This window comes from Pedobacter sp. GW456-11-11-14-TSB4 (assembly GCF_059424425.1).
Genome location: NZ_JBWKZK010000001.1, coordinates 854,161 through 911,831, shown reverse-complemented (window position 1 = coordinate 911,831; position 57,671 = coordinate 854,161). Strand labels below are relative to the sequence as shown.

At 34.9% G+C, this 57,671-nt stretch carries 55 protein-coding genes (2 of these 55 only partly in view); 29 read left to right on the top strand and 26 right to left on the bottom strand.

Annotated features, from left to right (window positions below):
• A protein-coding gene (gene cphA, locus AC07XU_RS04090; RefSeq protein WP_494942346.1) for a cyanophycin synthetase crosses the window boundary here: on the bottom strand, positions 1-1,579 show its 5' portion. Its footprint begins 1,040 nt before the window's first position; only the first 1,579 of its 2,619 coding nucleotides appear in the window; its start codon is at positions 1,577-1,579; its stop codon lies off the left edge, out of view.
• Between the two features lie 268 nt (positions 1,580-1,847).
• Between cphA and AC07XU_RS04085 the strand changes: the two genes are divergently transcribed.
• From AC07XU_RS04085 to AC07XU_RS04065, 5 genes are all read left to right on the top strand, one after another.
• Complete coding sequence (locus AC07XU_RS04085) at positions 1,848-2,720, top strand: cyanophycinase (protein ID WP_494942345.1); 873 nt, start codon at positions 1,848-1,850, stop codon at positions 2,718-2,720.
• Between the two features lie 97 nt (positions 2,721-2,817).
• Positions 2,818-3,660: an isoaspartyl peptidase/L-asparaginase gene (locus AC07XU_RS04080; RefSeq protein WP_494942344.1), complete on the top strand. Its 843-nt coding sequence runs from the start codon at positions 2,818-2,820 to the stop codon at positions 3,658-3,660.
• Positions 3,661-3,680: 20 nt separating this feature from the next.
• Entirely contained in the window at positions 3,681-4,361 is a 681-nt protein-coding gene (locus tag AC07XU_RS04075; protein ID WP_494942343.1) for a hypothetical protein, read from the top strand.
• A gap of 120 nt (positions 4,362-4,481) precedes the next feature.
• Positions 4,482-6,707 carry a carboxy terminal-processing peptidase gene (locus AC07XU_RS04070; protein WP_494942342.1) on the top strand — a complete coding sequence of 742 codons (2,226 nt, stop codon included), beginning with the start codon at positions 4,482-4,484 and terminating at the stop codon, positions 6,705-6,707.
• Between the two features lie 143 nt (positions 6,708-6,850).
• Positions 6,851-7,036 (top strand): hypothetical protein, encoded by a 186-nt coding sequence (locus tag AC07XU_RS04065; protein ID WP_494942341.1) that lies wholly within the window; start codon positions 6,851-6,853, stop codon positions 7,034-7,036.
• A gap of 125 nt (positions 7,037-7,161) precedes the next feature.
• Here AC07XU_RS04065 and AC07XU_RS04060 read toward each other — a convergent pair whose 3' ends face one another.
• Positions 7,162-8,262: a CapA family protein gene (locus AC07XU_RS04060; protein WP_494942340.1), complete on the bottom strand. Its 1,101-nt coding sequence runs from the start codon at positions 8,260-8,262 to the stop codon at positions 7,162-7,164.
• A gap of 87 nt (positions 8,263-8,349) precedes the next feature.
• Positions 8,350-8,901, bottom strand: a complete 552-nt coding sequence (locus AC07XU_RS04055; RefSeq protein ID WP_494942339.1) for a C40 family peptidase — start codon at positions 8,899-8,901, stop codon at positions 8,350-8,352.
• 472 nt (positions 8,902-9,373) lie between these two features.
• Here AC07XU_RS04055 and pdhA point away from each other — a divergent pair, with 472 nt between their 5' ends.
• The 3 genes from pdhA to hisS all read left to right on the top strand — a co-directional run bounded on the left by pdhA (position 9,374) and on the right by hisS (position 13,892).
• Positions 9,374-10,369, top strand: a complete 996-nt coding sequence (gene pdhA / locus AC07XU_RS04050; protein ID WP_494942338.1) for a pyruvate dehydrogenase (acetyl-transferring) E1 component subunit alpha — start codon at positions 9,374-9,376, stop codon at positions 10,367-10,369.
• Between the two features lie 29 nt (positions 10,370-10,398).
• Positions 10,399-12,078 carry a dihydrolipoyl dehydrogenase family protein gene (locus AC07XU_RS04045; RefSeq protein ID WP_494942337.1) on the top strand — a complete coding sequence of 560 codons (1,680 nt, stop codon included), beginning with the start codon at positions 10,399-10,401 and terminating at the stop codon, positions 12,076-12,078.
• Positions 12,079-12,500: 422 nt separating this feature from the next.
• Positions 12,501-13,892, top strand: a complete 1,392-nt coding sequence (gene hisS, locus AC07XU_RS04040; RefSeq protein WP_494942336.1) for a histidine--tRNA ligase — start codon at positions 12,501-12,503, stop codon at positions 13,890-13,892.
• On the opposite strand, the gene AC07XU_RS04035 is transcribed toward hisS, so the two are convergent.
• Genes AC07XU_RS04035 through AC07XU_RS04025 form a run of 3 tightly spaced genes read right to left on the bottom strand, consistent with a single transcriptional unit; the run spans position 13,893 to position 15,538 of the window.
• Positions 13,893-14,627, bottom strand: coding sequence for a class I SAM-dependent methyltransferase (locus AC07XU_RS04035; RefSeq protein WP_494942335.1), 735 nt, complete (start codon positions 14,625-14,627; stop codon positions 13,893-13,895).
• On the bottom strand, positions 14,624-15,100 hold the full coding sequence (locus AC07XU_RS04030) for a nuclear transport factor 2 family protein (RefSeq protein ID WP_494942334.1): 477 nt from the start codon (positions 15,098-15,100) through the stop codon (positions 14,624-14,626). Before AC07XU_RS04030 ends, AC07XU_RS04035 begins: the two co-directional genes overlap by 4 nt.
• Positions 15,101-15,145: 45 nt before the next feature.
• The gene (locus AC07XU_RS04025; RefSeq protein ID WP_494942333.1) at positions 15,146-15,538 is read right to left on the bottom strand and encodes a response regulator transcription factor; all 393 of its coding nucleotides are present in this window, start codon (positions 15,536-15,538) and stop codon (positions 15,146-15,148) included.
• Between the two features lie 152 nt (positions 15,539-15,690).
• Between AC07XU_RS04025 and AC07XU_RS04020 the strand changes: the two genes are divergently transcribed.
• The 5 genes from AC07XU_RS04020 to AC07XU_RS04000 all read left to right on the top strand — a co-directional run bounded on the left by AC07XU_RS04020 (position 15,691) and on the right by AC07XU_RS04000 (position 20,611).
• On the top strand, positions 15,691-16,107 hold the full coding sequence (locus tag AC07XU_RS04020; RefSeq protein ID WP_494942332.1) for an OsmC family protein: 417 nt from the start codon (positions 15,691-15,693) through the stop codon (positions 16,105-16,107).
• 131 nt (positions 16,108-16,238) lie between these two features.
• Positions 16,239-17,546: a DUF3887 domain-containing protein gene (locus AC07XU_RS04015; protein WP_494942331.1), complete on the top strand. Its 1,308-nt coding sequence runs from the start codon at positions 16,239-16,241 to the stop codon at positions 17,544-17,546.
• A gap of 137 nt (positions 17,547-17,683) precedes the next feature.
• On the top strand, positions 17,684-18,130 hold the full coding sequence (locus AC07XU_RS04010) for a KTSC domain-containing protein (protein ID WP_494942330.1): 447 nt from the start codon (positions 17,684-17,686) through the stop codon (positions 18,128-18,130).
• Between the two features lie 534 nt (positions 18,131-18,664).
• Positions 18,665-19,306 carry a DUF47 domain-containing protein gene (locus AC07XU_RS04005; protein WP_494942329.1) on the top strand — a complete coding sequence of 214 codons (642 nt, stop codon included), beginning with the start codon at positions 18,665-18,667 and terminating at the stop codon, positions 19,304-19,306.
• Positions 19,307-19,315: 9 nt separating this feature from the next.
• On the top strand, positions 19,316-20,611 hold the full coding sequence (locus tag AC07XU_RS04000) for an inorganic phosphate transporter (RefSeq protein WP_494942328.1): 1,296 nt from the start codon (positions 19,316-19,318) through the stop codon (positions 20,609-20,611).
• A gap of 66 nt (positions 20,612-20,677) precedes the next feature.
• Here the strand turns inward: AC07XU_RS04000 and AC07XU_RS03995 are convergent, their stop codons facing one another.
• Both AC07XU_RS03995 and AC07XU_RS03990 read right to left on the bottom strand, forming a co-directional pair.
• The gene (locus tag AC07XU_RS03995; protein WP_494942327.1) at positions 20,678-21,214 is read right to left on the bottom strand and encodes an ExbD/TolR family protein; all 537 of its coding nucleotides are present in this window, start codon (positions 21,212-21,214) and stop codon (positions 20,678-20,680) included.
• A gap of 104 nt (positions 21,215-21,318) precedes the next feature.
• Entirely contained in the window at positions 21,319-21,852 is a 534-nt protein-coding gene (locus AC07XU_RS03990; RefSeq protein ID WP_494942326.1) for a superoxide dismutase family protein, read from the bottom strand.
• 132 nt (positions 21,853-21,984) lie between these two features.
• Here AC07XU_RS03990 and AC07XU_RS03985 point away from each other — a divergent pair, with 132 nt between their 5' ends.
• Positions 21,985-22,332 carry a hypothetical protein gene (locus AC07XU_RS03985; RefSeq protein ID WP_494942325.1) on the top strand — a complete coding sequence of 116 codons (348 nt, stop codon included), beginning with the start codon at positions 21,985-21,987 and terminating at the stop codon, positions 22,330-22,332.
• A gap of 149 nt (positions 22,333-22,481) precedes the next feature.
• Here AC07XU_RS03985 and AC07XU_RS03980 read toward each other — a convergent pair whose 3' ends face one another.
• The gene (locus AC07XU_RS03980) at positions 22,482-23,828 is read right to left on the bottom strand and encodes a Gfo/Idh/MocA family protein (RefSeq protein ID WP_494942324.1); all 1,347 of its coding nucleotides are present in this window, start codon (positions 23,826-23,828) and stop codon (positions 22,482-22,484) included.
• A gap of 138 nt (positions 23,829-23,966) precedes the next feature.
• On the opposite strand from AC07XU_RS03980, the gene AC07XU_RS03975 reads away from it, so the two are divergent.
• The 3 genes from AC07XU_RS03975 to AC07XU_RS03965 are packed head-to-tail and all read left to right on the top strand — an operon-like array spanning position 23,967 to position 25,331.
• Complete coding sequence (locus AC07XU_RS03975; protein WP_494942323.1) at positions 23,967-24,209, top strand: hypothetical protein; 243 nt, start codon at positions 23,967-23,969, stop codon at positions 24,207-24,209.
• Complete coding sequence (locus AC07XU_RS03970; RefSeq protein WP_494942322.1) at positions 24,193-24,621, top strand: hypothetical protein; 429 nt, start codon at positions 24,193-24,195, stop codon at positions 24,619-24,621. Before AC07XU_RS03975 ends, AC07XU_RS03970 begins: the two co-directional genes overlap by 17 nt.
• A gap of 47 nt (positions 24,622-24,668) precedes the next feature.
• Entirely contained in the window at positions 24,669-25,331 is a 663-nt protein-coding gene (locus AC07XU_RS03965; RefSeq protein ID WP_494942321.1) for an HAD family hydrolase, read from the top strand.
• Positions 25,332-25,350: 19 nt separating this feature from the next.
• Here AC07XU_RS03965 and AC07XU_RS03960 read toward each other — a convergent pair whose 3' ends face one another.
• Positions 25,351-25,950 (bottom strand): LEA type 2 family protein, encoded by a 600-nt coding sequence (locus tag AC07XU_RS03960; RefSeq protein ID WP_494942320.1) that lies wholly within the window; start codon positions 25,948-25,950, stop codon positions 25,351-25,353.
• 144 nt (positions 25,951-26,094) lie between these two features.
• Between AC07XU_RS03960 and AC07XU_RS03955 the strand changes: the two genes are divergently transcribed.
• From AC07XU_RS03955 to AC07XU_RS03945, 3 genes are all read left to right on the top strand, one after another.
• Positions 26,095-28,491: a PIG-L family deacetylase gene (locus AC07XU_RS03955; RefSeq protein WP_494942319.1), complete on the top strand. Its 2,397-nt coding sequence runs from the start codon at positions 26,095-26,097 to the stop codon at positions 28,489-28,491.
• A 130-nt stretch (positions 28,492-28,621) separates the two neighbouring features.
• Positions 28,622-30,328: a sodium:solute symporter family protein gene (locus AC07XU_RS03950; RefSeq protein WP_494942318.1), complete on the top strand. Its 1,707-nt coding sequence runs from the start codon at positions 28,622-28,624 to the stop codon at positions 30,326-30,328.
• Between the two features lie 61 nt (positions 30,329-30,389).
• The gene (locus tag AC07XU_RS03945; RefSeq protein ID WP_494942317.1) at positions 30,390-30,914 is read left to right on the top strand and encodes a DUF2911 domain-containing protein; all 525 of its coding nucleotides are present in this window, start codon (positions 30,390-30,392) and stop codon (positions 30,912-30,914) included.
• Positions 30,915-30,980: 66 nt separating this feature from the next.
• Here AC07XU_RS03945 and AC07XU_RS03940 read toward each other — a convergent pair whose 3' ends face one another.
• Positions 30,981-31,823, bottom strand: a complete 843-nt coding sequence (locus AC07XU_RS03940; RefSeq protein ID WP_494942316.1) for a DUF2911 domain-containing protein — start codon at positions 31,821-31,823, stop codon at positions 30,981-30,983.
• A gap of 127 nt (positions 31,824-31,950) precedes the next feature.
• Between AC07XU_RS03940 and AC07XU_RS03935 the strand changes: the two genes are divergently transcribed.
• The gene (locus tag AC07XU_RS03935) at positions 31,951-32,781 is read left to right on the top strand and encodes an NAD(P)H-binding protein (protein ID WP_494942315.1); all 831 of its coding nucleotides are present in this window, start codon (positions 31,951-31,953) and stop codon (positions 32,779-32,781) included.
• 77 nt (positions 32,782-32,858) lie between these two features.
• Here AC07XU_RS03935 and AC07XU_RS03930 read toward each other — a convergent pair whose 3' ends face one another.
• The 7 genes from AC07XU_RS03930 to AC07XU_RS03900 form a co-directional block, all read right to left on the bottom strand.
• Positions 32,859-33,884 carry a sensor histidine kinase gene (locus AC07XU_RS03930; RefSeq protein ID WP_494942314.1) on the bottom strand — a complete coding sequence of 342 codons (1,026 nt, stop codon included), beginning with the start codon at positions 33,882-33,884 and terminating at the stop codon, positions 32,859-32,861.
• Positions 33,885-33,942: 58 nt separating this feature from the next.
• Positions 33,943-34,704: a TIGR03915 family putative DNA repair protein gene (locus AC07XU_RS03925; protein ID WP_494942313.1), complete on the bottom strand. Its 762-nt coding sequence runs from the start codon at positions 34,702-34,704 to the stop codon at positions 33,943-33,945.
• Positions 34,701-35,960 carry a putative DNA modification/repair radical SAM protein gene (locus tag AC07XU_RS03920; RefSeq protein ID WP_494942312.1) on the bottom strand — a complete coding sequence of 420 codons (1,260 nt, stop codon included), beginning with the start codon at positions 35,958-35,960 and terminating at the stop codon, positions 34,701-34,703. Before AC07XU_RS03920 ends, AC07XU_RS03925 begins: the two co-directional genes overlap by 4 nt.
• Before the next feature lie 89 nt (positions 35,961-36,049).
• The gene (locus tag AC07XU_RS03915) at positions 36,050-36,697 is read right to left on the bottom strand and encodes an HD domain-containing protein (RefSeq protein WP_494942311.1); all 648 of its coding nucleotides are present in this window, start codon (positions 36,695-36,697) and stop codon (positions 36,050-36,052) included.
• Positions 36,698-36,763: 66 nt separating this feature from the next.
• On the bottom strand, positions 36,764-37,024 hold the full coding sequence (locus AC07XU_RS03910) for a helix-turn-helix domain-containing protein (protein ID WP_494942310.1): 261 nt from the start codon (positions 37,022-37,024) through the stop codon (positions 36,764-36,766).
• 105 nt (positions 37,025-37,129) lie between these two features.
• Positions 37,130-37,609 carry a hypothetical protein gene (locus AC07XU_RS03905; protein WP_494942309.1) on the bottom strand — a complete coding sequence of 160 codons (480 nt, stop codon included), beginning with the start codon at positions 37,607-37,609 and terminating at the stop codon, positions 37,130-37,132.
• Positions 37,610-38,800 (bottom strand): THUMP domain-containing class I SAM-dependent RNA methyltransferase, encoded by a 1,191-nt coding sequence (locus AC07XU_RS03900; RefSeq protein WP_494942990.1) that lies wholly within the window; start codon positions 38,798-38,800, stop codon positions 37,610-37,612. It abuts the gene before it with no gap.
• A gap of 459 nt (positions 38,801-39,259) precedes the next feature.
• Between AC07XU_RS03900 and AC07XU_RS03895 the strand changes: the two genes are divergently transcribed.
• The 3 genes from AC07XU_RS03895 to AC07XU_RS03885 all read left to right on the top strand — a co-directional run bounded on the left by AC07XU_RS03895 (position 39,260) and on the right by AC07XU_RS03885 (position 42,327).
• On the top strand, positions 39,260-39,625 hold the full coding sequence (locus AC07XU_RS03895; RefSeq protein ID WP_494942308.1) for a DUF3127 domain-containing protein: 366 nt from the start codon (positions 39,260-39,262) through the stop codon (positions 39,623-39,625).
• A gap of 152 nt (positions 39,626-39,777) precedes the next feature.
• Positions 39,778-41,628, top strand: a complete 1,851-nt coding sequence (locus AC07XU_RS03890; RefSeq protein ID WP_494942307.1) for a sensor histidine kinase — start codon at positions 39,778-39,780, stop codon at positions 41,626-41,628.
• Between the two features lie 3 nt (positions 41,629-41,631).
• Positions 41,632-42,327 carry a response regulator transcription factor gene (locus AC07XU_RS03885; RefSeq protein ID WP_494942306.1) on the top strand — a complete coding sequence of 232 codons (696 nt, stop codon included), beginning with the start codon at positions 41,632-41,634 and terminating at the stop codon, positions 42,325-42,327.
• 98 nt (positions 42,328-42,425) lie between these two features.
• Here the strand turns inward: AC07XU_RS03885 and AC07XU_RS03880 are convergent, their stop codons facing one another.
• On the bottom strand, positions 42,426-43,202 hold the full coding sequence (locus tag AC07XU_RS03880; RefSeq protein WP_494942305.1) for a GLPGLI family protein: 777 nt from the start codon (positions 43,200-43,202) through the stop codon (positions 42,426-42,428).
• A gap of 10 nt (positions 43,203-43,212) precedes the next feature.
• On the bottom strand, positions 43,213-46,005 hold the full coding sequence (locus AC07XU_RS03875) for an outer membrane beta-barrel family protein (RefSeq protein ID WP_494942304.1): 2,793 nt from the start codon (positions 46,003-46,005) through the stop codon (positions 43,213-43,215).
• A gap of 233 nt (positions 46,006-46,238) precedes the next feature.
• On the opposite strand from AC07XU_RS03875, the gene AC07XU_RS03870 reads away from it, so the two are divergent.
• Complete coding sequence (locus AC07XU_RS03870; protein WP_494942303.1) at positions 46,239-48,536, top strand: helix-turn-helix domain-containing protein; 2,298 nt, start codon at positions 46,239-46,241, stop codon at positions 48,534-48,536.
• 375 nt (positions 48,537-48,911) lie between these two features.
• Here AC07XU_RS03870 and dapF read toward each other — a convergent pair whose 3' ends face one another.
• The gene (gene dapF / locus AC07XU_RS03865) at positions 48,912-49,694 is read right to left on the bottom strand and encodes a diaminopimelate epimerase (RefSeq protein ID WP_494942302.1); all 783 of its coding nucleotides are present in this window, start codon (positions 49,692-49,694) and stop codon (positions 48,912-48,914) included.
• Positions 49,695-49,891: 197 nt separating this feature from the next.
• On the opposite strand from dapF, the gene AC07XU_RS03860 reads away from it, so the two are divergent.
• A complete protein-coding gene (locus AC07XU_RS03860; protein WP_494942301.1) occupies positions 49,892-51,439 on the top strand; it encodes a trypsin-like peptidase domain-containing protein in 1,548 nt (515 codons plus the stop codon).
• A gap of 133 nt (positions 51,440-51,572) precedes the next feature.
• Here the strand turns inward: AC07XU_RS03860 and AC07XU_RS03855 are convergent, their stop codons facing one another.
• Positions 51,573-51,791, bottom strand: coding sequence for a hypothetical protein (locus tag AC07XU_RS03855; protein ID WP_494943000.1), 219 nt, complete (start codon positions 51,789-51,791; stop codon positions 51,573-51,575).
• Here AC07XU_RS03855 and AC07XU_RS03850 point away from each other — a divergent pair.
• The 3 genes from AC07XU_RS03850 (at position 51,712) to AC07XU_RS03840 (ending at position 55,226) form a co-directional block, all read left to right on the top strand.
• A complete protein-coding gene (locus AC07XU_RS03850; RefSeq protein WP_494942989.1) occupies positions 51,712-52,359 on the top strand; it encodes a succinate dehydrogenase cytochrome b subunit in 648 nt (215 codons plus the stop codon). The two genes, AC07XU_RS03855 and AC07XU_RS03850, sit on opposite strands and share 80 nt — an antisense overlap.
• Before the next feature lie 30 nt (positions 52,360-52,389).
• The gene (locus AC07XU_RS03845; RefSeq protein ID WP_494942300.1) at positions 52,390-54,369 is read left to right on the top strand and encodes a fumarate reductase/succinate dehydrogenase flavoprotein subunit; all 1,980 of its coding nucleotides are present in this window, start codon (positions 52,390-52,392) and stop codon (positions 54,367-54,369) included.
• Between the two features lie 86 nt (positions 54,370-54,455).
• Positions 54,456-55,226 (top strand): succinate dehydrogenase/fumarate reductase iron-sulfur subunit, encoded by a 771-nt coding sequence (locus AC07XU_RS03840; RefSeq protein ID WP_494942299.1) that lies wholly within the window; start codon positions 54,456-54,458, stop codon positions 55,224-55,226.
• Between the two features lie 471 nt (positions 55,227-55,697).
• Here the strand turns inward: AC07XU_RS03840 and AC07XU_RS03835 are convergent, their stop codons facing one another.
• The 4 genes in view from AC07XU_RS03835 to AC07XU_RS03820 are tightly spaced (at most 53 nt apart) and all read right to left on the bottom strand, a layout consistent with a single transcriptional unit that may run on beyond the window.
• Positions 55,698-56,492, bottom strand: coding sequence for an energy transducer TonB (locus AC07XU_RS03835; protein ID WP_494942298.1), 795 nt, complete (start codon positions 56,490-56,492; stop codon positions 55,698-55,700).
• Positions 56,493-56,545: 53 nt separating this feature from the next.
• The gene (locus AC07XU_RS03830) at positions 56,546-56,971 is read right to left on the bottom strand and encodes a hypothetical protein (protein WP_494942297.1); all 426 of its coding nucleotides are present in this window, start codon (positions 56,969-56,971) and stop codon (positions 56,546-56,548) included.
• A 9-nt stretch (positions 56,972-56,980) separates the two neighbouring features.
• A complete protein-coding gene (locus AC07XU_RS03825; RefSeq protein ID WP_494942296.1) occupies positions 56,981-57,514 on the bottom strand; it encodes a TonB-dependent receptor plug domain-containing protein in 534 nt (177 codons plus the stop codon).
• Positions 57,515-57,524: 10 nt separating this feature from the next.
• A protein-coding gene (locus AC07XU_RS03820) for a TonB family protein (RefSeq protein ID WP_494942295.1) crosses the window boundary here: on the bottom strand, positions 57,525-57,671 show its 3' portion. It continues 1,839 nt past the right edge of the window; the window shows 147 of its 1,986 coding nt (coding positions 1,840-1,986); its start codon lies beyond the right edge, outside the window — the gene reads right to left on this strand; its stop codon occupies positions 57,525-57,527.

The following is a 57,671-nucleotide window of genomic DNA, read 5'->3' as shown; positions in this document are numbered from 1 at the left end:
TTAAAAGGGTATTCTGTACATATATACCGTCTGATGTTGTAAAGCCAACCCTGCTGCCATTGTTTTTTACAATGTGCGAAATTAAACGTGTTGTTGTAGTTTTGCCATTTGTACCAGTAACTGCAATAATTGGAATACGAGCAGATTTCCCTGGCGGATAAAGCATATCAATTACCGGAGCGGCAACGTTTCTTGGTAAACCTTCGCTAGGTGCCAAATGCATTCTAAAACCGGGTGCTGCATTTACTTCTAACACTACGCCACCATTTTCTGTTAAAGGCTCGGTAAGGTTTTGCGCCATAATGTCAATTCCGCAAATATCTAAACCCACTATTCTAGATATACGCTCACAATTAAAAACATTTTGTGGGTGAACTTGATCTGTAACATCAATAGATGTTCCACCAGTACTTAAATTAGCTGTAGATTTTAAGTAAACAATTTCACCTATTGGCGCAACTGTTTCTAGTGTATAGCCTTTTTTCTCTAATAAATCTTCTGTATCTCTATCTATAGTAATTTCAGTTAGTACATTTTCATGGCCATAACCTCTTCGTGGATCTGCGTTTTCTTTATCTATTAATTGTTGGATAGTACTTGATCCATCACCTTTTATATGAGCAGGTACACGTAAAGCAGCCGCTACCATTTTATGATCAATTACCAAAACTCTAAAGTCATGGCCAGTTATAAAACGTTCAACGATAATTCTTCTAGAGTATTCTTTAGCATAGTTAAATGCTGCAATTGCTTCTTCCTCGTTTTTTACGTTTATGGTTGCGCCTTTTCCATGGTTGCCATCTAGCGGTTTAAATACCAACGGAAAACCAACTTTTTTAATTGCATCATAAACATCTTCTAAAGTTGATGCGGTTACACCTTTTGCAACAGGAATAGCTGCATCGCCAAGTAAACGTTTAGTTTCATCTTTATTGCCAGCAATATCAACCGCAATGCTGCTGGTTCTTTCTGTCATTGTTGCTCTAAAACGAACTTGGTTTTTTCCATAACCCAACTGCACCAATGAACTTTTGTTTAACCTTATCCAAGGGATGTCTCTTGCAATAGCTTCATCAACAATAGAACCTGTACTTGGTCCTAAACGTTCAGATTCTCTTAATTCACGCATCTTTTGTATGTCGTGCTCTAAGTCGTATTCTTTATTATCAATTAATGCTTCCGCTATGCGAACAGCAGATTCTGCTGCAAAAACTCCAGCTTTTTCCTCGGTATAACTAAAAACAACATTGTAAATCCCATCTGTTTTGGTTTGTCTAGTTCGGCCAAAACCTGTATCCATACCGGACAAAGTTTGTATTTCTAAGGCAATGTGCTCAATTACATGGCCCATCCAAGTTCCTTCTTCAACACGCAACAAAAAACCACCAGGTGCGCTTTTACTACAACGATGAGAGTATAAAGAAGGAATCAATTTTTCAATTCTTTCTCTAAAACCATCAATCAAATTTGTCGGACGTTGCTCCATGTCTTCCAAATCCAATCTCATCTGAATTAATTTTTTTCTGTTAATTGACCAAATATTTGGTCCTCTTAGTACCTGTATGCCTAATATCTTCATTTACTTGTATTGTTAAATTGGTGGTTTAGAGCGTTTACTCAAATGAGATTCATGTCTCAAAGAAAGATTTAAAGTATAAATTTTTTTTCAATTTAATGAATAACAAAAATAAAAGATTTTAAGCGCCATTAATTTTAAATAATAGTTAAATTATATGTACTCAAATCTCCAAAATGTTAATTAAAAGTATAATATTGATAAAAAATATGTTAAATATTAGGCTAATGCATATAAAATTGGCATTTTAGCGAAAATCAAAAGAATAAACATGGCTCCAAAAGGGAAATTAATAATAATTGGTGGCGCAATTAATACAGGAAGTTTTGCCGAAACACAGTTCGGATTGCCCCAAAACATGAACTTTTTTGAGCGTGGAATTTTAAAGAGAATAACTACTGAGTCTGCTAAAGATACTGAATCAAGGTTTGAAATCATGACCACCGCTTCTCTAATTCCAGAAAAGGTTGGTGAAGAATATATCAAGGCCTTTGCTCAATTAGATGTACATAATGTTGGAGTTTTAAATATTGCAAGTAGAGAAGAAGCTAATAATCCGGCCTATGCCGAAAGAATAAAGCAAGCAGATGTTATTATTTTTACTGGCGGCGACCAGCTAAGATTGTCATCAATATTTGGAGGTACTGAAATTCATCGCGTTTTGTTAGATAAATATCAAAATACTGAGATTGTTATAGCTGGTACATCAGCAGGTGCTGCAGCAAGTTCAAAAAATATGATTTATCAAGGAAGTAGTAAAGATGCTTTGCTAAAAGGTGAAGTAAAAATTACTGGCGGATTAGGTTTTATTGATGATGTAATAGTTGACACTCACTTTGTACAAAGAGGTAGAATTGGGCGTTTGTTATATGCAGCTGCTAGTAACCCTGGCATTTTAGGAATTGGCTTAGGAGAAGATACTGGTTTATACATACAAGGAAATACCATGGAGGCAATTGGCTCTGGAATGGTAATTTTGGTTGATGGTAGACAAATGTCTGATACCAATTTAACTGATGTGGAGATGGGACAGCCAGTATCAATTAAAAATATGGTGGTACACGTAATGTGCGATACTGATGTTTATGATTTATCTACACACCAATTGGTTATTCATCATCCTAAAACTGTACCGGTAGATTAATTCTGGTTTATATTTAGCTTGTACTATATAAACTTACAAGTCTTGATACTTGATACTCGGATCTTGATACTAAAATCTCGATACTTATTGCCTAAAAATGAAAGTGATTATACATGGCGGATTTTTCAGTGAATCAGCTACCAACCAAGAAACGAAAAAAGCAAAGCAAGATGCATTAGCTGAAATTGTCGAAAAATCGTATCAATTTCTTAGCTCTCATACAGCCTTAGAAACCGTTGTTTATGCAGTTGCTCTGTTAGAAGACAATGAATTATTTAATGCAGGAATAGGTTCACAAATACAAAGTGATGGCAAGGTAAGGTTAAGCGCTTCATTAATGGATGGCAAAAGCCAAAAATTTAGTGGTGTAATTAATTTAGAGGATGTAAAAAACCCTATTGAAGTTGCCAAGGAATTGTTGGCATACGATGATCGAGTTTTAAGCGGCGATGGAGCTTTGGAATTTGCTCGTAGCAAAGGATTCGAATATTTTAATCCTATTACCGTGCAAAGACAAAAGGAATATCAAGAGAAATTAAATCAACAAAATAAAAAAGGCACAGTTGGTTGCGTTGCAATAGATGCAGAAAGAAATATTGCTGCGGCAACATCAACCGGTGGAAAGGGTTTCGAAATTCCTTGCAGGGTTAGCGATTCGGCAACCGTGGCAGGCAATTTTGCTAATGAATTTGCAGGCATATCATGCACTGGTGTTGGCGAAGATATTGTGAGTGGTGCTTTGGCCGCCAAAATAGTAACCCGCGTAAGCGATGGATTTTCTCTTAAAGATGCTTGCAATAAATCTTTTCTAGAATTGCAAGCTTTTGATGGTTTTGCTGGTGTTATTGGTATTTCGGCCGAAGGCGAAGTTTACCATTGCGATTCACATCCTTACATGGTATGGGCATCTTTTGATGGTAGTTTACAGTTGTTTAGCTAAAATTTCTATATCTTCGTAGAATGAAGAAAATCTGTTTAACGTTTTCATTCTTATTGGTGGTTATTCAAGTTAGTGCCCAAAATATTAATTCTGGTCCTCAAGATGCACCCCAAGTAGGTTCTGCAATAAATATTGCAGTTGCCCAAAATGATGAAAATCAGGCTGATGAATTTTTTGAAGACGCAGAGCGGAACGAAAAAAGAGGAGATTTAAATGAAGCGTTAACCTTATTTGGTAAGGCTGCATTTGAATACAACAACGATAGAAAATTTAGCAGATACGGCGCAACTTTGTTAAGAATGAGTAACATCCACCTGTTGCTTACCCGTTATACAGAAGCGGAGCAGGTTGTTTTAAACGCAGCCTTAAAAACATACTCTAAAATTGGCAGCAGAGCCGGACAAATGGCTTCATACAATCAATTAGGAAAAATATATTTAGCTGCCAATAAATTCACACAATCGATGTGGTTTTATACACAACAAGGTATACTTGCACGCCAATTAGGCAACAATACTTCATACATCGATTCGGTAATTGGGCTTGCCTTGGTAAAGATAAAAAAGCGTGAATATACCTTGGCTTCTAGAGATTTAAATAGGGCAGAGTTGTTAGCTAAAACATCAAAAATAACACAGTTTAACCAACAAATTAAAGCAAATAGATCTATCATTGCTGAAAAGCAAGCGGCAAAAAAATAGAAATTATACTAAAATTTTAAATTTACCGATTAAACTTTACAAAAAAGATACAGAATTTTACTGTATCTTTTTTGTTTATTTAAAAAATTGGTATCATATTGGATAACGATTTTATTAGAAATGGAACTTAAAAAAGTTAAAGAGATGTTGAGAAGAATATTGATGATAACATTTACCGCTGCGGCTTTAGCTTGCAGTGCTTCGCCGAAAGACCAAAAATTGGTTGATGGTGTTCAGAATATTAAACCAGATGATCAACAAAGTTTGGCTTTAAGGCAAGTTGTAGGACTGATAGAAAACTATAATTATAAGCAAATCAAAATTGATGATTCAATTTCCTCTATAATTTTAGATCGATATATTAAAGCTTTAGATCCTTCTAAGTATTATTTTTTAGAAAGTGATATTAAAGAATTTGAGCAATACAGAACATCCTTAGATGATGATTTTAAAAATGGTGATTTGAGTGCTCCTTTTTATATTTTCAATGTTTATTTAAAGAGATATAACAATCGTATCGATTATTCTTTAGCACAAATAAAAGCTAAGTACGATTTCAATCAGAACGATACTTATGTTTACGACAGAGAAAAAATGCCTTGGGTAAGTTCTTCAACTGCATTGGATGATATTTGGAAGAAGAGAGTAAAATATGAACTAGTTAATTTAAAAATTACTGGTTCAGATGCTACTAAAAACATTGAAACTTTAACTAAACGTTACCAAGGTTTAAAAACTCAAGCAGCTAAGTTTAACAATCAAGATGTTTTTCAAATTCTGATGGATTCGTTTACTGAAGCTATTGATCCACATACCAACTATTTCAATCCACGTAATGCCGAAGCATTTAATCAGGAAATGTCTCGCTCTATTGAAGGTATTGGTGCAACATTGCAACTTGATAATGAAGTAACCAAAATTGTTTCGGTAGTACCAGGCGGTCCAGCATTTAAAAGCAAGCAAATTAACGCTGGTGATAGAATTGTTGCTGTTGCACAAGGAGCAAATGGCGAGTTTGAAGATATTATTGGATGGAGAATTGATAATGCAGTTGCAAAAATTAAAGGACCAAAAGGAACTACTGTTCGTTTAAAAATTATCCCTGTGGGACAAGATATGTCCACCAAACCAGTAATTATCACATTGGTTAGAGAGAAAGTCATTTTAGCAGATCAATCGGCAAAGAAAACTGTAAAAACTGTTCAATCTGAAGGTAAACCATATAAAATAGGAATTATTGATGTACCTGGTTTTTATGCAGATTGGGAAGCTGCTAGAGCTGGCGATAAAAATTACAAGAGTACAACCCGTGATGTTAGATTGCTAATCGATACTTTAAAAAATATTGACAAAGTAGATGCAATTGTAGTGGATTTAAGAGCAAATGGTGGAGGTTCTTTACCTGAAGCGATTGATTTAACAGGTTTATTTATAGACAAAGGGCCGGTTGTACAGGTTAGGGAATATAACAAAGAAATTAGTGTGAATTCTGATAAAGATCCTGGTGCTGTTTGGACTGGTCCGATGGGCGTTATGATTGATAGATTGAGCGCATCAGCTTCTGAGATTTTTGCAGGTGCGATACAAGATTACGGCCGTGGTGTTGTTATGGGTACGCAAACTTATGGTAAAGGTACTGTACAACGTGTAATTTCGTTAAATGACATGTTAGATTCTTCTATTTTACAGAGAATGATGTCTGCTATTGCGGCTACAAAAGGTAAAACAAAAACTACACATGTGCCTGAAAAAGATGGAAGCACTGTTACCATAGTTGATAAAAACGGCGTTCCGCAATTAGGTCAGTTGAATTTAACAATGGGTAAATTTTACCGTATTAATGGATCAAGTACGCAACACAAAGGAGTAGTTCCTGATTTTAGTTTCCCTTCAATTTATCCATTAGATAAAATAGGCGAAGATACAGAACCATCGGCTTTGCCTTTTGATGTAATTAAACCATCAAACTACCAGAGCGTTGCTAATCTAACGGATGTAAAAGCTAATCTCTTAAAAATGCATAATGAGAGAATGGCAAGTTCAGTTGATTATAAAATTTTACAAGAAGATATTCTAGAATCTAAAAAGCGTGAGGGTGAAACTTCAATTACGTTAAATGAAGCTAAACTTAAAAAAGAACGTGATGACTTAGAAGCTAAATCTTTTGAACGTTTAAATAAATTAAGAGCATCAAGAGGATTAGCACCAGTTAAAAAAGGCGATAAAACAATTAAGGAAGAAGCTTTTGATTTTGTACAAGATGAAAGCTTAAAAATTATGGTCGATTTAATGAAAATAACAGAAGGAGCAAAAACAGCTGTAAATTCTCCTACATTTAACAAATAGATTTTAAAATTATTTTAAAACCCGCTAAAATTTAGCGGGTTTTTTTATGCTTTAAACCTAAAGATTGAGGTAATTGAATTCTTCCCACTTCTAAAAAAACAAAAAGGAAAATTTTATGTTATAGAGCTATTAAATCTAAACTTATGAACGTTAAAAGAACTTTTGGAACTGTACTTACCATATTGGGTATTATAGGTCTTATTTATGCTGGTTGGGGCTTTGTGCAACACAGCACAGGTACTAGAGAATTAATTGTGGTTGGTATTATTGGCATAATCTTCTTTATGTCTGGTATTGGCTTGGTAAGAAATACAAAAGACGAAGCCTAGTTTTTCTTCTTTAGCTATTTTTTATATAAATAAATAACTGCAAGGATTATAAATGCTAAACCTAAGCCAAAAATAAGCCCATGCTTAAAATCTTGGAACCTGTTTATTGCTAGCAAAAACATTTACTAATTTTTCAAAGTAATCCTATTATCCTCAAACTTTAACTGATTTTCCGGGAAATCGAAATTGGTTAAAGTTTGTATTTTTTTAAAGGCAGTTTGTGCTGTATCGACAGTCAATCTATTAATTTTATTCTGCTTCACAGAAACTACATCAGCCAATAAAAAATCGCCTTTGGCATTTAGTTTTAACTGTAAGAGAGGTGCAAAACCATTCGGCCCTTTTAAGCTGAACATGCCGTAAGTACAAAAATTACCTAAGCTATAAGCGATAAATTTATTTTTGTAAACCTCTACAGCGCGTGTAACATGAGGGCCGTGACCTAATACCACATCCGCACCGGCATCTATTACTCCATGTGCAAATGCATAAACATTGCCTCGATTTTCTTTATAAAATATTTCTGTTTTACGCGTTACATGCTCAAATTTAGCACCTTCTCCGCCACCATGGAAAGATACAATAACAATATCAACTTGTTGTTTTAAACTAGAAACAAGCTTTTTAGCGCTGTCAATATTTTTGATAGAAACCGTATTTTCATTAGGTGCGAATGCACAAAAAGCATACTTAACACTATCAATTTCGAAGATATCAAAGGGTTTGTTTAGCTGACCAGCGTAGTTAATTTGCAGCGAATCTAAAATCTTTGCAGTGTTTTTTCTTCCTCTAGCATCAAAATCGCCTACATGGTTATTGGCAATACTTAAAACATTAAAACCGGCATTTTTAAAAATAGCACCATATCTATCAGGCATTCTAAATGCGTAACAGCTATTTGGGTTTGAGCCAATACATTTTGAAGAGTTTCCAGAGTTTAAGAAACATCCTTCGAGGTTACCAAATACTATATCTCCTTTTAAATATTCAGCTACATTTAAAAAACTATTTACCCCGTCATCTGGCGGAAGATTTGTTTTGCTCGGAAAAGCAGAACCGAGCATCATATCGCCAACGGCAGCAATGTTAATGGTGTCTTTAATCTTCCTCAACTTCGGAGTATCAATCTTAACTGCATTATCATTTGTAGTCGTTTTATTCTGGCAGCTCATTAAAAAATAAGCTAGCCCGCAAATAATCACTAAAAGGCTTAAAAATTTCTTCATATTTAGGTATAAAAAAATCCCTCCCAAGTATGGGAAGGACTATGTATTTTTCGATCTAAAATCGTAATTCTAAAATCGTAAATTAGGTTATTCTTCAACAAAATCTTTTTTGGCGTCATCTAAAATTCTTCCACCTTTGTAAAAATAGCGGCTGTAATAAGGCTCATTTAAGTTGCTAATTTTTACACCACCAGAGCTAGAATGAGCAAAGCGGTTATCGCCTAAATAAACACCAACATGAGAAATGCTACGGCTTTTAATTTTGAAGAAAACTAAATCTCCTTCTTTCAATTCATCTTTACCCAAAGGATCTACCATACTAAAAATATCACGTGAGTTACGTAAAATAGTAGTGTTAAAAACTTTTTGGTAAATGGTCTTTGCAAAGGCCGAACAATCGATACCATTTTTGGTATTTCCTCCAAAACGGTAAGGGGTTCCAATCCACTCGTAAATAAATTTATACAATTTTAAGTTAGAGGTTGCATCTACAGCCACACCCATTACCTGCGAAAAATATTGCGAGGCTAAGTTATCTGGGTCTTCTAATTTATTGGTTTCTTTTGTTTTGTTCTGAGCAAATGAAGCTGAAAAGCTGCAAAGAACGATTAAGGTAGAAAACAAAAACTTTTTATTCATGTTATACTGTTAAGTTTGGGTAAATGACACTTACACTTAAACGTACACCACTAAGGGCTTATTGTTAGGGTAGCAAAAGTATGCTATTTACAAATGTTATCCAAATGTTAAATGTTTAAAAGTAAAAGTTATTAACATTTTATCATCTCAGCGTCCTAAAATAAATTTTTTTTTAAGATTTTATTAACTAATTGAGGGTGTAAAATTTAACAATTTTTTAGTTGATTGATTGTGGCAAACCACCTAATTACAAAATTAAATTTTAGTTGTAAATCAAATGAAATGATTAAAAAGGTTGATGTTTAACAACTAAAAAATGTTTGATTTATTAATGTGGATTGTATTTAAGCTTAAAACTCTTGTATTTCAATATTCTATCCCTATCTATTGATGATTTTACACTTAACAATAGCTTAAATTACCAGAAAAAAAATTAAATTTGCTCCACAAACAAAAAAATCAATACCTCAACATGAGTGCAGTAGAAATTAATAAGGATACCTATTTGAAGTGGTTTGAGTCGATGTTGCTGATGCGCAAATTCGAAGAAAAAACTGGACAATTATACGGACAGCAAAAAATTCGTGGTTTTTGTCATTTATATATCGGTCAAGAAGCAGTGGTTGCTGGTGCAATTTCGGCAATGGGCCCAGAAGATTCTATGATCACATCTTACAGAGATCATGCGCATGGTTTAGCTTTAGGCATGAGCGCAAATAGCATCATGGCAGAAATGTATGGTAAAATCACAGGTTGCTCTAAAGGTAAAGGTGGTTCTATGCACATTTTTAGTAAAGAGCATCATTTTTATGGCGGCCACGGTATTGTAGGTGGACAAATGCCTTTAGGTGCTGGTATTGCTTTCGCAGAAAAATACAAAGGCACTAAAAATGTAAATATTTGCTACATGGGCGATGGCGCTGTGCGTCAAGGTGCATTAAACGAATCATTTAACATGGCTATGTTGTGGAAATTGCCAGTAATTTTTGTTTGCGAAAACAATGGTTATGCAATGGGTACTTCTGTAGAACGTACTACCAACATGTCTGATATTTATAAAATTGGTTTAGGTTTTGATATGCCATGTGCGCCTGTTGATGGAATGGATCCTGTTGCTGTTCACAATGCAATGGATGAAGCAATTCAGCGTGCTCGTAATGGCGAAGGCCCAACTTTCTTAGAAATGAGAACTTACCGTTACAGAGGTCATTCAATGTCAGATCCTGCAAAATACCGTACTAAAGAAGAATTAGAAGAGTATAAAGCTAAAGATCCGATTGAGCAAGTTAGAGAAGTAATTTTAAAAGAGAAATATGCAGACGAGGATTGGATTACTTCAATTGAAGAAAAAGTAAAAGGTATTGTAGATGAATCAGTAAAATTCGCTGAAGAGTCTGCATGGCCAGATCCATCAGAGTTATACAAAGATGTATATGTACAGTCTGATTATCCTTACCAAGAAATTTAATAGAAACTCTTTTCAATAGATATATATAAATGGCTGATATAGTAAAAATGCCCAAAATGAGCGATACCATGACCGAAGGGGTGATGGCGAAGTGGCATAAGAAAGTAGGCGATAAAGTTAAAAGCGGCGATGTTTTAGCAGAAGTAGAAACTGATAAAGCAACCATGGATTTGGAATCTTATTGGGATGGAACGTTATTGTTTATTGGCGTTGAAGAAGGTAAAGCTGTTCCGGTTGATGCTGTTATTGCCGTAATTGGTAAAGAAGGCGAAGATTATAAAGCAGCTTTAGAAGCTGAGTCGGGAAGTCAGGAGAAGACCGAAAGTCCGAAAGAGGAAGCGTCTAAAGCTGAAGAGAAAAAAGAAGAAACAAAAGCAGAAGCACCAGTTCAAGGTGGTGGCTCAAGCGAAGAGGAATTAGCTAAAAAAGGCGTTACAGTAATTCGTATGCCTTTATTAAGTGATACCATGACAGAAGGCGTTATCGCCGAATGGCATAAAAAAGTTGGCGATAAAGTAAAAGATGATGACATTTTAGCTGATGTAGAAACCGATAAGGCAACTATGGAAGTGATGGGTTACGCAACAGGAACTTTATTACACGTTGGTGTACAAAAAGGTGAAGCTGCCAAAGTAAACGGCATTATTGCAATCGTTGGCCCAGAAGGAACTGATGTAAGTGGTATTTTAGCTGGCGGATCAGAGTCGGGAATTCCGAAGTCAGAAAGTCCGAAAGCTGAAAATCAAGGAGCAGATAGTCCGAAAGAGGAAGCGCCAAAAGAAGAAGAAAAAGCACAAGTAGTTTCAAATGCTAACGGTGGTCGTATTATTGCATCGCCTTTGGCTAAAAAAATTGCAAAAGATAAAGGAATTGACTTATCGCAGGTTGCTGGTAGTGCAGAAGGTGGCCGTATCATTAAAAAAGATGTAGAAAACTTTACACCTGCAGCGAAGTCGGAAAGTGCAAAAGCAGAAAGCCCGAAAGAAACTGCAGCAGCAGCTCCAGTTATTCCAACTTATGCTGGTGAAGTTAAATTCACAGAACAACCAGTTTCGCAAATGCGTAAGGTAATTGCAAAACGTTTGGCCGAAAGTTTATTTACCGCACCTCATTTCTACCTAACTGTAAGTATAGATATGGATGGCGCAATGGCTGCTCGTACGGCAATTAATGCAGTTGCTCCGGTAAAAGTATCTTTCAACGATATTGTAATTAAAGCAGTTGCTATCGCTTTGAAAAAACACCCAGCTGTAAATTCATCATGGGGTGGAGATAAAATACGTTTCAATGAGCATACCAACATTGGTGTAGCTATGGCCGTTGAAGATGGTTTATTGGTGCCAGTTGTTCGCTTTGCAGATGGTAAATCATTATCACACATCTCTGCAGAAGTTAAAGAATTTGGTGCTAAAGCAAAAGCTAAAAAACTACAACCAGCAGATTGGGAAGGTTCAACTTTTACCGTTTCTAACTTGGGTATGTTTGGTATTGATGAGTTTACATCAATCATTAACTCACCTGATGGCGCAATTTTATCTGTTGGTGCTATACAAGCAATTCCAGTGGTTAAAAATGGTGCTGTAGTTCCAGGTAACGTAATGAAATTAACTTTAGGATGTGATCACCGTGTGGTTGATGGCGCAACTGGAGCACAATTCTTACAAACCTTAAAAGGATTATTAGAAGAGCCTATTAGATTGTTGGCATAATGATCTGTCATCCTGAGCGTAGGCGAAGGATCTCATAAATATTTTTAAAGCTTCCTGATTATCGGGAAGCTTTTTTATTTTTAGAAAAGCTTATTGCTGCAGCTATCAATGTTCGTCCCGCTTTTCGTTACAATCTTTTTGCGAACGAATATGCTACAATTGTCACGCTGAGCTTGTCGAAGCGCCTTTGCAATAAACACACAATCCTTCGACTACGCTCAGGATGACAGCAGCAAAAAGGATTTTCACTACAATCGGGTTTAGAAGGCAAAACCTGTACAGCTGTCGTCATTGCAAGGCACGAAGCAATCTTACAACATCAGTAAATAAATTGCTTTAGGATTGCTTCGTTCCTCGCAATGACGGAAAAGTGTATCGTCTTCAAACCTTTAACCTTCCGCCTTTTTTTGTACTTTTGCGGCATGTCTATTACCAAGCCAAGTTTACCAAAAGGAACAAGAGATTTTTCGCCAATTGAAATGGTGAAACGCAATTATATATACGATACCATTAAAACGGTTTTCAAGAAATATGGTTATGCTGAGATCCAAACGCCAAGCATGGAAAATCTGCAAACCTTAACTGGTAAATATGGTGATGAAGGCGATAAACTGATTTTTAAAATTTTAAATTCGGGTGAGTATTTAAACGAACCTAAAAAGAAATCCTTCGACTTTAATCAGGATGACAATAGCAATAAATTGGTAAGTTTAATCTCCGAAAAAGCACTTCGTTACGACTTAACCGTTCCTTTTGCTCGCTTTGTAGTGATGCACCAAAGTGAAATTTCTTTTCCTTTTAAACGTTTCCAGGTGCAACCAGTTTGGCGAGCAGATAGACCGCAAAAAGGACGTTATCGCGAATTTTACCAATGTGATGCAGATGTGGTAGGTTCTCAGTCTTTGTTAAACGAGGCAGAGTTTATTTTAATCTACCATGAAGCCTTAACCAATTTAGGTTTAAAAGATTTTGATATCAAAATTAATAACCGAAAAATCTTATCCGGCATTGCCGAAATTATTGGTAAGCCAGAACTGATTGTAGACATGACAGTTGCAATTGATAAACTAGATAAAATTGGTTTTGAAGGCGTAACAAAAGAACTTTTAGAACGAGGATTTACCGATGCTGATATCGAGCAATTAAAACCAGTAATCTTATTGCAAGGTTCTAATATTGAAAAGTTAGAAAGTTTGAAAGCCGTTCTAGCAACGTCAGCAATCGGTTTAAAAGGAGTTGAAGAAATTGAAAAAGTATTCGAATATGTTTCTAAACTTGGTTCTCAAATCTCAAATCTCAAATCTCAAATCGATTTAGATATTACGCTAGCTCGTGGCTTAAATTATTATACCGGATGTATTTTCGAGGTAAAAACCAATGAAGTAGCCATGGGTAGTATTGGCGGCGGCGGTAGGTACGATGATTTAACCGGAATGTTTGGCTTAAAAGATTTAACCGGTGTTGGGATTTCTTTTGGTGCCGATAGAATTTACGATGTTTTGGAAGAACTTAATTTGTTCCCTAAATCTGCAGCTCAAGGTACAAAAGTGTTAATCAGTAATTTTGATGAAGCAGCAGAATTGTTTGCTTTGCCAATTTTACAAAAGTTACGCAACAAAGGTATTGCAGCAGAACTTTATCCATCATCAGCGAAGCTAAAAAAGCAAATGAGCTATGCCGATGGTAAAAATATCCCTTATGTAATTTTAATTGGTGGAGATGAAATGGAAAGTGGCTTATTAACCATCAAAAACATGGAAAGCGGGGAGCAAGAAAAACTTGATCTTGAAGCAATTATTAAGTTTTTATTGTAGCTACAAACAGCCAACTTTTAGTAGTAAAGGATAATAGATTTCCCTTGTTTGTGCATCTCCCCATGCTTGTTTTAATTTATCATAAACTAGTTTTATTGGGTTTTGTCCGTTTGCTTTAAGGTAATGTTGCAATGCCGACCAAGTTTCTAGATAACCAATTAATTGATCAAAGCTCCATTCGGTAGTCATTTTAAAACCCGGACTTGCTATTTCTTTGAAGGGGAAAGGAATATTTAGATAATTATCTTCAATATATTTACGCTCTTCGTCCCAATAGTTGCCTAAAATATCTTTATACAAGTAATGAACAACCTCGTCTATTCCTGGTGTAATTTGCATAATGCCATAACCAATGGCGGCAAAAATACCATCGGGTTTTAGCGTCCGCTTTACTTCAGCATAAAATTCATCAAAGTTAAACCAATGGATAGCTTGGGCAACAGTGATAAGATCGAAAGAATGATCAGAAAAATTGGTATGCTCGGCCTGCTCTAATTTGTAGATGATATTGGGAAGTTGTGTGGCATTAGCTAGCTGATTTTTACTAATGTCGGTTGCGTAAACTTTATCAAATCGCTTTGCGAGCTCCGAGGCAACTTGTCCATTTCCTGTTGCACAATCCCAAGCTAGTTTAGTATCCTTAACATGGCAAAATAAAAAATCATAAAGCGCTTGTGGATATGTTGGTCTAAATTTAGCGTATTGAGTGGATTGTGTAGAAAAATTATCTTTCATAATGCTGTTTTGTTATCCATAAACTTCTCCAAGTTTTGCATCGCAGTAGTTTGTATTTTATTTTTTAAAAAACCTGTCCACCCTAATAAAAAACCTGTTGTGCCTAAAGCTTGTTTTGCCCAGGTGTAAAAGTTAAAATCATCAGTGTGTTTAACTATTTTTCCATTTTCAAATTCAAAGCTTGCATCAATTTTATTGATTACTTTTTTACCCGTCGATGAAAAAGTGTAATAAGCATCCCAATGTGCTTTCCCAGTTTTTTCGTTTGCAGATATTTGGTCAAATTCAATACGCATGTCTTTGCTTTTTGAGATCAGCATTTGCCACATTGCTTTAACCTGGTCTGCGTTGAGGTTGTTAAAAATAGCATCACTAAAAGTAGCATTATCAGCATAACAAGCCTGCATGCCTTTAAAATCTTTGTTTTTAAAGCAAGTATAAAAATGATTAATCAGTTGTTCGTTGGTATTCATAATGAAATGAATTTAACAATAGCAACCGAAATTAGCAAATAAAAATTAGTAAGTTTTACCAGCGAGAATGCCTTCAATTTTATCTAAAAGGTCATCTATATCAAATGGTTTGGCTAAAAAACCGTTAGGTTTATGTTCTCCGTGTTTAATTGTAGCGGCTGTGTATTTTGCAGAAATCATTAACACAGGAATATTGGCAGTTTTTTTATTGGTTCTAAGTTGGGTAAGCAATTCTCTCCCGTCTCCATCGGGCAGCATGATATCCAAAATCATTAAATCTGGATTAAAGGCTTGAATGTGGCCCATCATATCTGCACTTTTATTAAGGCCCGTTACTTTGTAAGCTTCACTCTGTAATATTAAAGTTATCACATCTAAAATGGCATGATTGTCTTCAATAACTAATATATTTTTATAGGTTTTAGCGTTTTTTGCCAATGTGTTCTAACTTTTATATTTTACAAAGATATTTATTGTATTGATATTCGAAACTAAATAATTTATTAGAAATTTACTTGTAAATTTATTGTGAGCTTTTTTACGCAAACAAATAATACAAATAAAGGTTTAATATAAAAAAATTTTAAGATATGAAAAGAAATGCAACTGCCGTTTGGAACGGTACAGGAAAAGATGGTAAAGGTACATTAACAACCCAAAGTACAACTTTAAAAGACACCCAGTATTCTTTTAAAAGCAGATTTGAAGAAGGAGTGGGCACTAACCCTGAGGAACTTGTAGCCGCTGCGCATGCTGGTTGTTTTAGCATGAAATTGAGTTTCAATATTTCTGCAGAAAATATTACCCCCGAAGAAATAAATACCAAAGCAATAGTAGATTTAAATCCAGAAAAGGGTGAAATTGTAGGTGTACATTTAGAAGTGAAAGTAAAAGCTGATGGTTTATCAAAAGAGAAATTTGATGAATTAGTAGCTGATGCAAAAGCAAACTGCCCTATTTCAAAATTGCTAAATGCAACAATAACTATCGAAGCAGAATTATTTTAAGATATAATTACCCATAACTAAATGCCATTTTAATTAATTAGAATGGCATTTTTATTTCACAGTTTTTAACAATTAAGGTGTTTATTATTTATTAACTTTGGTTTCCATAAGTATGGGATAACCAAAAAAACATGAAGAAAGCCTTTTTATTATTCGCTCTGCTATTTGTAAGTACTTTTGCCTTTTCTCAAAACGTAATAAGTTTATTTGGTAAAGCAAGTGAATTTTTTAATTATTTAGAAGCTGGCAAGTATGATACTGCACATATGTATTTCACAGAAGCTGAGCAAGCTAAAGTTACACCACAAAAGCTCCAGGAGCTTTGGCAGGGTTTAAAGAGCCAGTTGGGAGATGTAGAATATATTGATCCAATACAGAGTAAAACGCAAGATGAATTTTTTGCAGTAACTGTTGAAGCCAAATTTGAAAGGGATGTTAAAACATTCGTAGTAATGTTTAATAAATCTGAAAAGTTAGTGGGTTTGCTTATGCCGCCTAAAGCGATTGCTTACACCAAGCCTTTTTACGTTAATACAGATTTGTACACTGAAAGTTCTGTTTATTTACAATCGCCAGGACATCAATTAGCTGCGGTTATAACTGTTCCTAAAAATGCTACAAATTTTCCGATTGTTGTTTTAGTTCATGGTTCTGGCCCCTCAGATATGGATGGTACTGTAGGTCCGAATAAGCCATTAAAAGATATTGCTACTGGTTTAGCCTCAAATGGAATTGGATCTGTGCGTTATGTAAAGCGTACCGTAATTTATCCGACAGAATTCTCAAAAGCTTTTACCGTTAAGGAAGAAGTTGTTGATGATGCCGTAGCTGCCATTGCATTGGCTAAAACAGTTAAGGGTGCAGATTTGAAAAACATTTATGTGTTTGGGCATAGCTTAGGTGGGATGCTAGCGCCACGTATTGCTAGTTTAGCACCAGATTTAAAAGGAATGATTATAGCAGCTGCGCCAGCAAGAAAATTAACTGATGTTATTGTAGAGCAGAATAAATACATTGTGGCACAAGCTAAAGATACTACCGGGCAGGCGCAGAAATATTTAGATGAAGCACTTAAATTAATTGAAGAAAGTAGAATTACTAAACTAAGCCCAACTTTAAAAGCAGATTCTGTAATTATCGGCTTGCCGGCCTCATATTGGGTAGATTTAAACAATTATAATCAAGTTACAGCTGCAAAGGCTTCTTTAAAAAAGGTATTAGTTATTCAAGGTGGAAATGATTTTCAGGTATCAGAAACAGATTTTAATTTGTGGAAAGCTGGACTAGCTGGAAAAACCAATGCAACATTTAAATTTTACCCTGAGATTAATCATTTATTGAGTGCGCAACTAGAAAAGGGTAATAGCTCACAATACCAAATAATGGTTAATGTTGCCGAAAATGTGGTGAAAGATATTGCCGCTTGGATAAAGCAATAGTTAAGCTAAAATTAATAAATAAAGCCTGCTTATATTTTTACTTTATTAATTGTACCTTTGCAAAAAATATTTGTTTCCCTGTTACCTGCTTTAAAATTTTGCAAACGTTTCATAAACAATAACATATCAATACGTTTATGAAAAAAGTTGGAGACTACAGAAAGACATTAGGTGTAACTAAAGCAACTGAGCTAAAAGAAATCAAAACGATTTACAGAGGCTTGATGAAAGATTGGCACCCAGATAAATTTAGTGCTGATGCTGAAAAGCATGCAGAAGCAGAAGAAAAAAGCAAGGAAATTATTGAGGCTTATAACTTTTTGTTAAGCATAGCGCCAGAAACTTTGGAGCATGCAAAAGATGAATATATACAAACTACTACTTTATCAAATATTCAAGATTTTCAGTTTAAGGATGCAGTTTTAAGAATTGACTTTTTTGACGGTAGTGCTTATGAATATTTTGATGTGCCAAGAGCAATGTACATTAAACTGGTAAATGCAGATTCGCCTGGTAGATTTGCTAGAAGACACATTTTTAACGCATTCCCATACCGCAACGTTGCTAAGTTAGCAATGGCGTAAGTTAATTTAAAGCTTTGTTAAAATCGATATTTAACTTCGATAGAATGACCTCAATTTGAGGTTAGTCTATCGAAGTTTTTTTATGAAGTTAAATTTATACTCTACCAGAAAATTCTACTTAACAAACTTTATCTTTCATCATAAAATAGTTTGTCGAAGTCTTTAAAGGTTTAACTTTGACAAGACAAAGGTATGAAGTTTATACTTTTATCTAAGTACGACTTAAGTTTTTGGCACATGATTGATGTAGCCAAAAGTAGTGGACTTTAACTCATAAACCCGACATGATGAAAATACTTTTTGTTTTGCCACAATGGGCATTCGAATGATATTAGCTGTGGTATAATATTCAACAGCTGACTAACATAAACAAGCAAAAAGATTGTAATAAATGGCGGGACTGATTGAGCCATAAAATGCTGACATTGTTTTTCTTAAAATAAATAGCGATGTTATTAAGTTCTGCTTTTATATTTAGAAGTTAACATTAACTTAACATTGAGATTGTAGCTTTGCAGTATATTTAAATTTAAGATGAATAGTATATTTACCTTCTTTACACCTAAAGATAAAAAATTTCAACCTTTGTTTGAGCAGGCTGGAAGCAATGTTTTAAAAATTGCCGAGGCTTTGTTGGTTGTTGTTACCACTACGGATTTAGAACGCAGAAAAGAAGCGATTAAAGAAGTTGAGCGCCTTGAGCATGTTGGCGATGATATTACACACACCATTTTTATTGAATTAAGTAAGAATTTTATTACTCCTTTTGATAGAGAGGACATACACACCTTAGCAGCTGCAATTGATGATATTGCAGATTATATTCACGCATCGGCAGGTAATATTGAGCTTTACCAAGTAACCAATATTGGTGATGCTATGGTAAAATTAGCCGAGCTATTGGTAGAAATGTGTAGCGATTTGGAGAAAGCAATTAAAGAATTGAGAAGCTTTAAAAATATAAGAGTAATTGCTGATGCCTGTGTAAGAATTAACAGCGCAGAAAACCAAGCTGATTACGTTTGTAATTTAGCTATTGCTCGTTTATTTGAATTTGAAACCAACGCTATAGAATTGATTAAACAAAAAGAGGTTTTACAAACGTTAGAAATTGCTACCGACAAATGTGAGGATGCAGCGAATGTTTTAGAATCTATTTTGGTTAAAAACGCTTAAGCTTAACACATGACTTTACTTCTTGTTATTATAGGATTAGCTTTAGTTTTTGATTACATTAATGGTTTTCATGATGCAGCTAATGCCATTGCTACCATTGTAGCCACTAAGGTTTTAACTCCTTTTCAGGCTGTGGTTTGGGCAGCATTTTTTAACTTTTTAGCCTATTGGGTTTTTGGTTTTGGTGTTGCAGATACAGTTGCAAAAACTGCTAACACCATGGAAATAAATTTAACGGTAATTTTGGCTGGTATTATTGCTGCAATTGCCTGGAACTTATTAACCTGGTGGTTTGGTATTCCGTCTAGTTCTTCGCACACCCTAATTGGTGGTTTTGCTGGCGCAGCAATTGCACATGCTGGTTTTAATGTGGTAAACTGGTACAAAGAAGGTAAAGCTGGCGAAATGCCTACTGGAGTTTTGGTTATTGTTGGTTTTATTGTATTGGCACCTTTTATTGGTGCAATTGTATCATATGGGATATCTATTTGGCTTCTGCACTCCTCTAAAAAAAGTATTTGGCCAAAGGTTTTTACATCTTTGTTAATTATTGGTACTGTTTGGTTTGTTACAGAAAACATGCTTTTTTATGATGAGATTGCTAAACCACGTTTCGAATCGCATTTTTTAAGCGTACTACTAGAATCGCATAATATTAAATGGTTTTTAGTAGCATTTATCATTTTATCAATTAGTTTCTTCTGTTTAATTTTTAGCAGTTTAAATTTATCACAATCTACCCAATGGCTTAGAAAAATGCAGCTTTTATCATCTGCATCATTTAGTTTAGGACATGGTGGTAACGATTCGCAAAAGGTAATGGGTATTATTGCTGCTGCGGTAGTTGTTTATATACATACAAGCGGTGTTAATATGGAATCGCTGCCAAGCTGGTTGCATGTAGTTTTACCATCAAAAACAGCAAGTGGCGAAGAGATTGCTGGTCAGATGCCTAGCTGGATACCTTTAGCATGTTACAGTGCTATTGCGGCTGGTACGTTAAGTGGTGGTTGGAAGATTGTAAAAACCATGGGCTCAAAAATTACCAAAGTAACTCCTTTTGAAGGTGTAACTGCAGAAACTGCTGGTGCTTTAACTTTATATTTTACAGAGCATTTAAAAATTCCGGTAAGTACAACACATACCATTACAGGTTCAATTATTGGTTCTGGTTTAACCAAAGGTGTTTCTGCGGTAAAATGGGGTGTAACCGTTAAGTTAATTTGGGCTTGGGTTTTAACCATTCCGGTATCAGCTTTGCTGGCTGCTATTGTATATTGGATATTGAATCCTATATTGGGTTAACATTTTTCAAAAAATATTTGAAACCTCCTGAGCGAAAGCTTAGGAGGTTTTTTGTTAAATTCAATTTCAAATCCCTTTTTCTTTCATAAACTCCTTTTCCTTATTGTTAATATATTTATCATCAATCGCGTAAGATTGTATATTGGCGATATTCATTTCATCAAGCACATCCACAAAGTTTTTATATTTTGATGTTGATGTAGGTTTAATCACAACCAACATTTGTTTGTCTTTTGGCATTGTATGTGTTTTTTCAACAACCAACTTATTTGCTAATATTTGGCTTTTTATAGTTTTCAAATCCACTATTTTCATTGTAGCTTTCTCGGTTTCGCCCATGTAATAAACCGCTTGGTTGTTTTTGCCTAAAAGGATGGTCATGGTTCTGGAGGCGGGATAAGGACGAAGGTCTGCGTCATCTTCTATAGGAACTGGCTTCGCAATATCCATGGCTTTCATTTTTGCCAATGACGTAGTTAGCATAAAAAAAGTGATGAGTAGAAATGCTAGATCAACCATTGCAGTTAAATCTACACCAGCAATTGGTCTTCTGGTTCTTGCTTTTGCAGCCTTGCCGCTCTGAGGAATGTTAAGTGTTGCCATCTTGTTTAGGTTTTTTAAACATGATGCACTTTTAATTCAAATTGCATAAAAAAGGGATTGACCAGCTGTAGCTGACAATCCCCGTGGTTTTCGGTTGTAAAGATCTATTTTGAAGCTTCGATAACACCGCAGCCAACTCTTGGTCCAGAGTTACCTGTTGGTTGTGTAGTATAATCATCAGTACCACCGTGTACAATAATTCCTCTTCCAATTATGCTTTTAGCATCGCCATCAATAATATTCCATCTATCGGTTGTTACGCTTAAAGTAGCCTTACCTTTATTGTCTAACTGAATGTTGCCAATATCACCAGAATGGTAATTTGCACTACCCCATTTACCATGTGGTTCATTGGTTGGGTTCCAGTGTCCATGCGCATTCTCGCCCATATTGCCACAATCTCCGTGCTCGTGAAAATGAACAGCAACAGTACTATCAGCTTTTGCTGCATATTCAATTTCTAAATCCATTTTCATTTTGCCATCTGCTAAATTGTAAAATTTAACAGTACCAATTGAAGCATTGTTTTCAGTTGCATTTAATGAAGCTTTTGCAACTTCTTTGTCGGCGGTTGAGCTAGTACAAGAAGCAAATGCAATCGCCAAACCTAATCCGGTAAACATTAAGTATTTTTTCATATCATTAATTTTTTTGTTCAGTAAAACAACAACATTATAAACCATTAGTTTTTAAATGTTTCATCAATATTAAAACGAAATTAAAAACCAATTTAATTGGCGATTGTTTTTAATACATAAACCTTTAATATTATGGAACAGCCAATAGAAATGAATACTTTAAGTCAGATTTTAGAAAAATTAAGACTTAAAGGAAAAGATAACGAAATTAAACTAACCGATCATGGAAAAATGCAATCGGCAACTTTAAATAAAATTTACAAACCAGAAGATTTAACAATAGTAAAAACTTATCGTTTTGAAGGAATGTCTGATCCTGCAGATAGCTCTGTAGTATATATTACGATTGATAAAGATGGCGACATGGGTTATATGATGGATGCATACGGTATTTATTCTGATAATTTAGGATCAGCATTTGATGACTTTTTAAAGAAAATTCCCGTTGCTGAAAGAAGTGAACAAGAACTTTTCAGTTAAAAAAAATGGCGCTTAGTTAAAGCGCCATTTTTTTTGCACAAACGTTTGATTTATCTATTGTTCCTAAATAGAATTAAATTTTTTCAGCTCCAAATTGCTTAAAAACAAAAATGGCCGATAAATCGGCACATTTTCAAACAAAACAAATCTTAATATCCACTATCATCTAGTGCAAAAGTATTTTTTCTATCTTTCCATCTTCCTTTTGTAAAATCTGGAAACTCTTGAGGCTTATTTCCTTCTTTCAACGATTTTGTAGAAAGTGGTGTAATTACACTCATGGTTACAGAATCATAAACATCAATAGGAGTTTGTTTTTTATCTTTTACTGCAGAGACAAAAGCATTAAAAACAAACCAATCCATGCCACCATGGCCAGCACCAACCGCTTCTTTTTCAAATTTTTTCCAAAGTGGATGATCATATTTTTCGAACCACTCTTTAGCCGGATCCCAAGCATGAGCTTTAGTTTTACCCTCAATATGAACCGATTTATTTACATCCATCCATAATCCGTTTGTACCCTGCACCCTAAAGCCTAAAGAATATGGGCGAGGCAAATGAACATCATGAGACAACATTACTGTTTCGCCATTGGCACAATTAATTAATGTAGTAGTTACATCGCCATTTTTATAATTAAGCTTTGCATTTGGATGCCCTGGAGATTTGCTTTCTACATAGTTTGCTAAACCTTTGGCTTTAGAACTAAATGAAACTAAGTTGGTAAAGCGGTTTCCTCTGTTAATATCTGCATATTGCATAATTGGGCCAGCGCCGTGTGTAGGGTACAAATCTCCATCCTGATCAATGTTAAATTGCGTTCTCCATTGTGCTTCACTCAAGGCTTTAGGGCCATACTCAACTCCACCTCCATAATACTGTTTACCATTGTTAAACAATACCTCACGTAAATCATGTTGGTAGCCTCCTTCTAAATGAATAAGTTCGCCGAATAAACCCTGTCTAACCATGTTTAATGCAGCCATAACATCTCTACGGTAACATACGTTTTCTAAAGTCATGTAAGGCATTCCGGTTTTTTCTGAAGTGTTTACAATATCCCAATGCTCTTTTACCGTTAAACCAGCAATTACTTCGCAACCTACATATTTACCTGCATTCATCGAATCGATAGCTTGTGCATGGTGAAACTGCCAAGGTGTAGAAATGATAATCGCATCAAGATCTTTTCTGGCTATCATCTCCTTATAAGCCTCGGTGCTACCAGTATATTCCTTAGCAGCGGGCTTGCCTTTTTTTGCGATAAATTCTCTGCAGATTTTTAGTGAACTTTCTTGTGTATCACAAATGGCAACAATTTCTACATCGTCCCTTAAACAACCTTCACTGATATGGCTCATTCCTCTGGCGCCAACGCCAATATAACCAAGCCTAACTTTTTTAGTTTCTTTTGCAAATAAGGTTCCGGTAGGTAAAATAGTAAAACCAGCAGCTGCTAAAGCCCCAGATTTGATAAAATTTCTTCTTTCCATTTGGTTTGTCGATAGTTATAAAATCATTAATATGCTGTAAGATAGAAATTTTGATATTTTTAAGCTATAATAACATCACACAAACGTTTGACTAGTGATAAAGATTTGGCTCAAGAAGCTAACCTTAAATAAGTTTGAGTGTCTAGAAATCGGAATTTAAGATGGCTTACCAAAAACCTTTTTACAGCAATAGCGCTTTTGATAGTTTTTGTTTTACCTTTTAAAGAACTTTTTGCAGCTAATTTATGTTTTAAAAAGATTGCTCTTGTGCCTGGAACAGATAATTATAATTATCACTTAAAAATTATGTTGCCCGAAGATTTGAATGAAGAAGTATTTGGTTACTTGAAAAAAGCCTATGTCAATGGAAAAAAATTATGAGCTAAGTGGGCATAAGCTCCTTGTAGTTTTTAGAGACCGGTTAATACAAATTAAAAAACCACACCACCTTAAACAATTTCTATCATCAGATATTAAAAATAGATCAGAAGTATTTGTGAACTATATTAAGCAAGATTATTTTTTAATGTTTGGAAAGGAGTTGAATGTTAGCAATAAATCATTGATTATTGAGATTTGGGCTCATGTTTTTGCCAGTTATTTCGCAAGGGCGATGAAAGTTCTGATTAAAATTAAACCAATTGAAAAGCTAGCAGATTTTATATTAAAACGAAGTGATATTATTGATTGCGGAGAAAGTAAGTTAGATAGCAACCGCAAATTATGGGATGCATTAGCCAACTTTAAAGGCATTATTTTATATTTTATTCCTAAACGAATTAAGCAGATTTGAAAATGAATTGCTCATTTTAATTATCTTAGTCCGATAACTCAAATACAATGACAACTAAACCTAAAGCTTTTCTTTTCGATTTAAATGGTACTATGATTGATGATATGGAATTTCATGCTAGAGCATGGTTTTCTATACTTAATGGAGATTTGAATGCAGGTTTAAGCTACGCTGATGTGAAAAGAGAAATGTATGGCAAAAACAGAGAGTTATTACATCGAATTTTTGGAGGTGAGCGTTTTACACCAGAATATGAGGATGAGTTGTCAATAGAAAAAGAGCGCCGTTATCAGAAAGAATATGCATCAAGCCTATGCCTAATTGATGGTTTAAATGAATTTTTAATAAAGGCTAAAACACAACAAATTAAAATGGCGATTGGTTCGGCAGCTATTCCTTTTAACATCAACTTTGTTTTAGATGGATTAAATATTAGGCATTATATGGACGCGATTGTGAGTGCAGATGATGTACAGATAAGCAAGCCAGATCCAGAAACATTTGTAAAAGCTGCCTCCATATTAGGTATTGCACCTGCAGAATGTATCGTTTTTGAAGACGCACCTAAAGGTGTAGAAGCTGCTGAAAATGCAAATATGCCTTGCGTAGTTTTAACAACCATGCATGAAAAAGAAGAATTTTCAACGTATAAAAACATCATCGCCTTCGTTAAAGATTACAATGATCCTATTTTGCAAGGCTTGTTCTAAATCATCCGCTTTGCGAAATTTACAACAAAATTTTACTACTCACCTCTTTATCTATTGTGATATAGCCTGGATATTTAACTAATCCGCCGCCAACCATAATAGATGGGCGAATTTTTAAAGTAACCATACCTTTTTTTTCTGTGCCAGAATTAGCTCCTTTAACAAAATCAGTGATATCTGTTAAAACACTACCATCGGCCAAAAATTTATAAATGTTGGCATTCAATTGAACAGGAACGTTTGTTGTCTGTCCCGGTTCTATGCTTACCCTTTGATCTACGGTGCCATTTGCAATTTCTTGCTTATTTATTAGGATGATATAATCGAAATTATTGATGGCAGCCAAGGTTGAGGATGGATTGCTAATTGCTAAATTTAAATTTGCTCTTAACGGAATATCTTTTCTTAAATAACCCAATGCTAATGATGGTAAGCCGGTTAAATCAATGTTATTTCCTTTAATTAGTTTCTCGACATTGGTGCCTGCTACAGTAATATTTGTAGCATTTAACAATTTATAATCGCATTGCTCTAAAGCTTTAATTTGTTGCGCCTGTTTATTTACACCACAAGAAGACAAGCCTAAAACTACTAGCAAACCTAAAATTATTTTGTTCATCACGTTATAACGATTAATTAAACACAAAGGTATACTCAACTTTAATACCAAAACATTTTTAAGTTTTTAAAATGTTACTTTATTGAAACAGTACCATACCTTTCTTCTGCTAAATTTAGTTAATTTAGTGATTTAAATAACCGTATGAACCGCTATTACTACCTTCTACTTATTATTCTTTCTCCCGTTTTTTTAAATGCCCAAATGCAGCAACTTAATGCTGCAGAGATAGCTTTAGGCATAGAGAAATTAAATGTAAAAGGCAGCGTACTCTACATTGCTGCGCACCCAGATGATGAAAATACCCGACTTTTAGCTTATTTAGCAAAGGAAGCCAAAGTAAGGGCAGGCTATTTGTCTTTAACCAGGGGTGATGGCGGACAAAATTTAATTGGAAATGAACAGGCTGAACTTTTAGGTTTAATTAGGACACAAGAATTATTGGCAGCCAGAAAAGTTGATGGCGCTGAACAGTTTTTTACCAGAGCAAATGATTTTGGTTTTTCGAAAACTGCTGATGAAAGTTTTAAAATTTGGGGTAAAGAGCAAATTTTGGCAGATGTAGTTTGGGTGATTAGGAAATTTAGGCCAGATGTAATTATTACTCGTTTTCCAGAAGATGCAAGAGCCGGTCATGGGCACCACGCTGGTTCTGGAATTTTAGCTCGAGAAGCCTTTACAGCAGCAGCTGATGCAAATCGTTTTCCGGAGCAACTTAAATATGTAAAAGTTTGGCAGGCAAAAAGAATACTTTGGAATACTTTTAACTTTGGTGGCACAAATACAACAGCTCCTGATCAGTTAAAAATTGATGTGGGTTTGTACAATCCATTGGTTGGCAAAGGCTACGGAGAAATTGCGGCTATTAGTAGAACAAACCATAAAAGCCAAGGTTTCGGCTCTACTTTGCAACGTGGCGAAGCTTTTGAATTTTTTAGTCATGCAGCTGGCGAACCAGCTAAAAACTCCATTTTTGATGGGATTAATACTTCAATAGGCGACAAAAATATTCAATCGATTTTAACTGAAATTAGGCAAAAATTTGACGTTAAGCAGCCAGAATTAGCTTTGCCAGGTTTATTGAAACTTAAAAAGGCAACACAAAGCACAGATTTTAACCATCAACTTTTAGATGAATTAATTTTGGCCTGTGCCGGAATATGGATAGAAGCTAATACAACAGAAAATGTGTATGCCATAGGCGATATGATTCCTGTAAGATTACAAGCAATAGCAAGAACAAAATTACCTGTTTCTGTATCTGCATCAGATAAGACAATTATTTTGGAACCAAACAAATTAAGCTCATCAGACCTAAAGTTGGCGGCTGAAAATACAACTCAGCCTTATTGGCTGCAAGAGAGTCATCCGATTGGACAATACCTAATCAATAATCAACAGTTAGTTGGCAACCCAGAAAATCCAAACCAATTGGCTGTTAAACTTAAAGTCATAATCGATAATCAGCCAATAGAATTAAGTAGCCCTGTGGTTTTTAAATCTACTGATCCAATTATTGGCGAACGTTATCAACCTTTGGTTATCGCTCCAGCAGTTACAGCAACTTTAAGCGAGAAAGCATATGTTTTTAGCGGCAATACACCAAAAGCCATTACCGCTATTTTAAAGAGTTTTAAAAACAATGCAGTTGGGTCTGTCTCTCTAAAATTACCAAAGGGATGGAAAAGTTCTTCGGATAAAATTGATTTCAGCTTACCAAATAAGGGCGATGAACAAATAGTTTCTTTTACAATTACTCCAGGAACCGAGCCGAGCGGCAACTTAAGTTTGCAAGTTTCGGTTGATGGCAAAACCGATGATAAGGGTTTCAAAACCATCAGCTATGCTCATATTCCAAACATTACAATTTTTCCTCAAGCAATTGCCCGATTGGAGAAAATAGATTTAAAAATTACAGGTAAAAATATTGCTTATATTGATGGCGCAGGAGACTTAGTTCCAGAGGCTCTTAAAGAAATGGGTTATGCTGTTACCAAATTAAACACTTCACAAATATTAATTGCAGACTTGTCTAAATACGATGCAATTGTAACAGGGGTTCGGTTATATAACATTAATGCGGATGTTAAGTTGATACAACCAAAATTTTTAAAGTATGTAGAAGATGGTGGAACATTGCTTATCCAATATAACGTAAATAACGGGTTAAAAACTCCAAATATCGGCCCTTATCCATTTAAATTAGCTAATAAGCGTGTAACGGAAGAAGATGCAAAAGTGAATTTTTTAGCTCCAAATCATCCAGCTTTAAATTATCCAAATAAAATTACAGCAAAAGATTTTGAGGGTTGGGTGCAAGAGCGAGGCTTGTATTTTGCAACAGATATCGATCCAAGATACAGCACAGTTTTTAGCATGAATGATACTGGCGAACCTGCAAGTGATGGTTCGTTACTTATCACCGATTATGGCAAAGGAAAGTTTGTTTACACTTCATTAGTTTTCTTCAGGGAGTTACCTGCTGGAGTGCCTGGCGCTTATCGTTTATTCGCAAATTTATTGGCACCAAAGCAACCTTAAATATGGAAGAAAACCAAAATAAAAGTGAGCTCCCTCCATTTGTTAAAACCTGGAAACAGTTTTATATTTTACTCGTCTTTTGGTTAGTTTTATTGATATTGTTGTTTTACGCATTTACCAAATATTTCGAATGAGCTATATAGATTGGGCCGTTTTAATGACAACCCTATTTGCTATTGTGGGTTATGGCGTTTACAAAAGTAGGGGTTCCCAAAGCATGGATGCCTATTTTTTGGGTAATCAAAGTTTACCTTGGTATACGGTTTGCTTATCTGTTATGGCAACTCAGGCAAGTGCAATTACCTTTCTTTCTGCACCGGGTTTAGCTTACACATCGGGTATGAGCTTTGTGCAGTTTTATTTTGGTTTGCCATTGGCGATGATTGTTTTGTGTATCGCTTTTGTACCAATTTTCCATCGCTTAAAAGTTTTTACAGCCTACGAATATTTAGAGCAACGTTTCGATTTAAACACAAGAGCTTTAACCGCATTTCTTTTCTTAGTTTCAAGAGGCCTATCTACCGGTATTACCATATATGCACCATCAATTATTTTATCAACCATCTTAAATATCAATACCACAATTACCACTTTGTTTATTGGTAGCTTGGTTATTTTTTATACCGTTTATGGTGGTACCAAGGCAGTTTCCTATACGCAATTGTTGCAAATGAGCATTATTTTTTGCGGTATGTTTGCAGCCGGAATTATGGTTGTACACCTTTTACCAGGAAATGTAGGTTTCGAAAAAGCCATCAGCATTGCTGGAAAAATGGGTCGTACAAATGCAATAGATTTTAATTTCGATTGGAAAAATCCGTATAATATTTGGAGTGGAATTATTGGAGGTTTCTTTCTACAACTCTCTTATTTTGGTACCGACCAAAGTCAGGTTGGACGTTATTTAAGTGGCTCATCTGTAGCACAAAGCCGATTAGCGCTGTTGATGAATGGTTTGGTAAAAATACCCATGCAATTTTTAATCTTGTTAATTGGGGTACTGGTTTTTACATTTTATCAATACAATAAAGCACCATTATTTTTCAATTCTTATGAGTTAAACAAGCTAGAAAAAAGCCAATATAAAGCAGACCTAGATCAGATTAAGGGGAATTATAATCAAGCTTTTGAAAGTAAAAAAGTTGAGGTTGAAAAGTTAGACAAAGCTTTAGATGCAAACGATGAGCAGTTAATCAATACGCAAAGAATTGCAGTTAAAAAAGCAGATGAAGAGACGAAAAGCATCCGTAAGGAGCTGACCGATTTAATGACTAAGAATGATGAAAAAGCCAATATTAATGATAACAATTACATTTTTTTAAGCTTTGTAACGCAATATCTCCCAAAGGGATTAATTGGCTTGTTGATTGCCATTATTTTTTTAGCATCAATGGGTTCAACCGCTAGTGCATTAAATTCTTTAGCCTCAACAAGTGTGGTTGATATTTATAAAAGATTAATTAACAAAGAAGCAACAGATAGCGAATATGTAAAAGCATCTCGTTGGAGTACCATAATTTGGGGCATAGTTTGCATTGTGATGGCTTTATTTGCCAGCAAAATTGGCAATTTATTAGAGGCTGTTAATATTTTAGGCTCTTTTATTTATGGTACTATCCTCGGTGTATTTGTTGTGGCGTTCTACTTCAAATCCGTTAAAGGTAAAGCTGTTTTTTGTGCTGCGCTATTGGCTGAGGCCATTGTGTGTTATTTAGGCTTTAATGAAATAATTGCTTACTTATGGTTAAATGTAGCGGGATGTTTGCTGGTTATCGTTTTTGCCTATCTTATTCAGTTATTTCAAAGTAAAAAACCAGATGATCAATTAGTTGTTTAATAAATTATAACCTAAAAACTATAAATTCGTAAAAATCAATTCTGTAACCTAAATATAAAACATGATGAAAAGTAAAATGAAATCTATTGTTGCGCTATTATTTGTAGCAACTATTTCTTTAAATGCAGCTGCTCAAGATGCTAAACCCGCTCCTGCTAGTCCACCAGCAACAGCAACTGGTAAAGTTGGCGCTGCAACACTAACTATTAATTACAGTAGCCCTGCAGTAAAAGGCCGTACCATTTGGGGTGGATTGCAAAAGTTTAATGAAGTTTGGCGTGCAGGTGCAAATAAAACAACAACTTTCGAAACAGATAAAGACATCACCGTTCAAGGACAAAAATTGCCTGCAGGTAAATATAATTTCTTCTTAATACCTAAAGAAAGCGGTACTTGGACTGCAATTTTTAATAAGGAAGTTGCAAACACCAACCCTTTCAATTATAAAGAAGCACAAGATCAATTAAGAGTTGATGTGAAAACTAAAGCCTTAAAAGAAACTCAGGAACGTTTGGTTTACAAAATAGACAATAAAGGTTTTGCTTTAGAATGGGATAAAATTTCAGTTCCAATATCAGTTAAATAAAAAATTTATATAAAAAAACCCGTTCTCAATAATTGGAACGGGTTTTTTATGTTTGTTGAATAGCTATTACTTCTTAGCGGTTTCCAAAAGCTGAGTGTTTAAACGAATATATTCTTCATTATTTTCGGCTTTTGCCAAATCAATTCCGGCCAATGCCGAAGCTTGAGCGCCTGCTTTATCACCCATTTTCAATTGAATTTTTCCTTTCCAAAGTTTTACATAAGGAGCTTTTGGCATAGCTTTCTCTGCTTCGTTAACCCAAGTTAAAGCTTGATTTAAATCTTTACCATTCTCTAAATAATAAATAGCAGCTGGGAAATAAGGTTTTTTATCGCCTTTCATTGCCTCATCAATTCTGGCCATAACTTTTGCATCTATATCAGTTGATAAGCTAACAGTAACTAACGTATTTTCCCAGCTTAATTGTAACTGAGCGGCTGTTGGTAATACATTTGCAAATTGAATGGTAAAAGTTTCTACCTTATCTTTCAAAGTTGTTGGTTTAACTTTAATGCGCAAAATGTCATCTTTTTCATTATAAGTGTAAGCTCCCCATTGTTTTGCCGTCTTGCTTAAAATAACGGTCCATTCTGTTTTATTTGGAATGGTAAATAAACCATATTCTCCTGCCGGGATTTCAGTTCCGCCAAAATTTACAGCATCAGTAAAAGTTAATACAGTTGCTGAATTAGCTCCTGTACGCCAAACTTTATCAAATGGTTCTAACGCACCGAATACTTTTCTACCCTTCATGCTAGGGCGAGAGTAGTTAACAGTAATTTTTCCTAAGCCAAAATCTTGAATAATGGTTTGAGTAGAACTTGGCTGTGGCGTAATTTGTGCATTTACAGCGCTATTTAAGCCTAAAGCAATTAGCATCAGGCAAATACTTTTCAATGTTGATCTCATTTTTTTTGTTTTTGTAGCTCAAAATTAGACATTAGGTTTTACAGATGGCTGCTTCATATTTCAAATCATTGTAAAGAAAAAATAAAAGCTTAATTGCGTTTAGAATTTGAATTATCTTGTCGATAGAATGGAGCATCAAATAGATATTAAAACGATAAGTATTTTGGGTTGCGGTTGGTATGGCTTGCCGATGGCCAAATCATTAATTAAAAATGGTTACCACCTAAAAGGAAGTACAACTACAGAAGATAAATTAGGGGTTTTAAGAGATGCAGGTATACAATCTTTTTTGATAGACACAGAAAAAGAAAGTTTTAATGAAGAATTTTTCGAATGCGATTTGCTGATCATCAGTATTCCACCAAAAGTAAATTCTGAGCAATTACCATATCCTGTTAAGATTAAAAACATAACTACCGCTGCACAAAATGCTGGGGTGAAACAAATCTTACTCATCAGTTCTACTGGAAGCTATGAGGATGGAAATTTTTTAGTTGATGAAACTGTTGAACCTCAACCCAACACACCATCAGGCATAGCATTAAAGGAGGCTGAAGCAGTTCTTCAAAATAATAAGGCTTTCGGCAGTACAATCATCCGCTTTGCGGGATTAATTGGGCCAAATAGAAATTTAGCTAAGCATTTTGCGGGTAAAACGGCCATTCCAAATGGAAATGCACCAATAAATTTAATTCATTTAGATGATTGTTTAGGATTAACACAAGCGATTATAAATCAAAAAGCATTTGGCAAAGTTTACCATGGTGTTACGCCAGATCATCCTTCTAAAAAAGCATTTTACAGCCAAGCATGCATAAGTTCTGGGTTTGAGCCAGCATTGTTTAAAGACGAGCTTTTGAATTGGAAGCAAGTTGACAGCAACAATGTACCTAAATTTTTAGCTTATGATTTTAAGGTAAAAGATTGGCTAACATATGCAAAGCGAAATACAATTTAATAAATGGGTGCTGTTGTGTTTTTAATTGAAATAACAACAGTGGGTTAATACATTTGCTTGATCTACGTAAAAATAAATTAGTTACTTTTTTGCAGAGTAAAGGCGAAAGTTGTGCCAATATTTGGTGTACTACGCACAGAAATGGTTTGTTCGTGTGCTTCTAATATGTGTTTAACAATTGCTAAACCTAAACCAGTGCCACCTTCTTGCCTGCTTCTGTGCGAATCAATTCTGTAAAAACGCTCAAAAAGCCTTGGTAAATGTTTTTCCTCAATTCCAATTCCATCATCAGTTACCTCAATTAAAAATTGATCATGCAGTTCGAAAATTTTAATCGCGGTAGAACCATTTTCATTGCCATATTTAATAGAGTTCTGCATTAAGTTGATCATAATCTGCCTGATCTTTTCCCTATCTGCAGAAACAAAAGTTGGCGCAGTGTATTTATCTTTAAATGATAATTTAATTTTATTGCTTGCCGCTCTGTCTTCTAAATTCTCCATCACCTCTTTAGCAAGTAAAACAAAATCAAAACGCTCAAAATTAATTGGCATTTCCCCTGTTTCTAATTTAGATATCGCATCTAAATCGTTAATTAAATAACTTAATCTTTCTACGTTGTTTGCAGCTTTCTTTAAGAATTTAACCGCCATATCTGGGTCGTCAACAATACAATCTTGCAAAGTTTCTATATAGCCTTGGATGGCAAAAAGAGGTGTTTTAAACTCGTGAGACACATTTGAAAGAAATTCGCGTCTAAATTGCTCTTGTTTTTTCAGCAAGTCAATTTCTTTCTTTTTCGCTCCAGCCCATTCTTTAACTTCTTGTTCTACATCATTAATTGGGTCAGAACTAACATATTCCCCTAAAGCCTCTTTTAAATCTTTACCTAATTTTAAATTATGTATTAGCTTGTAAATCAGCTTGATTTTAGTGTAAATGTATTTTTCAAAAAGATAGTAGAAGACCAAAAAACTGGTGATAAAAGAAATACCAAATGAAACCAGCAGATAATACCAGCTATGCTGGAAATAGAAATTTACTATGCCAATAGACAGGGCTACGGCAAGTGCGGTAATTAAAACGAGTACACTAAGCTTCATGAAGCTAATTTACAATTTCTAAGTTAAGAAATTGTTAAGCTATTTAAATTTGGAAAAGCTAACTTAACTGTTTTTCAGTTAAATACTTCCAGTATCGTTTCGGTACGTGTTGCACATGCAACTTTGTATTTTTTCTTGATTCGATATTAGTGCTTTTAAAATAATCCTTCCACAAGTTAGCATACAATTCTTCTGTGCCACTGAGTTGCTGTATAGAAGGCTGTTTTAAGTTTTTTACATTCATTTCAATGGTGATTTCTTCCACAGAAAGCAAATCATAAAACAAACCGTAGCGCCTTTTTAGATCGTAAATAATCCATTGTTGATCGGCATATCTGTCTTTAAAATGTTTTACAATTAAAGGCAAAACATTAAAATCTGGGTCAATGCCACAATAAAACAAGCCATCAGCGGTATGCTGAAAACGGATAAACGCTTCCATTCTATGTTTTTCTCTTTCAACCTTAGTAGCGATTTGAGAAATGGCTAAAACATATTCATTTCCAAAGTTTTTTTCCGCACCTGCGGGATGACTGAAAATGTAATTGGAGAAATGAAACAGCGCATTAAAAATCTCCGGAAGTTCGGATAAGTAGGCACAATAAAATCTTCTACGCCATTGTTTATCTAAACGTTTTTGCAATCCATTCCAAACTCTGTCTGCTTTTGTTCTATTGTTTACAATCTTTAAACTTTCTGTAAAAGCATCTGGCTGAAATATTTTTTCTGTTTGTAGGATAACAGACTTTGGTTTTCGCTCAAAATATTCGAAAACAGCTGTTAATAGGCCTTCTAAACTTCCGTCAAAAATGTAGATCATTTAAAAAGGATCAATTGGTTGGTGTCGGTTTTTAAGTACTTGCTTTTGCTTTCTGCTAAAATAAAGCCTTTAATTTGGGTAGCTTGATAATCTCTCAACTGAAATGGAGTATCTGCACATTTAATAAAATGCTTGGCTTTGTTGTAAGCAATGCCGATATTTTTTAACTGATAAATATGCAGTTTGCCAAACTTACGGGCTTGCACAATTTTGTTTGCAGAGCCAACGCCTATTCCCGGCACACGCAAAATCATCCTATAATCGGCAGTATTAATATCAATAGGAAAATGCTGCAGATTTCTCAAAGCCCAACTTAATTTCGGATCAATATCTATATCTAAATGCGGATTGGCGTCATTTAAAATCTCACGAACATTAAATCCATAAAAACGCATTAACCAATCGGTTTGGTACAATCTGTTTTCTCTTAAAAGTGGTGGCTGCGTACCTAAAACAGGCATTCTTGTATCGTTGCTAATAGGTATATAGCCAGAATAGTAAACTCTTCTCAAGGCAAAACTTTTATAAAAACGATCTGCAGTATACATAATGTCTTTATCAGTTTCTGGCGTTGCGCCGATAACCATTTGGGTGCTTTGTCCGGCTGGTACAAATTTAGGTACGCTTTTAATCAGTTTTTTCTCATCCTTAAATTGCACCACTTGATTTTGAACGTAATCTAAAGATCGAATAACTTCGCCATGTGTTTTTTCTGGAGCTAACAGCTTTAAACCACTTTCGGTTGGCATCTCTAAATTAATGCTCATTCTATCGGCATATAATCCAGCTTCTTTAATCAATTCATCGCTAGCACCAGGGATAGTTTTTAAATGGATGTAGCCATTGTATTTTTCTTCTAAACGAAGTTTTTTTACTACTCGCAAAAGCCTTTCCATGGTAAAATCGGCATTTTTAAAAATCCCCGAACTTAAGAACAGACCTTCTATATAATTTCTACGGTAAAAGTTCATGGTCAGCTCTACCACCTCATCAACCGTAAAAGCAGCTCGCTCAATATCATTGCTTTTTCTCGAAACACAATACGCACAATCGAAAATACAATGGTTGGTTAAAAGAATTTTTAGGAGAGACACGCAACGACCATCTTCCGTGTAAGTATGGCAAATACCCGATGAATGTCCATTTCCAACACCTTTGTTTGTGTTTTTTCTATCGCTACCGCTCGATGAGCAGGAAACATCATACTTTGCAGCATCGGCTAGGATATTTAATTTTTCTCTTAATCGCTCAGACATAGCTATTTATTTACTAACAAAAATAGTAAATAAAACTAAAAAAATTAGCTGTATTTAATTTAAAGTTAAAGCTTTTAAGAGTGTAGAATTTATTTTACCCCGTTCCACTCGGCATAAAACTGGTCTAAATAATCTACCATAAACTGATGGCGTTGGGTTGCCATTTTTTTTCCAGCTTCAGTTTTCATTAAATCTTTAAGCAATAATAGTTTTTCGTAAAAATGATTTAAGGTTGGGGCAGTTGTATTTTTATACTCCTCTTTGCTCATGTTAAGGTTTACAGGAATAGCAGGGTCGTACAAAACCCTATTTTTATAACCGCCATATGTAAAAGCTCTTGCAATGCCTATAGCGCCAATGGCATCTAATCGATCTGCATCTTGTACAATATCTAATTCTTTAGCTCTAAATGTAATTACACCTAAACTTGCCTTGTAAGATAAATTTCTAATAATTTCTTGAACTTGATGAATAATTTCATCTCCTACGTTGATGCTTTTTAAAAAATCTCCTGCCTTTTTAGGGCCAATTTCTTCATCCCCATTGTTAAATTTACTATCTGCAATATCGTGTAAAAGTGCAGCTAAAGCCACAATCAATTCATCACCCTTCTCTATCGCATTTATAGTTTGCGCAGTTTTATATACACGCTCAATATGAAACCAATCGTGCCCGGTTTCGGCATTGGCAAGTGTTATTTTAACAAAGTTGATGGTTTGGTCGATGATGTTTTGCATACAATAAATTTAATGCTGCAAGGTATCTCGAAAATAGATAGAAATTATGTTTTGTTGAAAAGTAAGCTAGGCGCTTGTGCCCAGCTTACTTGCGAAATTATTTTTATCGAAATAAAGTAATTCCATTACCTGTACTTCTAAAATAAGAGCAATATGAAATAACCGGTCTAATGTTATTTTACTGTAACCAAGCTCTATTTTACTGTAGGCATTCTGGGAGATTTCTAATTTTGCAGCCAGATAATCTTGCGTATAATTTCTAAACTCCCTCACTTTTCTGATATTGGAGGCTACCTCCTTCATCTCCAATTTTAATTTTTCTTTCATTGAATCATAGGTTGATTTCTGATTCTATAAACGAAATTTAAGGCCGAAAGGTTTTAACGTATTGTTAACTAGTTATGTTGTTTAATTAAATACTTTAATTATTAGTTAATAAAGACCCCACTCATCTTCAAAATCATCTTTTTCAAAATGGCTTACCCAAACCTTAAACAGCTCTTTAAACTTGTCTATCTCCTTAACAATAATAGCTGCATCTGTTTCTCTACAGGTTTCATACAACGCTGATGCTTTAACCTGAGTTTCTAGTTCTCTTGCATTGGTTCTAATAATTGATGCATTTTCCATTCTTAAAATGTACAGATCTCCGCCTTCAGCGCCAACAATCTTAGGACAAAGCATCATGGCATTTTGCATAATTAGCTCTTTGGTCATGTCGGCCATTTCGCCAGTTAAAGTTTCGCAGAACAGTGCTGAATATTTATAAACTTGCCTTGCTTGTTCATATAAATCTTTGGCCCTTGCAATTTTCGGATTGTTCTTCCATTGTTCGCCATCTTCTTCCTCGTTTCTTAAAAAATCAAAACGATCCCAGCTTGGCATGTGGTCCATGTCATCAAAATCTTTCATTTAATCTCTAGGTCTTGGTCGATCCTCCTCTGCTCTTCTAGTGCCATCATACAATTCGTATTCTAAAAGCCTACAATCTAACTTGCCATTATAAAACTCAACTTTTTTATCTGCTTTTAAGCCAATTTTTTTGGCTAAATCTGGGTTTCCGGTAAAAATATAGCCGAAATAACCTTTGCAGTTTTTTTTCATAAAATCGCCAATGCGCTTGTAAGTAAGCTCTAACTTGCTGTGCACACCTAAACGCTCTCCATATTCTGGATTAAAGACAACTACACCTTTACCGCCTTCTGGCACTGGTGTTTCTTCAAAATCGCAAACTTCAAAAGTAATTAAGGTATCAACACCGGCAGTTTTAGCGTTTCTACGGGTTACATCAACAGCATCTTCACTAATATCTGAAGCAATAATCTGTAAATCCACATTTTTAATTACTTGGTCTTTCAGTATTCTTCTTTCTGCAAAAAACACTTCTTCATCATAACCTAAAATATGCATAAAACCATAATTCATACGGTATAAACCTGGTCGGCGATTGGTAGCTAATAAAGCAGCTTCAATGGCTAAAGTTCCAGAACCGCACATTGGGTTTACAAAAGGCGATTTCTGATCCCATTGTGTAGCCATAATTGTGCTGGTAGCCAAAGCCTCTAACATTGGCGCTTTACCAGGTATTTTACGGTAACCATGTTTCGCTAACGTTTCACCGCTGGTATCTAAAAATACATCAGCTTCATCGTCTTTCCAATATAAATGCACTACGGTTTTGTTGGCATCAGAGCCAGAGTTTGGTCTAATGTTTTTCTTTTCTCTAAACCGATCTACAATTGCATCTTTTACCTTTAAATTGGCAAAAAGTGGTGTGGTAATGGTTGGGTTATCTACGTTAGAAGTAACCGAAAAGTAACCTGCAAAATCTATCAATTCTTCCCATTCCATGGCCACTAAATTGTTATATAGCTCATCTGGAGTGTTGGCTTTAAAGCTGTTAATGCAGTATAAAATCTGACTAGCACACCTCAAATTTAGGTTTAATTTTATACACTCAGTTAATGTTATATTTAACTCAACACCTGTTGGAAAAGCCCTAACAATATCATAGCCTAAAGCCGTAACTTCATCTTGTAAATAAGGCGATAGCCTTTTATTGCAGGTAATAATTACCTTGCTTTTGGTTTCGAAAACTTGCATCATATTAACCGCAAAGTTACCATTTATTTGCACTTAAATATTTGTTTTTTAGCAGCGCAAAACTGGTACAAATTACTACGTTTGTTCCTTTGTTACGCTTGTACGCTTCGCTGCGTAGCTACGCAACTTGCTGCAGGGTATCGCTACACCAGGGGCTAATAACTAAAACTTGTGCTGTTTTGCCAAGTAGAACCCACCGTTAAATCTAAACCTGATTGCGGCATTATCCTTTTTGTTGCAACCATTTTCATAACTTACTGAGGCTTTAACAAAAAGATATAGCCAAAAGCAGGGCTGCAGAATGCCAAATGTGATGCACTTATGTTTTCAAAAATTAGAAATTTTCGTTTAATTATAATTGCTTAACTATTAGCTGTGTGGAAAACTTGATGTTTTTACATGCAGAAAAAACGAATTATATTTTAGAAATTTGAATGAGTAACTAATATTAGCATTGAAATGGAAATTAAAGGCAAGGTACACGAAATAGGTGCATTACAACAGGTGAGTGAAACGTTTAAAAAACGTGATTTGATTATAGAATATGCAGAAAACCCTACATATCCTGAATATATTAGATTTGAGGCTTTACAAGATAAAACAGCTTTGTTTGATGTTTTAAAACCTGGCGATGAAGTTGAAGTTTCTTTTAATTTACGCGGTAGACCATGGACAAACAAGGAAGGTGTTACATCATATTTTAATAGTTTAGTAGTTTGGAGATTAACCCAATTAACTAACGTAGCAACGCCTGCTACACCAGCTTACGCTGCACCGGTAGATTTAAATACACCAGCAGGTGAGGAAGACGATCTTCCTTTCTAAGATCTTTTTTTAAGACAAAACAAATTTTAATAAAGCCGTCCTGAAATATCGGGACGGCTTTTTTGTGCTTAAACAATTGTGCAATACTGTGTTAAAAAGTGTTAAAACAACATCTTGTTGCTTAATAAAGGTTTATTTTTGAATAGTTTATAATGAAAAAGAAAAGCCTTTGGTTAATTACCGCCTTAATGACACTTGCTTTGCTGGGTGTTTTTGTAATGCAGTTGTATTACATCAAGGAATCTTATAAACTAAAATCTCAACTTTTTGAGCAAAACGTTAACCAGGCTTTAAATGCGGTAGTTAACAAAGTCCAAAAACGAAATGTAGCTATTCATATCAATAAAAAAGATGATGAATTTAAGGCGAGAAAGGAAAATGGGATACGCAGCCAAATGGATACCATTGTTGCTTTTAGGGTAAAGTTTAAAGAAAATGAGAACTTACGAAAGTTTAAGCAGCAACAGCAAATTATCAATTACCTAAACTCACAAGATAGTATTATCAGAAGTAATTACTTACTACCCCAAATAATTTCTGAAGAAACTTACAAGCTTTACAACAATGCAAATGCAGACAAAGCAAGTAAACCAACTTTAGATGTTGTGGATGTGAGAGATCCAATTACAGGAAAATTGTTGGATAGACGTGTTAATCCGAGAAGGGTAAAAACACCTCAGCCACAGTTGCAGATGAATAATTTACCAGATACCATTAGGTATTTAGTTTATAGTATGGTTGATGGTATGCCATTATTTATCTCATTGCCAAGTACAGAGCCAGATTTAATTTCAAAATTTAAGGTAGAAGATGCGAAAGCTAAACTTAGGTACGAGATGGAATTGAGCCGCTTGTATGCAGATACTATTGCTGTACAAAGCGAGAGTTTAAATTTAATTAGAGATGTGGCAAAAGAAATGGACAATAGTGATTTGCCACTATCTAAAAGGGTGCCTGATATAGAAAGTTTAGATACCTTAATTAGGGCAGAATTGCTAAGTAGGGGAATAACGTTAGCCTACGATTTTTTAATTACATCTGTAAAAAACACCAATAACGTGATTTATAGAAGGGTTTCTAATACCAATATAGATCCAATTGCAGAAAACACCTATGCTCATGTGCTATTTAGCAATGATGTTGCAGCTAAAGATCCTGGAATGATCTATTTGCGTTTGCCAAATAAAAATGCAGCTATTTTTAGCAATATGTTCGTAAACTTGGCATCGTCTATAGGTTTACTTTTAGTATTGATTTCAATTTTTGCTTATACCATTTATGCTATCATCCGCCAGAAAAAACTTTCTGAAATGAAAACGGATTTTATCAATAACATGACACATGAATTTAAAACGCCGGTAGCAACCATTATGATTGCCAGTGAAGCGTTGAAGGACCCAGAAGTTGTGGAAGATAAAAATAGGATCGGCCGTTTGGCTAACATTATTTACGATGAAAATGTTCGCCTAGGAAATCATATAGAAAGAGTTCTAAGCGTTGCAAGATTAGAACGTAAAGAAATTAAGTTAGAATTTGCGCCAGTTAATGTAAATGATTTAGTTACCGCAGTTGTGGATAGCATGGGCTTACAGTTACAAAAGCGAAATGCCGCAATAACATTAAATTTAGGTGCTACTCAAGATATGATTATGGCAGATGAATTACACTTGTCTAACGTGATTTACAACTTAATAGATAACGCCAACAAATACAGTTTAGATTCGCCGCAAATAGATATTGCAACGAGCAATAGAGGTAAAAACCTAATTATTGAGGTGGCTGATAAAGGTATTGGAATGACAAAAGACCAAACCAAAAGAATTTTTGATCAGTTTTACCGTGTACCTACAGGTAATTTACACGATGTTAAAGGTTTTGGCTTAGGTTTAAATTATGTTCGCGATATTGTTGCCGAAATGGATGGTACAATAAAGGTAAATAGCGAGAAAGATAAAGGAACTACATTTGAGATTAGCTTGCCCATTAAACACACCAATAATTAATTTATGAAGAAGATTTTATTAGTTGAAGACGATCCGAATTTGGGTTTATTATTGCAAGATTATCTGCAGTTAAAAGGTAAGTTTGATGTGGTTTTGTGTACCGATGGCGAAGAAGGTTTGAGAGCTTTTAGCAAGCAGGCTTTCGACATTTGTATTTTAGATGTAATGATGCCTAAAAAAGATGGCTTTACTTTAGGCAAAGACATACGAAAGGTGAATCAAAATGTACCCATTATTTTTGCAACAGCAAAAGCCATGATGGAAGATAAAGCCTCTGCCTATGACTTGGGCGGAGACGATTACATTACCAAGCCTTTTAGAATTGAAGAGTTGCTGCTAAGAATAAATGCTTTGCTTAAGCGTGTTACAAGTAATGATGTTACGCAAAATGAGCCTGCTCAAACTCAATTTCAAATCGGTAAATATACTTTTGATTATACTACACAATTAATTCATTTTGAAGACAAGCAACAGAAGCTTTCTACAAAAGAAGCTGAACTTTTGCAATTGCTTTGTTTAAAGAAAAACACTGTTTTAACTAGAGAAGAGGCTTTGTTAAGCATTTGGCACGATGATAATTATTTTAACGGGCGTAGTATGGATGTTTTTTTAAGCAAGCTTAGAAAATACTTAAAAGAAGATCCTAAGGTTGAAATTTTGAACGTACACGGCAAAGGTTATAAGTTACTGGTAAACTAATTTCAGTTGGCTTTTGGCTACTTTCAGTTAACGGTTTAACAAGCATAAAAAAACTCGTGCTGTGCGACACGAGTTTTTATAGAGAGCTTATTTTTTGCTTACAATAGAAAAGCTTTCAAAGCATCTTGAGCCCATTCACCCCAATCTTTTGTAGCGCCTTTTAATATGGTGGTAAGTTGTTTACTATTTACAGGCTTGCCTTTGCTAGGCGCTTTAAGTTGCTTTACATCGGTAACTGGTGCGTCGGTTACGGCTGTGGCAAACCAAGTAATATGTTCATAAGGCAAAGCAACGCCTAAAATCATTCCGGGTAAACCGGTAAATGTTTCAGGGCCGCCAGAAAGCGGAATTTCATCTGTATAAAAAGCTACCACATAAACAGAATCCATAATTAGGGCATTCGCTCTTCTGCAATCGTAACCTGCAATGTTTCTAAATTCGTTAGTTATCTTCCAATTAATTTTACGAGTGCTGTCTGATAATAGATAAGTTTCATCAAATACTTTTTTCTGCGCTACACTAGTACCAGCAGCTGTATTGGTAGCTATAATGTTATTCTGATTGGAACTCTCAAAATCAAAAAAACTGTTGGTAATTAACTCTTCGCTTGTTGGCTGATACAAGGTTTGATCTTTTGAAAAAGTTAATGAGCTTTTTAAAGTTTTAAATTGCGGATTTTTCTTCTGATAATCTTCTTGAGCTTGTGCGTAATAACTAACATTTGGGTTTCTCTTTACTTGATCTTTTATAAGCGCATACATGTTTACTCTTTTCTCAAATTCTATTACACCCTGTGTTGCAAAACGGGCATTTTGAGCAATACTTGTTTTTGCAACCAGCAACAAACAAGCAATCGTAATTAGTTTTATTTTCATCTTTTGATCATTATTTTTTTGAAGCACCCATTTTATTGAAGTCCCAGCTAACTGCGAACATAAAATAGCGTCTAATGTTGTTAAATGTAGTTTGTGTAATGGTATTGCCACCAGCAAATCTTCTAAAGCCTCTATTTTGGTTTAAAATATCATTGCCAGAAAGTGTGAATCTTAAATTATCACCCTTTAAAAAGGTTTTTATAATACTTGTGTTGATAATGGTTTGTTCAAAGCTCTCATCAAAAGTTGCAGTACCAGCATTATAAGTATAATTTGCATCGGCACTAATTTGAAATTTAGCAGGTAAAAACACCCTAAATGAACCGTAGCCACTTGTACCTAATCCATTACTGTTAATTTCTTTATTTAATGATGATTGTTGTTTTTGGTAGTTCGGACCAAACCTCACATTAAAGCTAAATTTCTTTTCTTTATACTTACTTAAGCCCAGCATGAAGCCATAACTGCTACTTTGAGTTTCATTTAAAACATCATTTACGTAGTTATAAGATATGCTGTTGTTGACATTTGCGTTTATGTCAACGTTAGTTTCAATGGCTTTAATCTTTCTAGAATAACTTATATTCGAGTAAAAATTATAAGGAGTTTTCTCTTTTAAATTAATAAATTGATATTCAGATCTACCCGTATTGTTATCAAATGTGGTATTGTTTACAATTTGATTGTTGATGAAGTTAACACTTGCATAGGCATATATGTATTGGTCTGAAATTACTTTGTATGAGTTGTAATTAATACCAAAATTATTATTAAATGATGGCTTTAAATTGGGATTACCAATCGGAATATTTAGTAAATCATCATTTACCCTAACTGGTTGTAATTGAGTTACGCTTGGCTGATTTGTACGGCCGTTATAAGAAATACTAAACGATTTATACTGTGTAAACTTGTACTGATACCTTGCTTGTGGCATCCAATTAAAAAAACTTCTGTTATACCTAATGTCATTGAACTGATCATATTGGTCAAACGTGATGTTGTTTACCTTTAAGCCTCCATTTAAAACCGTTTTGCTTCCCTTGTAACTTAATATTGCACCACCTTGGTTTGATAGTTGATCGGTTTCAAAATAGTTACTAAATTCATTATCTAAAACGTTATAATTTCCTGTAGTAGACGTGTTAAACGATTTACGATCTGCAATGGCATTGTTAAAACTCAACCCGTAGTTCATTACTAAAGAAAGCTTTTTGCTTATTGGCTCGGTAAAGGTTGCATTTGTTGCAAATAAGCTGCTCTTAATCTTATTGGTTTTAAATTGATCAGTTAAAACGCTTTCTCTTAATGAGCCATCTGTATTAAAAGCTTCGTTTAAAGAGTATAGAAAGCCTTCGCTATTTTTCTCATTAATGTTACCATTAACGCTAAGAGAATAATTTCTGCCCAATTTTTTTAAACGTTTGGTGTACAAGCCCGATAAATTAAAAATTTGCTCATCACCTTCGTTATTATTGGTCCTTAACTCAGTATTTAATAAACTGTTATCACCTCTGGTACCAATTGTAGTAAATTCACTTTGTGTATCGTTATTTTTAAGTGTTCCATCAGCTACAATCTTTAAATTACTGGTGCTATCTAATTTAATCTGATAGGTTGCATCTAACTTTTGTCTAAAAATATAATTCTCAGTCAATTGATCGTTATTACGATTAACAATGTTGCCCGGTATATTTTGCTGACTTAATACATTTTTATTGATATCAACTTTTAATGAGCCAATTTTATAATTGGTGTTGATAGATTCTTTGTCCTTATTCCACTTGTTTTCGTAATGGGCCCCGCCATTGTACGCCAGCGGAATACCTTCACCATAATATCTGCCACCAAAAGAGTCGATATCATCTTGTCCACCCATTATCATCATGCCGCCATCAATAATTTCTATTCCGCCACTACCGCTGCCACCATATTTGTCGCTATCTTCCCAACTTAAACCAGTTTTGCCAGTATTACTGCTTGTTCCATACAATGATATTTTTTCTTTACCTCTAAACTTGTTAAATAAAATTTGTGCAGCGTAAAAATCGTCTGTTGCGCCGCCAATATCTACTTTACCAAAGTATCCATTTTTCGAATCTTCTTTAAGTTTAATATTAAGTGTGGTGGCCTTTTGTCCATCATCAACGCCTGTAAATGCAGCTTGGTCACTAGATTTTTCGAAAAGCTGTACTTTATCAACCATATCAGCCCGCAAATTTTTAGTAACTAAAGTTGGGTCATCACCAAAAAACTCTTCACCATCAACAAGTACTTTCGATACAGTTTTACCCTGAGCAGTAATTTTACCATCGTTATCTACTTGTATACCAGGAAACTTCTTAAGCAAATCTTCAACTTTATCGTTTGGTTGTATGGTGTAACTACCAGCATTAAATTCTGTGGTATCTCCATTAATTTTAATGGCAGCAGCTTGCCCTTTAATGATTACTTCATTTAACAATCGAGCTTTTGTTTTCATGTTAATTTGCTTGAAATCAATCTCTCGTTTTGAAGAATCTAAACTAAAAGGAATAACATAATCTACATATTCTGGATACGTGATTAACATTAAAAAAGGTCCTTTTTTTAAGGGTGAAAGTGAGAAACTTCCATTTTGTGCTGATCTAGCAAATTTAACTAAGGTAGAGTCTTTCGCATTTAAGATGCTGATGGTTGCATTATGCAACTTGCTGTTGTTAGCGGTATCTGCAACAACCCCTTTTACAGTGTAGGGATTTTGAGCATGGAGAGCGCTAAAAAAGCATAAGGATAGCAGGGTAGCCAGGCTTATAATTTTCATTTATTTTGTTTGTTAGGGTAACACAAGGTATAACTAAATCTTTAATACTAAAAATTTAGTTGATTGGATTTAACATTTAATAACATTATTTAACATTTAAAATTGACCAGCATTTCACAAAGTTTAGGGGTGTAAAAAGGCAATTAATTTGCTTCTTTTGTGGTTTAAACTGCCATTTTGTTTTAGGAGTTAACTAAAAAGCGTATCTTGTTCAACCTGTGAATAAAATAAAAATGTTACAATCTCAAGAAATCGCTCAACCTGCTCAGCTTGCCGCAAAGTTTATCAATTTAACTTCGAGGCATATTTTTTTAACTGGTAAAGCAGGTACTGGTAAAACAACTTTTCTTAGAAATTTAATCTCATTAACACACAAAAAAGCGGTAATCGTTGCCCCAACAGGTATTGCGGCTATTAACGCAGCCGGGGTTACCATTCATTCTCTGTTTCAATTGCCGTTTGGTACTTTTTTGCCTAAAGTTTTGCCAACTAGCGATGTAAAAGATTACCAGCACTATCACACGCCAAAATCTATCATTAGGCATTTGAGCATGAACGCAACTAAAAGGCGCATTTTGTTAGATTTAGAATTGCTGATTATTGATGAAGTAAGTATGCTAAGGGCAGATTTATTGGATGCCATTGACACAGTTTTACGTTACATTAGAAAAAGCAATGCAAATTTCGGTGGAGTGCAATTGTTGTTCATCGGCGATTTGCATCAGTTGCCACCCGTTGTTAAAAACGATGAGTGGAATTTATTAAGTGCAATCTATAAAAGTGCTTTTTTCTTTGATGCGGTTGCTTTAGAGAAAAATCCGCCAGTATATATTGAGCTAGAAAAAATTTACCGCCAAGCAGATGAAACCTTTATTCATTTGCTAAATAATTTAAGAAATAATCAGGTTACTGAGCAAGATATCGCTTTGCTAAAAACGTTTTATAAAGAGAATTACAAACCTATTTTAACCGATAATTACATCACTTTAACCACGCACAATAACAAAGCAGATACGCTCAACAAAAAAAGCTTAGATGAATTGCAGGGTAAGTCTTATTTCTACAAAGCAGTTATCGATAAAGAATTCGCTGAAAGTGCTTTTCCCGCAGAAAAAACTCTAGAGCTTAAAGTTGGTGCACAAGTAATGTTCATCAAAAACGATCCAACAGGCGAGCAGCGATTTTTTAACGGCAAAATTGCAGTGGTAAAAAAACTGAGTGATGATGTGATAGAGGTTTTGCCCGATGGTGCCAAGTATAATTTAACCCTAGAAAAATACACTTGGAAAAACATTAAATACACAGCAAATAAAACCACTAACGAAATAGAAGAAGAAATTGTGGGAACATTTACCCAATTTCCTTTAAAATTAGCTTGGGCAATAACGGTGCATAAAAGTCAGGGTTTAACGTTCGATAAGGCAATTGTTGATATTGGCGATGCTTTTGCTCCCGGACAAATTTATGTAGCACTTTCTCGTTTAAGATCAATGAACGGTTTGGTGTTAACTTCGTTAATCTCTAATAGAGGCATAAGACAAGATCAAAATGTTACTTTTTTTGCCCGTACAAAAGAGTTGCAAGAAGATTTATCGGTACAAATTAAAAAAGAAAGTGATGCGTTTTTAAAACACTCGTTATTGCAAAGCTTTAATTTTACGGTGCTTGATAATTATGTTTACGAACATGTTTTTAGCTATACAAAAGACGAAAAAAGATCTACCAAACAAACCCATTTGCCCTGGGCAGTAAAGCTACAGCAAGATTTAATGGCGCTTAAAGTTAATGCCGATAAGTTTTTGAAACAAATAGAACGCTTATTTATTGTAGACCATGCCGAAAGTTTAGCTTTATTATTAGAACGAACAACTGCCGCTGAGAACTATTTTAACCCGCAATTGCAAGCCATGAGTAATGCCATATTTGACTTAATTGAAGTGGTTAAAACGCAAAAACAAACCAAAGAATTTTTAGCAGAGCTGATAGATATGGAGGTGATGTTTTTTGAGCAGTTTAAAAAAATTAAAAAAGCCAAAGCCATGCTCGAAGCTGCAAACCAGCAACGTGAGCTTACTAAAGAAGAAGTAATGGCATTGTACACGAGCGCCAAACGCGAAGAACAAATTAAGGCTGCCTATACGATGGCTAATAAAGAAGAATTTAGACCACCAGGCGAAGATGTTTATAGCAGAATTAGAGCCGCTAAAAAAGATAAAACACCAAAGCCACCAAAAGAGGATACCAAAGAAATTACTTTAAATTTATTTAAAGAAGGGAAAAATATAACTCAAATTGCGGCAGAGCGAAAAATGACAATTGGCACAATAGAAGGGCACATGGCGCATTTTGTTGCAAAACAAGAAGTAAAAGCATCAGACATTGTACCTACTAATCGCCTAAACGAAATTATGCAAACAATTGCCAAGCTAAAATCTGTTAAATTAAATGAAGTGAGAGATGCCTTGGGTAAAAGCTATGGTTTTGGTGAAATTAAAATCGGTATAGCAGCTCATCTGGCCGAAGGCAATTAGTAAGTTATTACAAATTTTTAGGAGCAATTTCATTTGCCGCTTTTGAAAAACTAGGGCAGTAATTTTTGGCAATTTCAGCCCCGCTTTCTGTTACAACCAAATAAAGAATTTGGTTTCCACTTCAATCGGGTTTATTGTACAAAGTTGGTGGTTTTTGGCGTGCTGCAGCCCTGCATAGTAGCATAAACTGTTGTGCCTTAAACGGGATTGATGCGGTATCCTTTTTCGATTGTCACCATTAAGCACCATTGTTAATTAAGGCAGTAACAACAATCGAAAAAGATTTAGCATAAAAGCCCGACTAACGTTAAAAAAATCGCTTAACCATGCTTTTCTAATCAAAAAAAGCAATTCAAAAATATAAACCTGGATTAGTTAGTTAAGAACCGTTCCCTCAAAAACTTTCTCTGCAGGGCCGCATAAAAATACATTGGTAAATTTATGTCCATCGTAATCAAAATTGATTTGAAGTTTACCCCCCAAAACCTTTACAGGAGTTTCGATATGGCCAGGTTGTTTTTGTTGTGCCATGGCCATTGCAACTGCTGTTACGCCAGTGCCACAGGCAAAAGTTTCATCTTCAACGCCACGTTCAAAAGTGCGTACAAATAAATGATCGCCTTTATCTTCCACAAAATTTACGTTGATGCCTTTTGCCTTATAAGTTTCGTTATTTCTAATTTGTTTACCGTTTTCAAAAACGTTAAACACATCTAAATTATTCACTTGTTTTACATAATGAGGTGAGCCAGTATTTAAAACAAAGGCTTCTCCATCTTTGTCAATCGTATCAACATCAATCATTTGTAGTTCAATCCAATTTCCTTCTGCTGTAATTTTGGCATAATGCGGTCCGTCAACTGCCAAAAAATTAGTCTCGCTGTCAATTATTCCCAAATGTTTGGCAAAAGCAACTATGCATCTTCCTCCGTTACCACACATGCTACCCAAGTTTCCATCTGCGTTGTAATAAACCATCTCAAAATCAAAGCTATCATGTTGTTTTAGTAACATTAAACCATCGGCTCCAATGCCAAAACGGCGATCGCAAAGTTGCGCTACAAGCGCATTATCAATGGTTTTAAGCTCGCTTTCGCGGTAATCAATTAAAATGAAATCGTTACCAGCACCTTGATATTTTGAAAATTTTATGGCCATTTCTTATTTTATTAAGCTAAATCGTTTTGCCTTATTTTGTGTAATTGACATTGTTAAATTTGATTTAACATTTTTTAACACAAAACTAGGCATGTTACGTATACAAATATCGTTTATATGGTATTAAATTTGATTAACTCTTTGTAAAAATAGACATTTGGGATAAAGCTACTTAATTAAAGTAAAACAAATAGACAATGAAAAGAATAGGATTAATAGTGTTGGCTGCATTTTTAGGAGGTGCAGTTGCAATTGGCGCTTATAAACTATTAGAGCGCAACAGTGATGGTTATACTTTGGAAGAGAAGCAAAATATGATGTTTGCTAATAATCCACTTAAAGTGTCATCAGCTGGTTCGGTAGATTTTGTACAAGCTGCAGCTGCGGTTTCTCCTGCTGTAGTTCATATTAAAACAACTTATGGCGGCAAATCATCAGACGAAGTTTCTGGTAGCGGTGGCATAGAAGATATGTTTGAGCAATTTTTTAGAGGCGGCGGCGGTAGAAGACAAAATATACCTAGAGCAGCTTCTGGATCTGGTGTAATTTTAACCCCAGATGGCTACATTGTTACCAATAACCATGTGGTAGATAATGCAGATAAAATTGAAGTTGTTTTATCTAACAAACGTAAGGTAATTGCAAAAGTAATTGGTAAAGATGCCAATACAGATTTAGCCTTAATTAAGGTTGATGTAAATGATTTGCCTTTTGTAAAAATGGGTAACTCAGATAACGTACAAATTGGTGAGTGGGTTTTAGCAGTTGGTTTTCCGTTAGATTTACAAACTACAGTTACTGCAGGTATTGTAAGCGCAAAAGCTCGTAAAATTGGTATTTTAGATAGAAACCAAAGTCAGCAACCAACCAGAGAAGAGTATGAAGAATACCAAAGAACTGGTGTTTTACCAGATCGCCCAGCAAGTTCTTCAATAGAATCATTTATCCAAACCGATGCAGCAATTAACAGAGGCAATAGCGGTGGGGCATTAGTAAATGCAAATGGAGAGTTAATTGGTATCAATGCGGCTATCGCTTCGCAAAGCGGAATGAATGAAGGATATGGTTTTGCAATTCCGGTTAATTTGGCTAAAAAGATTTTAGAAGATTTTAAAGAATTTGGCGTTGTTAAACGTGGATATATTGGAGTTAGTTTCCAAGCTTTAGATGCTGATGTAGCTGAAAAATTAAATGTGAAAGACATCAATGGTTTATATGTTAACAGCGTTGTGCCAAATGGTGGTGCAGCAGCAGCAGGTATTAAAGAAGGTGATATCATTAAAAAAATTGGTGGTGTAGAAATATACGATGCGCCAGATTTGCAAGAGAAAGTCGGCCGCATGCGTCCTGGTGATAAAGTTGCATTAACTGTTTTAACAAAAGAAGGTTCAACCAAAAATTTAAATGTTATTTTAAAACCAGAAAGTAATGTGAGTTTAGCATCTAATGCGGCCAAATCTACTGGAGCTAGCGTAGGTAAATTAGGTGCAAGTTTTGCTCCGGCAACTGCGGCAATTAAATCTAAATTTAAAGTTGCCAATGGTGTTGTGGTAACTAATGTGTTGCCTAATAAGCTTTTTTATAATGTTGATATTTCAAAAGGTACCTTAATTACTAAAATTAACGGTAAACCTGTAAATAGTGCTGCAGATGTAGAAAAAGCTTTGCCAACATCTACAGATGGAAACATTAAAATTGAAGGTGTAACAGAAAACGGTTCATTTACCATCATTAACGGTAATTAAACAAAACTTTTAACATAAAAAGGGAACCATTGCTGGTTCCCTTTTTTTTGCTTTAAACTTTAGTAAATCAATAAATTAGTGATCAAGAAAAAATCATTAATTGCCTCCTTTTTTTAGAATGTTTCTAAATAGATTATTTCTTTCGTTTTTGTTGCTGCCACTTCTTATCTAAATCATATTTTAAATACTTTTGTACCAACTGAATAAAAAAATAAAAGCTAATGGGTAGTATTGCAAATGCTTTTTCCTCATCGATCGGGAAAAAATTAATAATGGGGCTTACAGGCCTTTTTCTAATCTCTTTTTTAGTAGTACACTGTTTTTTAAACTGTTTTGTCTTTTTTGATAACACAGGTGTTTTGTTTAACGAAGGAGCTCACTTTATGGCAACTAATTGGTTAATTAGAGCAATGGAAGTGGTTTTAATGCTAGGACTATTGTTACATATAGTTCAAGGAGCTCGTTTAACATTCGAAAATCAGGCAGCTAGACCAGTAAAATATGCCTACCATGATGGCAAATCTAACAGTAAATGGTATTCTCGTTCTATGGGTTTATTAGGTACTTTGTTGTTGATTTTCTTGATTGTTCACTTAACAGATTTTTGGTGGGTATCTCGTTTTACTGGCATTGAGGCATTTAACGGTGGTACACCACTTGATGCTAATGGACACGAAGATTTATATGCAGTGATGTTTGTTAAATTTAGTCAGCCATGGCGTGTAGTATTATACGTTTTGGCTATGGTATCTTTAGCATATCACCTATTGCACGGTTTTGCATCAACTTTCCAAACAATGGGTTGGAACCATAAAAAATATACACCGATTATTAAATCTTTAGGTGTTGCTTTTTCTATTGTAATTCCATTGCTTTTTGCCTTAATGCCAATTGCCATCTATTTTGGTTGGGGTTTTTAAAATAATTTTGAACGAATAAAGCTATATATAATGTCAGCATTAAATTCAAATATACCAGAAGGAGATTTAACCAATAAGTGGACGAAATTTAAGTCGTCTGTGCCTTTGGTAAATCCTTCAAACAAAAGAAGTTTAGAAGTAATTGTAGTAGGTTCTGGTTTGGCGGGTGCATCAGCAGCGGCAACATTAGCAGAAATGGGCTACAAAGTAAAATGTTTCTGCTTTCAAGATTCTCCGCGTAGAGCTCACTCTATTGCTGCTCAAGGAGGCATCAATGCCGCAAAAAATTATCAAAATGATGGCGATAGTACTTATCGTTTATTTTATGATACCATTAAAGGGGGCGATTATCGTGCCCGTGAAGCAAACGTACATCGTTTAGCAGAAGTAAGTGCAAACATCATCGACCAGTGTGTGGCACAAGGCGTGCCATTAGCTCGTGAATATGGTGGTTTGTTAGATAACCGTTCATTCGGTGGTACGCAAGTTCAACGTACTTTTTACGCCGCTGGCCAAACTGGTCAACAGTTATTGTTGGGTGCATATTCTGCATTAGAGCGCCAAATTGGAATGGGTAAAGTAGAAATGTTTACCCGTCACGAAATGCTTGAAGTTGTTAAAATTGATGGCAAAGCTCGTGGTATTATTGCTCGTAACTTACTAACTGGCGAGCTAGAGCGTCATTTCGGCCATGCCGTAGTATTAGGAACAGGTGGTTACGGAAACGTATTCTATTTGTCTACAAATGCAATGGGAAGTAACGTGACTGCCGCTTGGAAAGCAAATAAACAAGGTGCTTATTTCGCAAATCCTTGCTATACTCAAATTCACCCAACATGTATCCCAGTTTCTGGCGATCATCAATCTAAATTAACCTTAATGTCTGAGTCGTTACGTAACGATGGTCGTATTTGGGTGCCTAAAAAGAAAGATGATAACCGTAAGCCAACAGATATTCCTGAGGATGAAAGAGATTATTATTTAGAGCGTCGTTATCCTGCTTTTGGTAACTTAGTACCCCGTGATGTGGCTTCTCGTGCTGCAAAAGAAAGATGTGATGCTGGTTACGGTGTAGGTGCTTCTAAATTAGCTGTTTACCTAGATTTTAAAGCAAATACGGAGCGTTATGGTAGGATAGAAGCATCTAAAGCTGGTATCCATAATCCGGATAAGGAAACATGTATGCGTTTAGGAACAGCCGTAGTAAAAGAAAAATACGGTAACCTATTTGATATGTATGCGCAAATTACTGGCGAAAATCCATATGAAACGCCAATGCGTATCTATCCAGCAGTACATTATACAATGGGTGGTTTATGGGTAGATTATAACTTAATGACAACCGTACCAGGCTTGTACTGTACTGGTGAAGCTAACTTCTCAGATCATGGCGCAAATCGTTTAGGTGCATCTGCATTAATGCAAGGTTTAGCAGATGGTTATTTCGTTTTACCTTACACCATTGGAGCTTATTTATCGAAAGAAATTTCTGTTAAAGCAATTCCAACAGATCATCCAGCATTTGCTGAAGCAGAAGCTAGAGCAAAAGGAGTTTTAGATACTTTGATTAACATTAAAGGAACTAAATCTGTAGATCATTTCCACAAAAGATTAGGTTTAATTATGTGGGATAAATGCGGAATGGCTCGTAGCGAAGAAGGCTTAAAATGGGCAGTTGCTGAAATCCAAAAATTGAAGAAAGAGTTTTGGAGTGACGTTCGTGTACCAGGTTCGGCAGATGAGTATAATCCAGAATTAGAAAAAGCAGGTAGAGTTGCAGATTTTATCGAATTAGGTGAGTTGATGTGTTTAGATGCATTAAACCGTAACGAAAGTTGTGGTGGTCACTTCCGCGAAGAGTACCAAACAGAAGAAGGTGAAGCTTTACGTGATGATGAAAACTACGCATACGTTGCTGCTTGGGAAAATAAAGGCGACGGAACATTCGAGCTTCATAAAGAAGAATTGAAATTCGAAAATATTAAAATAGCACAAAGAAGTTATAAATAGTAGCAAGATGTGAGTATCATGTATCAAGATGTTTGAACTAATCTTGTTACTTGATACTTGCTACTCGATACATAAATCTCTATACAATGAGTACAGGAAATATGAACTTAACGCTAAAAGTTTGGCGTCAGAAAAACACAAAAGATACCGGTAAAATGGTAGACTATAAAGTGTCTAACATTTCGCCAGATATGTCTTTTTTAGAAATGTTTGATGTTTTAAACGAAGACTTAATTACCAAGGGTGACGATCCAATCGTGTTTGATCACGATTGTAGAGAAGGAATTTGCGGTATGTGTTCAATGTTTATCAATGGTCGTCCGCATGGCCCTAAAGATGCTGTAACTACTTGTCAATTGCACATGCGTTCTTTTAAAGATGGCGATACCATTGTAGTTGAACCATGGAGAGCAAAAGCATTTCCGGTAATTAAAGATTTAGCTGTAGATAGATCTGCATTTGACCGTGTAATTGCAGCAGGTGGATTTATCTCTGTTAATACAGGTAATGCACAAGATGCAAACGCTTTACCAATACCAAAAGCGCAAGCAGATGCCGCTTTCGAAGCAGCAGCTTGTATTGGTTGCGGCGCATGCGTAGCAACTTGTAAAAATGCATCAGCAATGTTATTTGTATCAGCAAAAATTTCTCAATTGGCCTTGTTACCACAAGGTCAGCCAGAGCGTTACAAGCGTGTACAAAACATGGTTGCACAAATGGATGCAGAAGGTTTTGGTAACTGTACAAACACCGGAGCTTGCGAGGCAGAATGCCCTAAAGGGATATCTTTAGAAAACATTGCTCGCATGAACAGAGATTATTACTCTGCTAAATTTGTAAGCGAACAAGAAGGATAATTCAAGTATTAGTTTGCAGTTTTGAGTTAATAACCAAACTTACAAATGTTTACCTAAAAATTAATTTGTTTTAATACTATTAAATCGCTAGATTTAAATATCGAGACAAAGGAGACTACAAAACTAAAACCCCGGCCATTTGGCTGGGGTTTTTCTGTTATTTGGCTTTATTAACCGGTTGATTGCGCTATTAATATTTTGTGTTTTTAGAAAGGCAAATACAGTATTTCAATTAAAGTCAGTCCTGCTGTCCGTTTTACTCACCCGATGAAAAATCGGGTTCGTGCTCACTACCATCAGGCTTATTATACCAAAGCTTGTGCTAGTATGAGGGGTTTATGGTGCACAGGCTAATGTTTTATAGCCCTAATTGTAGCGATATACTTTACACCTATGCCAAAGGCATAGGTGTAAAGATTTAGCGAAAAGTAGGACTAACATTGATAATTGTAAAAGCATTGCGCTTCGAAATTATTTAGTTAAGTTAAATCTAACCGGAATATTGTACTTCACTCTTATTGGAGTTTTATTAATCATTCCAGGAAACCATCTTGGGCTTAACTCTAATACTCTTACCGCTTCTTCATCTGTACCTGAGCCTAATTTTCTATCTACTTTTATATTGCTTATAGCCCCGTCTTTTTCAACCACAAAAGATAAAAATACATTTCCGTAAACTTTGTTTTCCTTAGCTAGTTCTGGATATTTTATATTTTCGCTTAAAAATTTATAAAATTCTTCCATTCCGCCCGGAAACGTAGGAGGGTTTTCTACTCTTACAAAGTTGTAGATAGTTGTGTCATTAGCTGCAACAACACTCGGCGTAACTGTAGTGCTCATGCCGGTTGTAATTGGCGCTTTACCTGGAATTTTAAATCTGATGGGTAAGTTATATTTAACCCTTACCACTTTTCCATTTTGTACGCCTGGGTTCCATTTTTTGCTCAATTTAAGTACACGAACCGCTTCTTCGTCTGTACCTCCACCAAGCGATTTATTTACTTTGATATCGTTTAAAGAGCCATCTTTTTCTATTGTAAATGAAACAAATACATTTCCTTGTATATTTTCGTCTTTAGCTTGTTTCGGATACTTTACATTTTCTCCTAAAAATTTATAAAAGCTTACCATTCCGCCCGGATAGCTTGGTGGAGTTTCCATTGCAACAAAGTTGTAAACAGTTTGATCATCTTGCGCTAAAGCTTTTTTTTGGCAAAAGCCTAGCAGTAACACCGCACATAGCGATGAGTAAATTAATTTTTTCATCAGGATTTTTTTAAGGTTATTTTTTAGGTTTTAACAGGGGTTTATAGCAAATTTTACTTGTTCAATTTGTTTGGTGCATAACCAACGATCACTATTTCCATTGGAGTATAATCAGTAGGGGTTTCAAGGTTTAAGTTTTTAAGCTCTGATTTTGCACCTTCTAATTTAAATGTAACTTTCAAAGCGTACTTACCATTTTTAAGTGATTTATAATCGTTAAAAGCCAAGATCTGGTTAACAACTTCTATATCGCAGTTGCCTCCAAGTTCTTTTTCGATCTTTAAGCCATTTAATTTACCATCGTTAACAGCAAATAAAATTTGTGTGTTACCCTGTAAATTTACTCCTGAAGCTGTAGATGGATATTTAATGTTTTTACCAAGATGGCTGTAGAATTTTTCTAAATCATTAATTATTTTATTACCAAATGATGAGAGCATAATGATGGTCACTACTGCAGGGAAGATTAATTTTTTCATGATTTCGAATTAAGGTTTAATTTTAGTAGTGATGATAATTACGCCGTTATTGCCACCTGTGCCATACAATGAGGTAGCTTTTATACCATTCAATACATTAACACTTGATATGGTTTCTGGCTTGATCAGTTTTGCTTCAGTTTCTTTAATGATATTTCCGTCAAGTATATAAAGTGGTGTGTTTAGTGATTTGTTAGTGCCGTTGAAAAATAAAGAAACATTGTCTTTTGTAGTAATTGGTTTTAAATTTCCAGACTTAGTTTTAATAGAGATTACACCGTCATTACCATCTATACCATATTTTTCAACTGCATTATTGCCTTTAAAAATACTAACTGATTCAATATTTGCTGGATCAATTCCATTAAATGCTGCAGAGCCTCGAATGTATTGCTTATTACCGTCGATAATAACCAAGGGTTCGGCACTTTTTTCTGTAATATTCGATCGTAAAAAAATAGTTTTTGTGCTGTCTGTTTGAGCAAAGCTGGATAAGCTTATAATTGTAAAAACAATAACTGTAATGGATTTATAGATTTTCATAGGTTCTGATTTAGTTTCTATTTAATAGGGTTAGTGATGGTTGTAATGATTTTTTACTAGTAATAATAATTGCACCTTTATCTGCCTTTTTTCCATATAACGAAGTTGCATTTGATGATTTCACTACATTGATTGATTCTATGGTTTTAGAATCTAG

Excerpts from the sequence above, each read along its gene's own strand:
- AC07XU_RS04085 (WP_494942345.1), top strand. The coding sequence starts at position 1,848 with ATGGCTCCAAAAGGGAAATTAATAATAATTGGTGGCGCAATTAATACA.
- AC07XU_RS04080 (WP_494942344.1), top strand. The coding sequence starts at position 2,818 with ATGAAAGTGATTATACATGGCGGATTTTTCAGTGAATCAGCTACCAAC.
- AC07XU_RS04075 (WP_494942343.1), top strand. The coding sequence starts at position 3,681 with ATGAAGAAAATCTGTTTAACGTTTTCATTCTTATTGGTGGTTATTCAA.
- AC07XU_RS04070 (WP_494942342.1), top strand. The coding sequence starts at position 4,482 with ATGGAACTTAAAAAAGTTAAAGAGATGTTGAGAAGAATATTGATGATA.
- AC07XU_RS04065 (WP_494942341.1), top strand. The coding sequence starts at position 6,851 with ATGAACGTTAAAAGAACTTTTGGAACTGTACTTACCATATTGGGTATT.
- AC07XU_RS04060 (WP_494942340.1), bottom strand. The coding sequence starts at position 8,262 with ATGAAGAAATTTTTAAGCCTTTTAGTGATTATTTGCGGGCTAGCTTAT.
- AC07XU_RS04055 (WP_494942339.1), bottom strand. The coding sequence starts at position 8,901 with ATGAATAAAAAGTTTTTGTTTTCTACCTTAATCGTTCTTTGCAGCTTT.
- pdhA (WP_494942338.1), top strand. The coding sequence starts at position 9,374 with ATGAGTGCAGTAGAAATTAATAAGGATACCTATTTGAAGTGGTTTGAG.
- AC07XU_RS04045 (WP_494942337.1), top strand. The coding sequence starts at position 10,399 with ATGGCTGATATAGTAAAAATGCCCAAAATGAGCGATACCATGACCGAA.
- hisS (WP_494942336.1), top strand. The coding sequence starts at position 12,501 with ATGTCTATTACCAAGCCAAGTTTACCAAAAGGAACAAGAGATTTTTCG.
- AC07XU_RS04035 (WP_494942335.1), bottom strand. The coding sequence starts at position 14,627 with ATGAAAGATAATTTTTCTACACAATCCACTCAATACGCTAAATTTAGA.
- AC07XU_RS04030 (WP_494942334.1), bottom strand. The coding sequence starts at position 15,100 with ATGAATACCAACGAACAACTGATTAATCATTTTTATACTTGCTTTAAA.
- AC07XU_RS04020 (WP_494942332.1), top strand. The coding sequence starts at position 15,691 with ATGAAAAGAAATGCAACTGCCGTTTGGAACGGTACAGGAAAAGATGGT.
- AC07XU_RS04015 (WP_494942331.1), top strand. The coding sequence starts at position 16,239 with ATGAAGAAAGCCTTTTTATTATTCGCTCTGCTATTTGTAAGTACTTTT.
- AC07XU_RS04010 (WP_494942330.1), top strand. The coding sequence starts at position 17,684 with ATGAAAAAAGTTGGAGACTACAGAAAGACATTAGGTGTAACTAAAGCA.
- AC07XU_RS04005 (WP_494942329.1), top strand. The coding sequence starts at position 18,665 with ATGAATAGTATATTTACCTTCTTTACACCTAAAGATAAAAAATTTCAA.
- AC07XU_RS04000 (WP_494942328.1), top strand. The coding sequence starts at position 19,316 with ATGACTTTACTTCTTGTTATTATAGGATTAGCTTTAGTTTTTGATTAC.
- AC07XU_RS03995 (WP_494942327.1), bottom strand. The coding sequence starts at position 21,214 with ATGGCAACACTTAACATTCCTCAGAGCGGCAAGGCTGCAAAAGCAAGA.
- AC07XU_RS03990 (WP_494942326.1), bottom strand. The coding sequence starts at position 21,852 with ATGAAAAAATACTTAATGTTTACCGGATTAGGTTTGGCGATTGCATTT.
- AC07XU_RS03985 (WP_494942325.1), top strand. The coding sequence starts at position 21,985 with ATGGAACAGCCAATAGAAATGAATACTTTAAGTCAGATTTTAGAAAAA.
- AC07XU_RS03980 (WP_494942324.1), bottom strand. The coding sequence starts at position 23,828 with ATGGAAAGAAGAAATTTTATCAAATCTGGGGCTTTAGCAGCTGCTGGT.
- AC07XU_RS03970 (WP_494942322.1), top strand. The coding sequence starts at position 24,193 with ATGGAAAAAAATTATGAGCTAAGTGGGCATAAGCTCCTTGTAGTTTTT.
- AC07XU_RS03965 (WP_494942321.1), top strand. The coding sequence starts at position 24,669 with ATGACAACTAAACCTAAAGCTTTTCTTTTCGATTTAAATGGTACTATG.
- AC07XU_RS03960 (WP_494942320.1), bottom strand. The coding sequence starts at position 25,950 with ATGAACAAAATAATTTTAGGTTTGCTAGTAGTTTTAGGCTTGTCTTCT.
- AC07XU_RS03955 (WP_494942319.1), top strand. The coding sequence starts at position 26,095 with ATGAACCGCTATTACTACCTTCTACTTATTATTCTTTCTCCCGTTTTT.
- AC07XU_RS03950 (WP_494942318.1), top strand. The coding sequence starts at position 28,622 with ATGAGCTATATAGATTGGGCCGTTTTAATGACAACCCTATTTGCTATT.
- AC07XU_RS03945 (WP_494942317.1), top strand. The coding sequence starts at position 30,390 with ATGATGAAAAGTAAAATGAAATCTATTGTTGCGCTATTATTTGTAGCA.
- AC07XU_RS03940 (WP_494942316.1), bottom strand. The coding sequence starts at position 31,823 with ATGAGATCAACATTGAAAAGTATTTGCCTGATGCTAATTGCTTTAGGC.
- AC07XU_RS03935 (WP_494942315.1), top strand. The coding sequence starts at position 31,951 with ATGGAGCATCAAATAGATATTAAAACGATAAGTATTTTGGGTTGCGGT.
- AC07XU_RS03930 (WP_494942314.1), bottom strand. The coding sequence starts at position 33,884 with ATGAAGCTTAGTGTACTCGTTTTAATTACCGCACTTGCCGTAGCCCTG.
- AC07XU_RS03925 (WP_494942313.1), bottom strand. The coding sequence starts at position 34,704 with ATGATCTACATTTTTGACGGAAGTTTAGAAGGCCTATTAACAGCTGTT.
- AC07XU_RS03920 (WP_494942312.1), bottom strand. The coding sequence starts at position 35,960 with ATGTCTGAGCGATTAAGAGAAAAATTAAATATCCTAGCCGATGCTGCA.
- AC07XU_RS03915 (WP_494942311.1), bottom strand. The coding sequence starts at position 36,697 with ATGCAAAACATCATCGACCAAACCATCAACTTTGTTAAAATAACACTT.
- AC07XU_RS03910 (WP_494942310.1), bottom strand. The coding sequence starts at position 37,024 with ATGAAAGAAAAATTAAAATTGGAGATGAAGGAGGTAGCCTCCAATATC.
- AC07XU_RS03905 (WP_494942309.1), bottom strand. The coding sequence starts at position 37,609 with ATGAAAGATTTTGATGACATGGACCACATGCCAAGCTGGGATCGTTTT.
- AC07XU_RS03900 (WP_494942990.1), bottom strand. The coding sequence starts at position 38,800 with ATGCAAGTTTTCGAAACCAAAAGCAAGGTAATTATTACCTGCAATAAA.
- AC07XU_RS03895 (WP_494942308.1), top strand. The coding sequence starts at position 39,260 with ATGGAAATTAAAGGCAAGGTACACGAAATAGGTGCATTACAACAGGTG.
- AC07XU_RS03890 (WP_494942307.1), top strand. The coding sequence starts at position 39,778 with ATGAAAAAGAAAAGCCTTTGGTTAATTACCGCCTTAATGACACTTGCT.
- AC07XU_RS03885 (WP_494942306.1), top strand. The coding sequence starts at position 41,632 with ATGAAGAAGATTTTATTAGTTGAAGACGATCCGAATTTGGGTTTATTA.
- AC07XU_RS03880 (WP_494942305.1), bottom strand. The coding sequence starts at position 43,202 with ATGAAAATAAAACTAATTACGATTGCTTGTTTGTTGCTGGTTGCAAAA.
- AC07XU_RS03875 (WP_494942304.1), bottom strand. The coding sequence starts at position 46,005 with ATGAAAATTATAAGCCTGGCTACCCTGCTATCCTTATGCTTTTTTAGC.
- AC07XU_RS03870 (WP_494942303.1), top strand. The coding sequence starts at position 46,239 with ATGTTACAATCTCAAGAAATCGCTCAACCTGCTCAGCTTGCCGCAAAG.
- dapF (WP_494942302.1), bottom strand. The coding sequence starts at position 49,694 with ATGGCCATAAAATTTTCAAAATATCAAGGTGCTGGTAACGATTTCATT.
- AC07XU_RS03860 (WP_494942301.1), top strand. The coding sequence starts at position 49,892 with ATGAAAAGAATAGGATTAATAGTGTTGGCTGCATTTTTAGGAGGTGCA.
- AC07XU_RS03850 (WP_494942989.1), top strand. The coding sequence starts at position 51,712 with ATGGGGCTTACAGGCCTTTTTCTAATCTCTTTTTTAGTAGTACACTGT.
- AC07XU_RS03845 (WP_494942300.1), top strand. The coding sequence starts at position 52,390 with ATGTCAGCATTAAATTCAAATATACCAGAAGGAGATTTAACCAATAAG.
- AC07XU_RS03840 (WP_494942299.1), top strand. The coding sequence starts at position 54,456 with ATGAGTACAGGAAATATGAACTTAACGCTAAAAGTTTGGCGTCAGAAA.
- AC07XU_RS03835 (WP_494942298.1), bottom strand. The coding sequence starts at position 56,492 with ATGAAAAAATTAATTTACTCATCGCTATGTGCGGTGTTACTGCTAGGC.
- AC07XU_RS03830 (WP_494942297.1), bottom strand. The coding sequence starts at position 56,971 with ATGAAAAAATTAATCTTCCCTGCAGTAGTGACCATCATTATGCTCTCA.
- AC07XU_RS03825 (WP_494942296.1), bottom strand. The coding sequence starts at position 57,514 with ATGAAAATCTATAAATCCATTACAGTTATTGTTTTTACAATTATAAGC.